The 57,671-nt window shown below is 56.3% G+C and carries 50 protein-coding genes, 2 tRNA genes and 3 pseudogenes (1 of these 55 running past the window's edge); 39 read left to right on the top strand and 16 right to left on the bottom strand.

The genetic code is table 11. The annotated features are described in order from the left end of the window. Positions 1-105, bottom strand: the 5' end (the start) of a protein-coding gene (locus EKL29_RS09590; protein WP_120458185.1) for a formate/nitrite transporter family protein. The gene continues 684 nt to the left of window position 1, outside the view; the window shows 105 of its 789 coding nt (coding positions 1-105); it begins with the start codon at positions 103-105; its stop codon lies off the left edge, out of view. A gap of 353 nt (positions 106-458) precedes the next feature. Here EKL29_RS09590 and EKL29_RS09585 point away from each other — a divergent pair. Both EKL29_RS09585 and EKL29_RS09580 read left to right on the top strand, forming a co-directional pair. Next, positions 459-534 (top strand) — tRNA-Ala (locus EKL29_RS09585). A gap of 45 nt (positions 535-579) precedes the next feature. Continuing rightward, positions 580-655 (top strand) — tRNA-Ala (locus EKL29_RS09580). A 118-nt stretch (positions 656-773) separates the two neighbouring features. Here EKL29_RS09580 and EKL29_RS09575 read toward each other — a convergent pair. The 5 genes from EKL29_RS09575 to EKL29_RS09555 form a co-directional block, all read right to left on the bottom strand. After that, positions 774-2,387, bottom strand: coding sequence for a rhodanese homology domain-containing protein (locus EKL29_RS09575; protein WP_126689508.1), 1,614 nt, complete (start codon positions 2,385-2,387; stop codon positions 774-776). Further along, positions 2,380-2,970, bottom strand: a complete 591-nt coding sequence (locus EKL29_RS09570) for a cysteine dioxygenase (RefSeq protein WP_126689507.1) — start codon at positions 2,968-2,970, stop codon at positions 2,380-2,382. The genes EKL29_RS09575 and EKL29_RS09570 overlap by 8 nt, the downstream gene beginning before the upstream one ends. After that, positions 2,967-3,947 (bottom strand): ABC transporter substrate-binding protein, encoded by a 981-nt coding sequence (locus tag EKL29_RS09565; protein ID WP_126689506.1) that lies wholly within the window; start codon positions 3,945-3,947, stop codon positions 2,967-2,969. The genes EKL29_RS09570 and EKL29_RS09565 overlap by 4 nt, the downstream gene beginning before the upstream one ends. Then, positions 3,947-5,032 carry an LLM class flavin-dependent oxidoreductase gene (locus EKL29_RS09560; RefSeq protein WP_126689505.1) on the bottom strand — a complete coding sequence of 362 codons (1,086 nt, stop codon included), beginning with the start codon at positions 5,030-5,032 and terminating at the stop codon, positions 3,947-3,949. The genes EKL29_RS09565 and EKL29_RS09560 overlap by 1 nt, the downstream gene beginning before the upstream one ends. 315 nt (positions 5,033-5,347) lie before the next feature. Next, positions 5,348-6,538, bottom strand: coding sequence for a NupC/NupG family nucleoside CNT transporter (locus tag EKL29_RS09555; RefSeq protein ID WP_120458190.1), 1,191 nt, complete (start codon positions 6,536-6,538; stop codon positions 5,348-5,350). 368 nt (positions 6,539-6,906) lie between these two features. On the opposite strand from EKL29_RS09555, the gene EKL29_RS09550 reads away from it, so the two are divergent. After that, positions 6,907-8,145 carry an Nramp family divalent metal transporter gene (locus EKL29_RS09550; protein WP_120458191.1) on the top strand — a complete coding sequence of 413 codons (1,239 nt, stop codon included), beginning with the start codon at positions 6,907-6,909 and terminating at the stop codon, positions 8,143-8,145. Positions 8,146-8,287: 142 nt separating this feature from the next. After that, a complete protein-coding gene (locus EKL29_RS09545) occupies positions 8,288-8,872 on the top strand; it encodes an NAD(P)H-dependent oxidoreductase (RefSeq protein ID WP_126689504.1) in 585 nt (194 codons plus the stop codon). A gap of 38 nt (positions 8,873-8,910) precedes the next feature. Here EKL29_RS09545 and EKL29_RS09540 read toward each other — a convergent pair whose 3' ends face one another. After that, positions 8,911-9,252 carry a DUF2502 domain-containing protein gene (locus EKL29_RS09540; protein WP_126689503.1) on the bottom strand — a complete coding sequence of 114 codons (342 nt, stop codon included), beginning with the start codon at positions 9,250-9,252 and terminating at the stop codon, positions 8,911-8,913. Between the two features lie 171 nt (positions 9,253-9,423). Continuing rightward, positions 9,424-10,413 carry an L-glyceraldehyde 3-phosphate reductase gene (mgrA, locus tag EKL29_RS09535; protein ID WP_120458194.1) on the bottom strand — a complete coding sequence of 330 codons (990 nt, stop codon included), beginning with the start codon at positions 10,411-10,413 and terminating at the stop codon, positions 9,424-9,426. A gap of 217 nt (positions 10,414-10,630) precedes the next feature. Here mgrA and EKL29_RS09530 point away from each other — a divergent pair, with 217 nt between their 5' ends. Continuing rightward, positions 10,631-12,283, top strand: a complete 1,653-nt coding sequence (locus EKL29_RS09530) for a thiamine pyrophosphate-binding protein (RefSeq protein ID WP_126689502.1) — start codon at positions 10,631-10,633, stop codon at positions 12,281-12,283. Positions 12,284-12,440: 157 nt separating this feature from the next. Further along, positions 12,441-13,406: a glucokinase gene (gene glk, locus EKL29_RS09525; RefSeq protein ID WP_120458196.1), complete on the top strand. Its 966-nt coding sequence runs from the start codon at positions 12,441-12,443 to the stop codon at positions 13,404-13,406. 82 nt (positions 13,407-13,488) lie between these two features. Here glk and EKL29_RS09520 read toward each other — a convergent pair whose 3' ends face one another. Both EKL29_RS09520 and EKL29_RS09515 read right to left on the bottom strand, forming a co-directional pair. After that, complete coding sequence (locus EKL29_RS09520; RefSeq protein WP_126689501.1) at positions 13,489-14,214, bottom strand: LytTR family DNA-binding domain-containing protein; 726 nt, start codon at positions 14,212-14,214, stop codon at positions 13,489-13,491. Then, complete coding sequence (locus tag EKL29_RS09515; RefSeq protein WP_126689626.1) at positions 14,211-15,902, bottom strand: sensor histidine kinase; 1,692 nt, start codon at positions 15,900-15,902, stop codon at positions 14,211-14,213. Before EKL29_RS09515 ends, EKL29_RS09520 begins: the two co-directional genes overlap by 4 nt. A 263-nt stretch (positions 15,903-16,165) precedes the next feature. Between EKL29_RS09515 and EKL29_RS09510 the strand changes: the two genes are divergently transcribed. Both EKL29_RS09510 and alaC read left to right on the top strand, forming a co-directional pair. Continuing rightward, positions 16,166-16,690: a GNAT family N-acetyltransferase gene (locus tag EKL29_RS09510; protein ID WP_120458223.1), complete on the top strand. Its 525-nt coding sequence runs from the start codon at positions 16,166-16,168 to the stop codon at positions 16,688-16,690. Between the two features lie 118 nt (positions 16,691-16,808). Then, the gene (gene alaC, locus EKL29_RS09505; RefSeq protein WP_120458199.1) at positions 16,809-18,044 is read left to right on the top strand and encodes an alanine transaminase; all 1,236 of its coding nucleotides are present in this window, start codon (positions 16,809-16,811) and stop codon (positions 18,042-18,044) included. A gap of 42 nt (positions 18,045-18,086) precedes the next feature. Here the strand turns inward: alaC and ypdK are convergent, their stop codons facing one another. The 3 genes from ypdK to EKL29_RS09490 form a co-directional block, all read right to left on the bottom strand. Next, a complete protein-coding gene (gene ypdK / locus EKL29_RS09500) occupies positions 18,087-18,158 on the bottom strand; it encodes a membrane protein YpdK (RefSeq protein WP_120458224.1) in 72 nt (23 codons plus the stop codon). Between the two features lie 199 nt (positions 18,159-18,357). Further along, positions 18,358-19,386, bottom strand: a complete 1,029-nt coding sequence (locus tag EKL29_RS09495; protein ID WP_120458200.1) for an HlyD family secretion protein — start codon at positions 19,384-19,386, stop codon at positions 18,358-18,360. 4 nt (positions 19,387-19,390) lie between these two features. Continuing rightward, positions 19,391-20,995, bottom strand: coding sequence for an MFS transporter (locus EKL29_RS09490; RefSeq protein WP_126689500.1), 1,605 nt, complete (start codon positions 20,993-20,995; stop codon positions 19,391-19,393). A 146-nt stretch (positions 20,996-21,141) separates the two neighbouring features. On the opposite strand from EKL29_RS09490, the gene EKL29_RS09485 reads away from it, so the two are divergent. The 4 genes from EKL29_RS09485 to EKL29_RS09470 all read left to right on the top strand — a co-directional run bounded on the left by EKL29_RS09485 (position 21,142) and on the right by EKL29_RS09470 (position 23,730). Next, positions 21,142-21,927, top strand: coding sequence for an IclR family transcriptional regulator (locus EKL29_RS09485; protein WP_120458202.1), 786 nt, complete (start codon positions 21,142-21,144; stop codon positions 21,925-21,927). Between the two features lie 6 nt (positions 21,928-21,933). Further along, a complete protein-coding gene (locus tag EKL29_RS09480; protein ID WP_120458203.1) occupies positions 21,934-22,386 on the top strand; it encodes a universal stress protein in 453 nt (150 codons plus the stop codon). Positions 22,387-22,396: 10 nt separating this feature from the next. Then, positions 22,397-23,200, top strand: a complete 804-nt coding sequence (locus EKL29_RS09475; RefSeq protein ID WP_120458204.1) for a hypothetical protein — start codon at positions 22,397-22,399, stop codon at positions 23,198-23,200. A gap of 248 nt (positions 23,201-23,448) precedes the next feature. Further along, positions 23,449-23,730, top strand: coding sequence for a hypothetical protein (locus EKL29_RS09470; RefSeq protein ID WP_120458205.1), 282 nt, complete (start codon positions 23,449-23,451; stop codon positions 23,728-23,730). Between the two features lie 72 nt (positions 23,731-23,802). Here the strand turns inward: EKL29_RS09470 and EKL29_RS23275 are convergent, their stop codons facing one another. Then, the gene (locus EKL29_RS23275; RefSeq protein ID WP_257026225.1) at positions 23,803-23,931 is read right to left on the bottom strand and encodes a hypothetical protein; all 129 of its coding nucleotides are present in this window, start codon (positions 23,929-23,931) and stop codon (positions 23,803-23,805) included. Between the two features lie 263 nt (positions 23,932-24,194). Between EKL29_RS23275 and EKL29_RS09465 the strand changes: the two genes are divergently transcribed. After that, positions 24,195-25,070, top strand: a complete 876-nt coding sequence (locus tag EKL29_RS09465; protein WP_126689499.1) for an SMP-30/gluconolactonase/LRE family protein — start codon at positions 24,195-24,197, stop codon at positions 25,068-25,070. A 120-nt stretch (positions 25,071-25,190) separates the two neighbouring features. Here the strand turns inward: EKL29_RS09465 and EKL29_RS09460 are convergent, their stop codons facing one another. Continuing rightward, positions 25,191-26,411 carry an MFS transporter gene (locus EKL29_RS09460; RefSeq protein ID WP_120458207.1) on the bottom strand — a complete coding sequence of 407 codons (1,221 nt, stop codon included), beginning with the start codon at positions 26,409-26,411 and terminating at the stop codon, positions 25,191-25,193. A gap of 275 nt (positions 26,412-26,686) precedes the next feature. Here EKL29_RS09460 and EKL29_RS09455 point away from each other — a divergent pair, with 275 nt between their 5' ends. Next, a complete protein-coding gene (locus tag EKL29_RS09455; RefSeq protein ID WP_084882889.1) occupies positions 26,687-26,923 on the top strand; it encodes a hypothetical protein in 237 nt (78 codons plus the stop codon). A gap of 35 nt (positions 26,924-26,958) precedes the next feature. Here the strand turns inward: EKL29_RS09455 and EKL29_RS09450 are convergent, their stop codons facing one another. Continuing rightward, positions 26,959-27,858: a DMT family transporter gene (locus EKL29_RS09450; RefSeq protein ID WP_126689498.1), complete on the bottom strand. Its 900-nt coding sequence runs from the start codon at positions 27,856-27,858 to the stop codon at positions 26,959-26,961. Positions 27,859-28,060: 202 nt separating this feature from the next. Between EKL29_RS09450 and EKL29_RS09445 the strand changes: the two genes are divergently transcribed. The 25 genes and pseudogenes from EKL29_RS09445 to EKL29_RS09325 all read left to right on the top strand — a co-directional run bounded on the left by EKL29_RS09445 (position 28,061) and on the right by EKL29_RS09325 (position 57,611). Next, positions 28,061-28,912 carry a helix-turn-helix domain-containing protein gene (locus EKL29_RS09445; RefSeq protein ID WP_126689625.1) on the top strand — a complete coding sequence of 284 codons (852 nt, stop codon included), beginning with the start codon at positions 28,061-28,063 and terminating at the stop codon, positions 28,910-28,912. A gap of 849 nt (positions 28,913-29,761) precedes the next feature. Next, the gene (gene tssB / locus EKL29_RS09440; RefSeq protein ID WP_126689497.1) at positions 29,762-30,256 is read left to right on the top strand and encodes a type VI secretion system contractile sheath small subunit; all 495 of its coding nucleotides are present in this window, start codon (positions 29,762-29,764) and stop codon (positions 30,254-30,256) included. Between the two features lie 30 nt (positions 30,257-30,286). Continuing rightward, complete coding sequence (tssC, locus tag EKL29_RS09435; protein WP_126689496.1) at positions 30,287-31,834, top strand: type VI secretion system contractile sheath large subunit; 1,548 nt, start codon at positions 30,287-30,289, stop codon at positions 31,832-31,834. 17 nt (positions 31,835-31,851) lie between these two features. Further along, positions 31,852-33,192, top strand: coding sequence for a type VI secretion system baseplate subunit TssK (tssK, locus tag EKL29_RS09430; protein ID WP_126689495.1), 1,341 nt, complete (start codon positions 31,852-31,854; stop codon positions 33,190-33,192). Then, positions 33,189-33,878: a type VI secretion system protein TssL, short form gene (gene tssL, locus EKL29_RS09425; RefSeq protein WP_126689494.1), complete on the top strand. Its 690-nt coding sequence runs from the start codon at positions 33,189-33,191 to the stop codon at positions 33,876-33,878. The genes tssK and tssL overlap by 4 nt, the downstream gene beginning before the upstream one ends. Beyond that, on the top strand, positions 33,875-35,587 hold the full coding sequence (locus EKL29_RS09420) for an OmpA family protein (RefSeq protein WP_126689493.1): 1,713 nt from the start codon (positions 33,875-33,877) through the stop codon (positions 35,585-35,587). The genes tssL and EKL29_RS09420 overlap by 4 nt, the downstream gene beginning before the upstream one ends. A 5-nt stretch (positions 35,588-35,592) precedes the next feature. Continuing rightward, on the top strand, positions 35,593-36,084 hold the full coding sequence (gene hcp / locus EKL29_RS09415) for a type VI secretion system effector Hcp (protein ID WP_023325816.1): 492 nt from the start codon (positions 35,593-35,595) through the stop codon (positions 36,082-36,084). Between the two features lie 171 nt (positions 36,085-36,255). Then, positions 36,256-38,907 carry a type VI secretion system ATPase TssH gene (tssH, locus tag EKL29_RS09410; protein ID WP_126689492.1) on the top strand — a complete coding sequence of 884 codons (2,652 nt, stop codon included), beginning with the start codon at positions 36,256-36,258 and terminating at the stop codon, positions 38,905-38,907. After that, positions 38,904-41,405: a type VI secretion system Vgr family protein gene (locus tag EKL29_RS09405; protein WP_126689491.1), complete on the top strand. Its 2,502-nt coding sequence runs from the start codon at positions 38,904-38,906 to the stop codon at positions 41,403-41,405. Before tssH ends, EKL29_RS09405 begins: the two co-directional genes overlap by 4 nt. Before the next feature lie 2 nt (positions 41,406-41,407). Then, positions 41,408-42,934: a hypothetical protein gene (locus EKL29_RS09400; RefSeq protein WP_126689490.1), complete on the top strand. Its 1,527-nt coding sequence runs from the start codon at positions 41,408-41,410 to the stop codon at positions 42,932-42,934. Positions 42,935-43,041: 107 nt separating this feature from the next. After that, positions 43,042-44,025, top strand: a complete 984-nt coding sequence (locus tag EKL29_RS09395) for a T6SS immunity protein Tli4 family protein (protein ID WP_126689489.1) — start codon at positions 43,042-43,044, stop codon at positions 44,023-44,025. Positions 44,026-44,234: 209 nt separating this feature from the next. Continuing rightward, the gene (locus EKL29_RS09390; RefSeq protein ID WP_126689488.1) at positions 44,235-44,591 is read left to right on the top strand and encodes a T6SS immunity protein Tli4 family protein; all 357 of its coding nucleotides are present in this window, start codon (positions 44,235-44,237) and stop codon (positions 44,589-44,591) included. A gap of 114 nt (positions 44,592-44,705) precedes the next feature. Continuing rightward, the gene (locus EKL29_RS09385; protein WP_126689487.1) at positions 44,706-44,966 is read left to right on the top strand and encodes a PAAR domain-containing protein; all 261 of its coding nucleotides are present in this window, start codon (positions 44,706-44,708) and stop codon (positions 44,964-44,966) included. 4 nt (positions 44,967-44,970) lie between these two features. Further along, complete coding sequence (locus EKL29_RS09380; protein WP_311779002.1) at positions 44,971-46,092, top strand: hypothetical protein; 1,122 nt, start codon at positions 44,971-44,973, stop codon at positions 46,090-46,092. After that, a complete protein-coding gene (locus tag EKL29_RS09375) occupies positions 46,089-49,538 on the top strand; it encodes an ImcF-related family protein (RefSeq protein ID WP_126689486.1) in 3,450 nt (1,149 codons plus the stop codon). The genes EKL29_RS09380 and EKL29_RS09375 overlap by 4 nt, the downstream gene beginning before the upstream one ends. Continuing rightward, positions 49,538-51,139, top strand: a complete 1,602-nt coding sequence (tssA, locus tag EKL29_RS09370) for a type VI secretion system protein TssA (protein ID WP_126689485.1) — start codon at positions 49,538-49,540, stop codon at positions 51,137-51,139. Before EKL29_RS09375 ends, tssA begins: the two co-directional genes overlap by 1 nt. Positions 51,140-51,166: 27 nt before the next feature. Continuing rightward, positions 51,167-51,436: pseudogene (locus EKL29_RS09365) on the top strand (PAAR domain-containing protein); the annotation flags it as partial. Positions 51,437-51,544: 108 nt separating this feature from the next. After that, positions 51,545-53,299, top strand: coding sequence for a type VI secretion system baseplate subunit TssF (gene tssF / locus EKL29_RS09360; protein ID WP_126689483.1), 1,755 nt, complete (start codon positions 51,545-51,547; stop codon positions 53,297-53,299). Then, positions 53,263-54,348 carry a type VI secretion system baseplate subunit TssG gene (gene tssG, locus EKL29_RS09355; RefSeq protein WP_126689482.1) on the top strand — a complete coding sequence of 362 codons (1,086 nt, stop codon included), beginning with the start codon at positions 53,263-53,265 and terminating at the stop codon, positions 54,346-54,348. Before tssF ends, tssG begins: the two co-directional genes overlap by 37 nt. Continuing rightward, the gene (tssJ, locus tag EKL29_RS09350; protein ID WP_126689481.1) at positions 54,326-54,871 is read left to right on the top strand and encodes a type VI secretion system lipoprotein TssJ; all 546 of its coding nucleotides are present in this window, start codon (positions 54,326-54,328) and stop codon (positions 54,869-54,871) included. Before tssG ends, tssJ begins: the two co-directional genes overlap by 23 nt. Beyond that, the gene (tssE, locus tag EKL29_RS09345) at positions 54,871-55,326 is read left to right on the top strand and encodes a type VI secretion system baseplate subunit TssE (protein WP_126689480.1); all 456 of its coding nucleotides are present in this window, start codon (positions 54,871-54,873) and stop codon (positions 55,324-55,326) included. The genes tssJ and tssE overlap by 1 nt, the downstream gene beginning before the upstream one ends. A gap of 14 nt (positions 55,327-55,340) precedes the next feature. After that, positions 55,341-55,814 (top strand): annotated as a pseudogene (locus EKL29_RS23555) (hypothetical protein). Between the two features lie 228 nt (positions 55,815-56,042). After that, positions 56,043-56,729, top strand: a complete 687-nt coding sequence (locus EKL29_RS09335; RefSeq protein ID WP_126689479.1) for a hypothetical protein — start codon at positions 56,043-56,045, stop codon at positions 56,727-56,729. Between the two features lie 203 nt (positions 56,730-56,932). Beyond that, positions 56,933-57,298: pseudogene (locus tag EKL29_RS09330) on the top strand (phosphatidate cytidylyltransferase); the annotation flags it as partial. After that, complete coding sequence (locus tag EKL29_RS09325; RefSeq protein WP_311779000.1) at positions 57,297-57,611, top strand: hypothetical protein; 315 nt, start codon at positions 57,297-57,299, stop codon at positions 57,609-57,611. The pseudogene EKL29_RS09330 and the gene EKL29_RS09325, both read left to right, overlap by 2 nt. The last annotated feature ends 60 nt before the right edge of the window (positions 57,612-57,671 follow it).

Below are 57,671 nucleotides of genomic sequence, written 5' to 3'. Positions count from 1 at the left end.
GGCCATAAAGCCAAGAATTAATAAAGTCGGAATGGAGGCGCGGCTTTTAGTGACGCCAGCCTGAATCGCCAGTTGAGCGATCTCTTTAGGTGAATGCAGCGACATAGTATCTCGAATATTATTGATAGTTGTGACAGGGATGGTGTTGTTTTAAGGCGTGGGCAGCGATGACCACTTGGTTAGCGGGCTAAGTTTTACACGGCTTTTAACGGAAAACAAGAAAAATCCTAAAGGCTGTTTAACGGTAATTTAACCTGTCAAAGCAGTTAAAATCTGGTGCGTAACCGCGCTGTTTAGTGCTTCCTGTAACGACTGGATAAAAGCGGCTGAAAACAGCGTGTTCCGCTATTTGCCGCCTTTTTCAGCGATCAAACGCAGTTTTTGATTTTGCCGTTGACACCCTGAGGACGGTTTCATATCATGCCGTCCGTCGAGTAACACGACGGTTTTTTCGGTTCGGGGCTATAGCTCAGCTGGGAGAGCGCTTGCATGGCATGCAAGAGGTCAGCGGTTCGATCCCGCTTAGCTCCACCAAATCGCATCCCAACGATTTGGCACTGAAAAAACGATTCCAGATGTGGGGGTATAGCTCAGCTGGGAGAGCGCTTGCATGGCATGCAAGAGGTCAGCGGTTCGATCCCGCTTATCTCCACCATTTTCAAAGACCTGATTTCTCAGGCAACTTCCTTAAACAGCAGACCAGTCATTTAACGCATTTGCGCGCGCAAAAAAAGAGCGACATCGCTGCCGCCCTGTTTTCATGCCGTCAATGTCTACGCCGTCACGCTTTGCGTTTCAGGCCGCAGGACGCGAAAGCCGTGTGTGCCGTCGCGATCCAGCTGCGCCACCAGTCCATACTCCCAGTCGAGATAGGCCTGCATCACCTCAGGTTCAATATCGGTGCCCTCATAAGGACGGCGATAGCGATCGATGGCGGGCGACAGCAGCGCATTCTCACCAGCCTCCGTCGGCAGTCCGGCGTTGCGCCAGGCGGTATTGCCGCCCTCCAGCAGATAAACCGGCTTGCCGGTCAGCGCCGCGACCTGTTCCAGCGCATAACCCGCCAGCAGGCTGCTGCCGCAGGTTAAGACATAGCGTTCGGCCTCTGGCAGCAGCGCTTTTCCCTGCTGTTGCAGCGTAGAGCGCAGCAGCCAGGCGGCGCCGGGAATATGGCTTTTAACATGGTTGGCGCGCGTGGTGAAATCCAGCACCTGGGTGTCGCCCTGGCTCAGCCAGTCGGCAAGCTGCCGCGGCGATACGCGCTCTGCGGGCACTGCGGCGGGCACCTGCGCCGTCCAGCCGCCCGTCGCGCTGAACTCCTCCGGCTGAAGACCCTCAAGTACCGCCACCTCCCAGCCCATCTGCGCCAGCCAGGAGGCTGCCATGCTGGCGCGCACGCCGTCGTTGTCGATCAGGACGATACGCGCGCCACGCACGCTGGCGTAGTGATCGGTTTCCTGCACCAGCTGACCGCCCGGAACGTGACGGCTGCCCGGCAGATGACCGGCAGCGAACTCATCGGCGTCGCGCACGTCGAACAGATAAGTGGTGCGGGCTTCCTGCTGCCAGCGCGCCAGCTGGGCGGCGTCGATGCGTGCGACGCCCGCGCGATCCGCCACCTGACGCGCCTGCGCGACGGCATGACGATGAGCGGTGTCGCTGGCGGCGCCATAGCGGCGGCTCTGCTGCTGCTCAAGCGGTAAACCGGCCAGCGTCCAGCCGATGGTGCCGTTGCGCAGCGCATAGACCGGATTGCGGAGCCCGGCGTTAACCAGCGACTGGGTGCCGATAATGCTGCGCGTACGCCCGGCGCAGTTCACAATTACGGTGGTGGCGGGAGAGGGGGCGATATCGCGTACGCGCAGCACCAGTTCGCCACCCGGCACGCTGATGGCGCCGGGAACGGACATGGTGTGATATTCATCAAAGCGGCGCGCGTCGAGCACCACCACGTCAGCCTTGTCGCGCAGCAGCGCATCAACCTGTTCCGCCGCCAGCGACGGCGTATGGTTATGGTGTTCCACCAGCTCGCCAAAGGCTTTGCTCGGTGAGTTCACGTCGATAAACAGCTCGCCGCCCGCTGCGCGCCAGCCTGCCAGATCGTCCTTAAGCAGGGTGATATTGCTGTAGCCCCATGCCGCCGCGCGCGCCGCCGCCGTCTGCGCCAGACCTTCGCCGTTATCGTAAAGGGTAATCGCGGTATCACGACGCGGAAGGCGATCCAGCCATTCCAGCTCCAGTTTTGAGAGCGGAATATTCACCGCAAACAGCGGATGTCCTTGCGCATAGAGCGCCTCGTCGCGGACGTCGACCAGCGCCACTTCCTGCTGCTGGCGCAGCGCCTGCTGAATCTCTGCGGCGTCGCGCAGAGGAAAAGTTTTAGCCATGTGAGAGATCCCAGATATTAGGTAAGTAGCGGTTGCTGTAACCGGAGATAAAGGGTTTTGCGCTGCCATCTTCCCGATAGACGGCGCGTTTTACCGCGCCGATATTGGCGCCGTAAACGTGGATGCTGATAGATACGCGATCGTCGAAGGCGTTACTGACGCGATGGATATCGCCGACGCGCGGCGATACCGCTTCGATATGGCCGGGGTCCAGACGTACCGGCGCGCCGTCCGGCGCCAGTCCGTCACGCGTCTGCGTAAAACCCTGCGACACTTCCGCGCCGCGCAGCATGCCGATCAAGCCCCAGACGCGGTGATCGTGCACCGGCGTCTGCTGACCGGGCCCCCAGACAAAGCTCACCACCGAGAAACGCTGCTGCGCGTCGGCATGCAGCAGATACTGCTGGTAATGTTGCGGATGCGGCTGGGTAAACGCCTCGTCCAGCCAGTCGTCGTGCAGCAGCAGCGGACGCAGCAGCTCGCTGCCGCGATCCAGAAGAGTCGCCTCATCCGGCTGCTGGTCGAGCAGGGCGGCGAGCTGCGCCACAAAATCGCGCAGCCGACGATAATTAAGAACGCTCACGATTTGTTCTCCTGATAGTGGCGCGCCACCTGGTTGGCACCGTCCGCCAGACTGAAATCAAAGGCGTCGCTGACGTCGACCGCGTCAGGCAGTACCTGATAGCGATGAAAGAAGTCAGCGGATTTTTGCAGCGTAGCGATAAGCGAGGAATCGAATACCAGCGGACGGATGCGTGCATCGTCGATCCAGCTGCGGGTAATGGCGGTCGGCATATTGAGCGATTTTCCCAGCGCCTGCGCGAACGGCTGCGGATGCTGCGCCGCCCAGATCTGCGCCTTCGCCAGCCGCGTCAGCAGATCGGCGATGGCTTTGCGTTTCTCTGGATCGGCCAGCGCCTCTTTGCGCGCCAGCGCATAGGAGTAGCCGGACATAATGCCGCCGCCGCCGCCCTGTGGCACGCGCACCGTACCGTCGACCTGGGTTGAGGTGGCGATATAGGGCTCCCAGGGCGCCCAGGCGGAAACCGCGCCGGAGGTGAGCGCCGCGCGGCCATCCACCGGGCTGAGGAAGCGCAGCGTCACCTCGTCGGGCTTCAGACCGGCGCGCTCCAGCAGGCCAAGGATCAGATAGTGCCCCCAGCCGCCGCGGTTAACGGCGATCTGCTTCCCTTTCAGATCCTGCAGGCGGTGGATCCCCGCATCAGGACGCGTCAACAGCGCGATGCTGTCTGGATTGTTCTGCCACGCTCCGACCGCTTTAACCGGCGCGCCTGCGGCATAGACAAACAGGAACGGCAGATCGCCGGTAAAACCAACGTCCAGCGCGCCCGCATTCAGCGCTTCCTGCACCGGCGCGCCAGCGTCGAACGCGGTGAGCTTCAGTTCATAAGGCAGGTTTTCCAGTTCGCCGGAGGCCTTCAGCGCGGCGAAACGATCCCCTTTGACGTCGCCGAGGCGCAGCGTCACTTTTTCGGCGGCGAGGGCGTGATGAAGGCTTAACGCCAGCGTGATACCGGCAAACAGGACAGCCAGACGCATCAGGCGCTCCTCTTGCCGCGCGTCAGGGCGGCGACTTTTTCGCGCGTCAGCGGCAGCAGCTCGCGGCCATACTCCACCGCGTCGTTCAGCGGATCGAAGCCGCGGATCAGCACGCTGTCGATGCCGAGGTGGTAGTAATCCAGCAGCGCATCGGAAACCTGATCCGCGGTGCCCACCAGCGCGGTGGAGTTATAGCCGCCGCTCACCAGCTTCGCGATGCCGGTCCACAGCACTTTATCGTGGCGATCGCTTTCGTTAGCCGCCGCCAGCAAGCGCTGCGCGCCCACGCTTTGCGGCTTGGGCAGGCCGAAGGAGTAGCCCGACTCGGCCAGCTGCTTTTGCGCCGTCTGATAAATATGTTCCGCGCGCTCCCAGGCCTCTTTCTCTGTTTTGCCGATAATCGGGCGGAAAGAGATATTGAATTTAATATCACGGCCGCTTTTCGCCGCGGCGGCACGCACGGTTTGCACGGTTTCCGCCGCGCCCTGCAGCGGCTCGCCCCACAGCGCGAAAACGTCGGCGTGGCGCGCGGCGACCTCAATCGCCTCCGGCGAAGAGCCGCCAAAGTAGACCGGCAGTTTGCTTTGCAGCGGTTTGATGGCGGAGAAGGCCTGCTCGGCGCGGTAAAAGTCGCCCTGGTGATCCCAGGCTTCCGCTGAGGTCAGGCTCTTATTCAGCACGCTGAGAAACTCGTCGGTGCGCGCGTAACGTTCCGTTTTGTTGAGGAAGTCGCCGTCGCGGCGCTGTTCGCTGTCGCTGCCGCCGCTGATGATATGCACCGCCAGACGTCCGTCGGTGAGGTGATCGAGCGACGCCAGCTTACGCGCCGCCAGCGTTGGCGCCACAAAGCCCGGACGATGCGCCAGTAAAAATTTAATGCGCGAGGTGCTGGCGGCAGCGTGCGCCGTGACTAAAAAGCCGTCTGGTTGATCGGACCAGTAGCCCACCAGAACCCGGTCAAATCCCGCCTCTTCATGGGCGCGGGTGAAATCAGCAATATAGTTTTTATCGAATAACGGCCCGCTGGCCGGAATGATTTCAGAGGCCAGACGATGGCCGATCATGCCCAGAAATTGAATGCTCATGCGCTTCTCCCGGTGTTGAGTTACCAGAAAAACTACGGGGCGGCGGGCACGAGATGAAATTCGATATTGTGCAAAGGATTTGCGGGAAACGGGGAAGGGCGTCGCAGCGCGGCTGAGACGACGCGGCAGGCGTTATAACAAGCAGGAATAATTAAGAATAAGGGCGAGACATTGTCTCGCCCTGCAACGTGCTACCCGTTGGCAGCGCGGAAGTGAGTGATTCAACAAGGCGCAGATGGCGGCGTCTCTGCCGACTTTTCCCGCAACTTCCTGTCACGGGGCGCTTTGCTCTTGGTTCTCTCTCCCGCCTGTCCGTCAGAACGCCAGCACCAGACCGGCAATGGCGGCGGAAAGCACGCTAACCAGCGTTGAGCCGTAGAGCAGCTTCAGGCCGAAGCGCGACACCACGTTGCCTTGCTCCTCGTTCAGACCTTTAATAGCGCCTGCGACGATGCCGATTGAAGAGAAGTTGGCGAAGGAGACCAGGAACACTGACAGAATGCCTTCAGAATGCGGTGACAGATGGCCCGCCAGCTTCTGCAGATCCATCATCGCCACGAACTCGTTGGAAACCAGCTTGGTGGCCATAATACTGCCGACCTGCAGCGCTTCGTGAGCCGGCACGCCCATCACCCAGGCAAACGGATAGAAGACGTAGCCCAGCACGCCCTGGAAGCTGATGCCGAAGATAAATTCGAACAGCGCGTTCAGGCCGGAGATCAGCGCGATAAAGCCGATCAGCATTGCCGCGACGATAATCGCCACACGGAAACCGGCGAGAATATATTCGCCCAGCATTTCAAAGAAGCTCTGGCCTTTATGGATGTCCTGCAGCTGCAGATCTTCCTCGCTGTCGACGCGGTAAGGGTTGATCAGCGACAGCACGATAAAGGTACTGAACATGTTAAGCACCAGCGCGGCGACCACATATTTCGGCTGCAGCATGGTCATATAGGCGCCGACAATCGACATAGAAACGGTCGACATCGCGGTCGCTGCCATGGTGTACATGCGGCGCTGCGACATTTTGCCGAGGATATCCTTATAGGCGATAAAGTTTTCTGATTGTCCCAGAATCAGAGAGCTGACGGCGTTAAAGGATTCCAGCTTGCCCATGCCGTTGACTTTAGAGAGCACGGTGCCGATACCGCGGATTACCCACGGCAGAATACGGAAATGCTGCAGAATGCCGATCAGCGCGGAGATAAAGACGATCGGACACAGCACATTCAGGAAGAAGAACGCGAGGCCTTTATCGTTCATATTGCCGAACACGAAGTTGGTGCCTTCGCCTGCGTACTTAAGAAGATGGTCGAACAGACCGGCGAAACCTTTAACGAACCCGAGCCCTGCCTCGGAATTCAGGAAGAACCACGCCAGCAGCACTTCAATGACCAGAAGCTGGACAATGTAGCGAATACGAATACTTTTACGGTCATGGCTGACGAGTAACGCCAGCACGCCTACCACCACCAGTGCTAAAAGGAAGTGCAAAATATGGGACATGCTTGCTCCAGATTTGAGGAGGGTTGTAATTTGCTGCGTATTCTATGTAACGCGTTACTTAAAAACGAGATCAAATCCACATTATAAGGATTCGCTATCACCCGTTTTCTCAGAAAACTCTCACCCGTCACAGCCTGTTCACAAAACGTTCACAGCAAATATCCACAAAAATATTGTCTATAATATGTCCAGAGCGTAGAGTGAGACGCGTTGCACATTTTTTAACAAGTCTCGCTTTACCGTAAGGTATAGCAATGGCTATACTTCATAGCACTATCTATTACAGCAATAACGATAACCGCATTTCACTTGCCGCGATCAGGCCATACTCTGGCATGGTTAAAACGCGTTCAGACAGGTAGAGAATTATGTTTGAGAGTCGTACCGCCGAGCGTGCCGCTCGCGGAGCCAGAAAAATCAAGCTTGCGCTGCTGGGTCCGGCCTTTATTGCCGCCATCGGCTACATCGATCCAGGCAACTTTGCGACCAATATTCAGGCTGGCGCCGCCTATGGCTACAAGCTGCTGTGGGTTGTGGTCTGGGCCAATATCATGGCGATGGTCATTCAGCTGATGTCCGCCAAGCTCGGTATCGCCACCGGTAAAAACCTTGCTGAACATATTCGCGATCGCTTTCCGCGTCCGGCGGTGTGGTTCTACTGGGTACAGGCGGAAATCATCGCAATGGCGACCGACCTGGCGGAGTTTATCGGCGCGGCGCTCGGCTTTAAGCTGCTGCTCGGCATTTCGCTGTTGCAGGGCGCGGTGCTGACCGGCGTGGCCACCTTTTTAATCCTGATGCTGCAAAGCCGCGGCCAGAAGCCGCTGGAAGTGGTGATTGGCGGCCTGCTGCTGTTCGTGGCGGCGGCCTATATCGTCGAGCTCTTCTTTTCGCAGCCGAAGGTCAGCGAGCTGGTCGTCGGGATGGCGCTGCCGTCGCTGCCGACTTCAGATGCCGTATTCCTGGCGGCGGGCGTGCTGGGCGCCACCATTATGCCGCACGTCATCTATCTCCATTCGGCGCTGACGCAGTTCGGGGCGAGCGGTAATAAAAGTCAGCGTTACTCTTCGACCAAGCTGGATGTGGCGATCGCCATGACCATTGCTGGCTTTGTTAACCTGGCGATGATGGCGACCGCCGCCGCCGCGTTCCACTTCAGCGGCCACAGCGCCATCGCCGAGCTTGATCAGGCTTACCTGACGCTGACGCCGCTGCTCGGCCATGCCGCAGCAACGGTGTTCGGCCTGAGCCTGGTTGCGGCGGGCCTGTCATCTACCGTGGTCGGCACCTTGGCCGGTCAGGTGGTGATGCAGGGCTTTATCCGCTTTCATATTCCGCTGTGGGTGCGTCGTCTGGTTACCATGCTGCCCTCTTTTATCGTCATTATGGTGGGCTGGGACCCGACGCGCATTCTGGTGATGAGCCAGGTGCTGCTGAGCTTCGGCATCGCGCTGGCGCTGGTACCGTTGCTCTCTTTTACCGGCAACCGCGAGATTATGGGCGAGATGGTTAACTCGCGCCTGATGCAGAACGCTGGCCGCGCCATCGTGGTGCTGGTGGTGGCGCTCAATGCTTATCTGCTGGTTGGCGAGATCCTCGGTCTGTAAAGCTGCTAAAACGCTGGCCTGCCTTATCACAGGCCAGCGTTTCTCTCTCTTTAACCGCATGTGCGCCTGTCGCCGCGGCCCGCCCCAGGTCATCTACTATCGATATGCAGTCGTTTTCTCTTCTTTGAACAGGAGTCAGCCTATGCATACTCTGATAGTGGTCGCCCATCCCGATCGAGATTCATTTACGCACGCTGTCGCCAGGGCGGTGACAAACGAGATCCGCTCCCCGCACACTTTTGAAATCGCTGACCTGATAGCGGAGGGGTTCGATCCACGCTATGGCGAGGCTGACCTGGCGCTGTTCCGCAACCAGTCTGCGCCGCCTGCCGACGTGCTGGCCGAGCAAAAGCGCATTGACCGCGCCGACGCGCTGGTGCTGGTTTATCCCGTTTACTGGTGGTCCTTCCCCGGCGTGCTGAAAGGCTGGATCGACCGCGTATTTACCAGCGGCTGGGCGTATGGGGAGACGCCTGAGGGCAAAATCAATAAAAAGCTGGGGCGTCTGCAGGTGCATCTGTTGGGCATAGGCGGGGCGAATCTGCGTACCTATGCGCGCCGCGGCTATTATGCCGCGATGCGCACGCAGATCGATGAAGGGATTTTTGACTATGTCGGCGCGGCGGTGAAAACGTCGGAACTGATTTTACTGCCTGACGCCGACTCGCCTGAAACGCATCTGGAAACGGCACGGCAGACGGGACGCCGTTTATTCGCCGAACCGTAGCCTCTCAGGCCGCGTAGCGCAAAGGCGAATAAGTCAGCTTAATAATGGTGGCGATCGTAACGCTCGTGATGGCGCTGCGCCTCGCGCCAGTGGTGACGGCGTTCGCGCTCATGCCAGCGGCGCTCGTGCTCCCACTGCTTCTGACGTCGCCACTCTTCATGGCGCCACCAGCGATGATTATTGTACTGGTAGCGGTCGTTCCACCAGCGCGGCTCGCGCCAGCGGCCGCCGTCCCAGTAGTAACCGCGGCGATCGCGGTCTCCCAGATGCAGCGTTACGCCGGGCGCCAGGCTAATAGAGGCGCCAGCAGCCTGGACGTTTTGGATCGCCAAAGGCGACAGGCAGGTCAGCAAAGCAGCAAAAATTATCGCAGGTTTCATTTTCTTCTCCTTATCAGCGGCAGGGCCGCTGCGCGGTGCAGGCGTTATGCCCGCGCATTGCTTGTGTGACGAGTAGAGTGTCGCTGATAATTGTGAGGAAAATCTGGAGAAAAGAGGGATTGAGACAATTCCGGCTGTAGAAATGCCCGGCGCGAACCGGGCGGCAAACAGTTACAGCAGTATACCTTCAATAGCGGAAAGCTCAGCGATAGTGAAGTGGCGGTTCGCCAGCATATCCACCGCATCGTCGATCTGCGCGGTTTTGCTTGCGCCAATCAAGACAGAGGTCATGCGGTCGTCGCGCAGCGCCCACGCCAGCGCCATCTGCGCCAGCTTCTGGCCGCGCTGTTGCGCAATCTCATTCAGCCTGCGCACTTTTTCCATTTTCTCATCGGTAAGCTGCTCCTCGCGCAGGAATTTACTGCCGCTGGCAACGCGCGAATCCTGCGGAATGCCCTGCAGGTAACGGTCGGTCAACACGCCGCCCGCCAGCGGAGAGAAGGCGATGCAGCCGACGCCATTGTCGCCTAAGGTATCCAGCAGGCCGTTTTCCGGGCCGCGTTCAAACATCGAATAGCGCGGCTGGTGGATCAGGCAGGGCGTGCCCAGATCGCGCAGGATCGCGATCGCTTCCGCCGCGCGATCCGCCGGATAGTTAGAGATAGCGGCATAGAGCGCCTTGCCCTGACGCACCACCTGATCCAGCGCGCGCATGGTCTCTTCCAGCGGTGTCTCCGGGTCCGGGCGATGGTGATAAAAGATATCGACATACTCCAGCCCCATGCGTTTCAGGCTCTGATCGAGGCTGGAGATAAGGTATTTACGCGAGCCCCAGTCACCGTAAGGGCCGTCCCACATGGTGTAGCCCGCTTTGGTGGAGATCACCAGTTCGTCGCGGCAGGCGCGGAAATCTTCGCGCAGGATGCGGCCAAAGTTCTCTTCCGCCGAGCCCGGCGGCGGGCCGTAGTTGTTCGCCAGATCAAAATGGGTAATGCCGCGATCGAACGCATGGCGCAGCAGTTCGCGGCTGTTATCGACGCGCGTGCTGTCGCCAAAGTTATGCCACAGGCCAAGCGAAATTGCGGGCAGCTTTAGCCCGCTGCGGCCGCTGCGGCGGTATTCCATCTGCTGATAACGGCCGGGATGCGGAAGGTAGGTCATACGGCGTTCCTGTCTCAGGGAAGAATTTTCAAGCGCAAGAATAGCAGTGTATACGTTTACACACAGTCACAACGCGTCGCAGATCGCTTATTTACAGAATAATCCCCCATCGTAACGCCGGGTTGCCACTTTTTTGTTCAGCTGATTGCGCTGCTTTCTAGCCGGTCTGGCAGCATAGTAGATACTCAAACCAGACATCTGGTGAAAGGAGTGGCATATGCAACGCTTTACCGTAGGAGATTATCTGCTGACGCGCCTGCAGGAGATAGGCATCGGCCATCTGTTTGGCGTGCCGGGCGACTATAACCTGCAGTTTCTCGATCGCGTTATCGCGCATCAGGATATCGGCTGGGTCGGCTGCGCCAACGAACTTAACGCGGCCTACGCCGCGGACGGCTACGCACGCTGTCGCGGGGCGGCGGCGCTGCTGACCACCTTCGGCGTCGGCGAGCTGAGTGCCATCAACGGTATTGCCGGCAGCTTCGCCGAATATGTGCCGGTGATCCAGATTGTGGGCGCCCCCGCGAGTGAGGCGCAAAAGCGGGGCGACTGCGTGCACCATTCGCTCGGGGATGGCGATTTTCGTCATTTTTTGCGTATGGCGGGCGACGTTAACGCGGCAACGGCACAGCTCAGTGCGGGCAACGCCACGGCGGAGATCGATCGGGTGCTGGCCACGGCGATGCGGGAAAAGCGTCCCGGCTATCTGATGCTGGCGGTAGACGTCGCTGAAGCGGAGGTCGCGCCGCCAGCCGCGCCGCTCGACGTCGCGCCGATCTCCAGCGAGCAGGCGCGCCGGGCGTTCCACGCCGCTGCTGAACAGCTGCTGGGGCAGGCGCGTCGCGTTGCGCTGCTGGCTGATTTTCTTGCCGGACGCTGGGGCCAGCAGGAGGCGCTGGCCCGTCTGCGCCAGCGGCGCGCCATTCCCTGCGCCACGCTGCTGATGGGCAAAGGAGTGCTGGACGAGCAGCAGCCAGGCTACGTCGGCACCTACGCCGCGGCGGGCAGCGAGAGCGGGGTCAGCGAAGCGATCGAGCAGGCGGATGTGACGCTCTGCGTCGGCGTGCGTTTCACCGACACTCTGACGGCGGGCTTTACCCAAAACTTTGCCACTTCGCAGCTAATCGATCTCCAGCCTTTCGCCGCCAGTGTGGCGGGTGAACGCTTTGCGCCGCTCACTATGGCGGATGCGCTAAGCGAGCTGGAAACGCTTTTCGCGCGTTACGGCGAACGCTGGGCGCTGGCACCGCACGCACCGCTTGTCGAAGCGGAGGATGAGGCAGCATATATCAGTCAGACCGCCTTCTGGCGCGCGATGCAGCACTTTTTGCAGCCGGGCGACATTATCCTTGCCGACCAGGGTACCGCTGCCTTCGGCGCGGCGGCGCTGCGTTTGCCGCCCGACGCGCAGCTGCTGGTGCAGCCGCTCTGGGGTTCTATTGGCTATACTTTACCCGCAGCCTTTGGCGCGCAGACCGCCGCGCCCGCGCAGCGGGTGATCCTGATTACAGGCGACGGCTCGGCGCAGCTGACCATTCAGGAGTTAGGCTCGATGTTGCGGGACGGGCAGAGGCCCGTTATTTTCCTGCTGAACAACGAGGGCTATACGGTGGAGCGCGCCATCCACGGCGCCACGCAGCGTTATAATGATATTGCGCAGTGGAACTGGACCGCGCTGCCGCAGGCGTTTTGTCTGCATGGGCAGGCGCAGAGCTGGCGCGTCACCGAGTGCGTGCAGCTCGAGGAAGTGATGGCGCGCCTGCAGGCGCCCGACTGCCTGACGCTGATTGAGGTGGCGATGCACAAAGACGATCTGCCGCCGTTGTTGCGTAAGGTTACGGCTTGTCTGGCGCAGCGCAACGGGGGATAAGATTCGGAGTGTTGCCGCTGTCAAGCGGCTTGCCGGACGGGTAGGCTGTGCGCACCACCTTCAACGCTCGTCTTTTGTCGCGGCGAGCGTTGTTGTTTTACCGGCAGACTTTTATAGTGTCCTGCATCTTAGGGACCCCAAGCGGAGCAACAAAAGAATGACAACTTATGCCCTGGTCGGCGACGTCGGCGGCACCAACGCGCGACTCGCCCTGTGTGAGGTGGAAACCGGCAGCATCTCCCAGGCCCAAACATTCTCAACTTCAGATTATGACAGCCTCGAAGCCGTCATCCGCCACTATCTTGGCGAGCAGCTGAAAGACGTTAAAGACGGCTGCATCGCCATTGCTTGCCCTATCACGGAAGACTGGGTCGAAATGACCAACCATGACTGGGCTTTTTCCACCAGCAAAATGAAAGCCAGCCTTGGCTTTGATCACCTTGAAATCATTAACGACTTCACCGCCGTTTCGATGGCGATCCCGATGCTGACCGCCGATCATGTGATTCAGTTCGGCGGCGGCGAGCCGGTGAAGGATAAGCCCATCGCGATTTATGGCGCGGGCACCGGGCTGGGCGTCAGCCATCTGGTGCACGTTGACCGCCGCTGGGTCAGCCTGCCGGGCGAGGGCGGCCACGTCGATTTCGCCGCCAACAGCGATGAAGAAGATTTGATTCTGGAGGTGCTGCGCGCCGAACTGGGCCACGTCTCTGCCGAGCGCGTGCTCTCCGGCGCCGGACTGGTGAATCTCTACCGCGCTATCGTGAAGGCGGACAATCGCGTGCCGGAAAACCTTAAGCCGAAGGATGTCTCCGAACGCGCGCTGGCCGACAGCTGCATCGACTGCCGTCGCGCGCTGTCGCTGTTCTGCGTCATTATGGGACGTTTTGGCGGCAACCTGGCGCTGAACCTCGGCACCTTCGGCGGCGTCTATATCGCTGGCGGCATCGTGCCGCGCTTCCTGGAGTTCTTCAAGGCTTCCGGCTTCCGCGCCGCCTTTGAAGATAAAGGACGCTTCCGCGACTACGTTTCCCGCATTCCGGTCTATATGATCACCCACGATCAGCCTGGCCTGCTGGGCGCAGGCGCGCATCTGCGCCAGACGCTGGGACGTATTCTGTAAAACGCTTCTGAAACGGCCTGCGGGCCGTTTTTTCAGAGGGCGGCTGACCTCTCTACGCGCATAAGTTTTAAAGCCTGTTTAGCTACAGGCGCATCAGCTCGCGGAAGCGCTTCGCCTTGCTGCGGCTGACTGGTACCTGAAACGCCAGATCGCGCAGCCTGAGCAGGTAAGTGTTGTTAAACCAGGGCTCTATCTCGGAGATCTTGCTCAGGTTAACGCAGTAAGAGCGATGACAGCGGAAAAAGCTCTGCTCCGGCAGCCGGGCGCAGAACTCGCTGATGCTCATCGACATCACATAGGCCTCGCGCCGCGTATAGACGAACGTCAGCTTCTCATGCGCCTCCACATAGTAGATATCGTTGATATCCGTCACGATGATACGCTCATCTTTCACCAGATTGACGGTCTGCGGACTGCTGGAAACTGGCGTCTGCGTGACAGCCTGCTGTTGCCCGACCGCTTCCAGCTTGTTAAGCATGGTGACGATGCGCGCCTCATGATAGGGCTTGAGGATATAGTCAAACGCTTCCAGCTCGAAAGCCTCCACCGCATGCTCTTTCCATGCGGTAATAAACACAATCAGCGGCCGCTGCGCGAACTGGCGAATATTCTGCGCCAGCAGCATACCGTCGAGCGACGGGATGTTGATATCAAGAAAGATAACGTCCACGCGGTGCTGCTGCAGATATTTCAGCACCTCCAGCCCGTCATCAAAGCAGGCCTCAATAGCGATCCGGCTATGTTGCTGGATCATCCAGCTTAGCTCCTGCTGCGCCAGAAACTCATCTTCTACGATAATGGCCTTCACTGGAGATTCTCCGCGACGGCAAGAGGCGGCGCGTTCAGCAGCTGTCCGCTTTTGCTCAGGGTAAAGGCGATCTCGGTGCCGGGCTGCAGCCGGGTAATTTCAAGTCCCTGGCCGGTCAACAGCCTGACGCGGTGATGCACATTCAGCAGGCCGATTTTATTGCCCGGCATCTCATTCATCGCCACGCGGCGCATCACCTCATCGCTGATGCCTGGCCCGGTATCGCGTACCGCGATGCGTACCCGATCGCCGATCGCTTTAACGCTCAGCGTTACCACGCCTTTTCCTCGCGAGGGCTGAATGCCATGCACGATGGCGTTCTCCACCAGCGGCTGAATCAACAGGCTGGGCAGCGAAAAGTGAAGATCGTCATCAATGTCATAAATCATCGACAGCCTGTCGCCAAAACGCGCCTGCTCAATGGCGATATAGTCTTTCACCTGCCACAGCTCGCGTTTGATATCGATAGTTTCATCATCGTTCAGCTCAAGGTTGTAACGCAGATAGCGGGAAAGGTTGATAACCAGCTGGCGCGCAGTATCAGGGTTAAGGCGAATAGAGGAGTTGATGGCGTTCAGCGCGTTAAACAGAAAATGGGGATTTATTTTACTCTGCAAGGCGCGCAGTTCCGCTTTATTGGCCATTTCGCGCAGCTGCTCGGCGCGTGAGACCTCCAGCTGGGTAGAGATAAGCTGCGACAGGCCGATCGCCATCTCTTTCAGCGAACCGGTAATGCGGTGCGCGCGGCGGTAGTAAATTTTCAGGGTGCCGGTGACCTTGCCTTTCTCCCGCAGCGGGATAACGATCATCGAGTGGATATCTTTGGTGCGATGCGCTTCATCATTATTTTTAATGATGATCTTCCCGCTGGACATCGCCTGCGCGGTGGTGGGACTGATACCGTCGTCGCCGTTCTGATAGTTCTGCTCGCCATAGCCGACATAGGCGAGAATATGCGTTTTATTGGTAATGGCGACGGCGTCGGCGTTGATATCGCGGCAGATAATCGCGCAGATGCGGCGCAGCGAGTCGCTGTTGACGTCGCGGAACAACGGCAGCGTTTTGTTGGCTATCTCCAGCGCCAGCTTGGCCTGACGCGCTGCAATCGCCTCTTTTTCTCCCTCGACGCTCTGCACCAGCAGTACAATCAGACCGATGCTCGACGCGCCGAGAATCATCGGCAGCGCAATCTCCGACACAATCGCCAGCCCAAGCGACATCGGCTTCGCCCACAGCACAATCAGCAGCATAGTCAGGCTTTCGCACAGCATGCCGCCGATAATGCCGATGCGCCAGCGCTGCGCTTTCGGTACGCGACGGTTAATGGCGCCGGAAACGCAGCCCGCGATAATGCTGGTAATTAAGCAGGGCACCGAGGTGACGCCGTGAATATCGATAAGAAAGCGGTGCAGCCCGGCAATAACGCCGGTGGTGATGCCGACCCAGGGGCCGAACAGAATGCCGCCAGCCATCACGGCGATCACCCGCACGTTCAGCAGTGAACCGTCAACGTTAATGCCCGACCAGGTGCTGAAGAGCGCAAACAGCGAGAAAATGGCAATAACGGCGCCTTTTTCCAGCGGTGTATGTTCATCTTTTTGCAGCAGTTGGCGGAAAAGCGGGGTGCGGGTCAGGAAAAAGAGGCAGATCAGCATCAGGGCGGCGCGGTCGAACACCGCTAACAGCATATCGAAGTGAGAGATCACAGCCAGCCTTCAGGTAGCAACAGAGAGAGGGCTATCATAAAAAATGTGATCGCGATGCGCCAGCCTGCTACAAGGGTGAGCGCCGCCTTCATGTTTTGGATCAACTTTGTCGGGTAAAATAGTAAAAAGAGGAAACCTGACTGGTAAAACGGGGAAGCTTTTTTGCCGGTCGCAGGCTGGTGAGCAGGCATTGTGTTTGTTATGTTTTGACAGCCCTTATGGCTATCCGCACCTGGAGCAATTTCATGCAGTTAATTACGCCACGTCTTACGCTCACGACCCTCAAGCCCGAAGACTGGCTGCTGTTTCGCGCCGTACATGAAGATGCGGCCACCATGACCTGGGTCAGCGAAATCCCGGACGAAGCCGATTTGCGCCAGCGATTCAACGAACGCCTCGCGCCCTGGCAGGTCAGCAGTTTTCATATGCTCTGCGTAGTGGCGCGACTGCGCGACAGCGGCGAGCCGATCGGCCTGTTCGGCTGCAGCCCGGAATGGCAACCCTACCGCCAGGCTGAGGTGGGCTACATGCTGCTGCATCGCTTCTGCGGCAAGGGGTACGGCAGCGAAGCGCTGGCCGGGCTGAGCGAGTTTCTGCTGAAGGCGGGTTTCCACAAGCTTAAGGCGATGGTGGTAGAGGGAAATGTGGCGTCGCGCCGTATTCTGGAGAAGAATGGCTATGTGCTGGAGGGTACTTTACGGGATAATTATCTGCTAAACGGCGAGTGGGTGAACGATTGGGTCTTTGGTCGCCTGAATCCGGAAAATTAAAAAAATTTTATTCTCCCCTCGACAGCTTTGTCATCGCCGCGTTATGTTCTTTTTTCGGTCACAGCAGTGACCTGCGTCGCTCGGACGGTCCGGGCGCTTACGTATTCAAGAGGACATTATGGCTGATAACAGCACACCCCGTCGTTTCTCGCGTATCGATCGCCTTCCCCCCTATGTGTTTAACATTACCGCTGAGTTGAAGATGGCTGCGCGTCGGCGCGGCGAAGATATCATCGATCTCTCGATGGGGAACCCTGACGGCCCTACGCCGCCGCATATCGTGGAAAAACTTTGTCAGGTGGCGCAGCGCGAGGATACGCATGGCTATTCGACCTCGCGCGGTATTCCGCGTCTGCGCCGCGCCATTTCGCGCTGGTACGCCGAACGCTATCAGGTCGAGATCGATCCGGAATCCGAAGCTATCGTCACCATCGGCTCGAAAGAGGGGCTGGCGCACCTGATGCTGGCGACGCTGGATCACGGCGATACCGTACTGGTGCCCAATCCCAGCTACCCCATTCATATCTACGGCGCGGTAATCGCTGGCGCGCAGGTGCGCTCGGTGCCGCTGGTGGCGGGCATCGACTTCTTCGCCGAGCTGGAGCGGGCGATCCGCGAAAGCTACCCGAAACCGAAAATGATGATCCTCGGCTTTCCGTCGAACCCCACCGCGCAGTGCGTCGAACTGGACTTTTTCGAGCGGGTTATCGCGCTGGCGAAACAGTACAACGTGCTGGTGGTGCACGATCTCGCCTATGCCGATATCGTTTACGATGGCTGGAAAGCGCCTTCGATTATGCAGGTGCCTGGCGCGCGCGACGTGGCGGTTGAATTCTTCACGCTGTCGAAAAGCTACAATATGGCGGGCTGGCGCATCGGTTTTATGGTGGGCAATAAAGAGCTGGTCGCCGCGCTGGCGCGCATTAAAAGCTATCACGACTATGGCACCTTTACCCCGTTGCAGGTCGCGGCTATCGCCGCGCTGGAAGGGGACCAGCAGTGCGTGCGCGATATCGCCGAGCAGTACAAGCGTCGCCGCGACGTGCTGGTGAAAGGGCTGCATGAGGCGGGCTGGATGGTGGAGAACCCGAAAGCGTCAATGTACGTCTGGGCGAAAATTCCCGACCGCTACGCCGCTCTCGGCTCGCTGGAGTTCGCTAAGAAGCTGCTGCAGGAGGCGAAGGTCTGCGTCTCGCCGGGTGTCGGCTTCGGCGATTACGGCGATACCCACGTGCGTTTTGCGCTGATAGAAAACAGCGATCGCATTCGTCAGGCGGTGCGGGGGATTAAAGCGATGTTCCGCGCGGACGGTATTCTGCCGGGCAGCGTAAAAGCGGTGGAAGAGGCTGAATAACACTAATCGGGGCGACAACGCTGTCGCCCCAGTGCGCTTGCGCTACATCATCAGCACAAAGGTGCCGACCCACAGCAGCACAAAGAAAGAGATTCCCATCAAGGCGTATTTCACAAACAACTCCTCTGAGCGGTTACGACGAGAGCGATCCCAGGCCAGCGCAACGCGAACAGATTGAGAAAAACGCATCAGGTCATCATCGCCTCAGGCATTTTCTCAGGTCGTTCTGAGTAACTCAGAACAGGATCGAGCGCTAATTTACGCGTAATCGATCCTAAAATAAATAGGACCATTATGAGAGATGCATCACGCTTTACTCTGCTTCAATCTCAGGGATCGCCGACATACCAACCCGCAGCTGCGACAGGCCAGGCTGGTTCGTATCCAGCGCGATTTTCACCGGAAGCCGCTGGACGACCTTAGTATAGTTACCTGTCGCGTTATCGGGTGAAATCGCCGAGAAGGTCGCACCCGTCGCCGGCGCGATACTGTCGACATGGCCAGTAAAATGTTTGCCCGGCAGTGCATCGATGGTGATATGCACCCGCTGTCCCTGGCGCACGTCGCTGAGCTGCGTCTCCAGATAGTTCGCCGTAATATAGGTTTGCTGCAGCGGCACCACCGCCAGCAGACGCGTCCCGGCGGAAACGTAAGCGCCGACGCGCGCCGCACGCTGACCCACCATGCCATCCACCGGCGCAACGATGCGCGTATAAGAGAGGTTCAGGCGCGCCTGATCCACGCTCGCCTGCGCTGCTGCCACATCCGCCTGTGCCTGACGAACCGCCGCCTGCAGCACGCCGATCTCTTTCACGGCGGAGAGTAGGGCAGCCTGACTCTGGCGTACCGCCGCAGCGGCGGAGCGCTGGGTCGAGCTCGCCTTCTGCTGATCGTCAGCGGCAACGGTGCCGCTTTTATACAGGCGGTTGTAGCGCTCGGCGTTCTGACCGGCATATTGCGCGGTCGCCTGGTTAGCCGCCAGGGTCGCCTTTGACTGCTCAATAGCTGACTGCTGCTGCTCCAGCTGCGCCTGGCTGCTGAGTAATTTCGCCTGGCTGACCTGCAAATCCGCCTCGGCGCTCTCCAGCGCCACGCGATAGTCGCGGTCGTCCAGCGTCGCCAGCACGTCGCCCGATTTTACCTGCTGGTTATCCTGTACCTTCACCTCGGCGATATAGCCAGAAACTTTCGGCGCCACCAGCGTGTAGTCGGCGTTGACGTAAGCATCATTGGTGCGGTGATCGTTGCCGGTCATCGTTGACCAGATAAAAAACGCGATGGCCAGCAAAACCAGCAACAACAGGCTCAGCAGCACGGTTTTTCTCATTACTAAAGCACGCATAATCTTATTTTCTCGATGTCGAAGAGGCAGGTTGAATCAGGGTTTGTGGCGGCCAGACGCGCTTCGGCAGCCAGGCAGTCAGCAGCAGCAGCAGCGCGGCGAACGCAATCAGCATCAGCCAGCTGTCGCTCAGGCCGAGCACCGTAGCCTGATGCCTGACCAGGGTGGCGAAGCCGCTGAGATTCTCGCTGCTGCTGACGCTGCCATCCATCAGCAGCGGGTGGCTGGCGTCTGCGTCTGCGCTGTTCGTCGCGCTCATCAGCCAGGGGCGGCTGGCGGCCTGGTCCAGCAAAACGTTGGAGTGGATCTTCTCCCGGTGGCTGAGAAAAACCTCTACCAGCACCGAGGCCGCCACGCTGGAGAAGCCGCGCACGGTATTAAACATCGCCGAGGCGAAGGGCCCTTCCGGCGGCGCAACCACGCTGGTGGCGCTCATCAGAATCGGCAGGATCACCATCGGCTGTCCAAACGCCTGTAAAATTTGCAGCGTCCAGAAGTTCTGACGCGCCCAGTCGCTGGTGATCTGCGAGCCGAGCAGGCAGGCGGTAATCAGCAGCGCGACGCCCGCCGCCAGCACCCAGCGGCAGTCGATCCAGCGAATATTGAGCAGCGCGGCAACCAGCGGCGCGATCAGCAGCTGCGGCAGGCCGACGGTTAGCGCCAGCGGCGCGAACTGCAGGGTGCGGAACCCCTCTACCTGACCGAAATAGGCGGAAGGGAGCGCCGAGCCGGAAAGCGAGACGACCAGCACGGTGGCCAGCGCCAGCAGGCCGTGGGTCAGATTGCGGCGCGACAGCATCTGCAGCCGGAACAGCGGCAGCGGATGAAACCACTCGTTAATCAGAAACACCAGCAGTAGCGGCAGGGCGGCCAGCAGCATGGCGGCGATCAGCGGCGAGTCAAACCAGTCCAGACGTTCACCCTGCGTCAGTGCCAGCACCAGCAGCGCCATGCCGCTGCATCCGGTAAGCATGCCGAACAGATCGATCTGCTTAAAGCGCTCCAGGCGCAGCGGATCCTGCGGCAGACCCCAGCCGAACAGCAGCATGGCGATCAGCATCAGCGGCACCACCTGCCAGAACACAAACATCCAGCTGACGTCGTCCGTCCAGAACGCCGCCAGCGAGGCGGCCATATTGGGGCCGAAGGTGGCCGTAAGCGCATAGCCGCCCAGCCCGTAAAGTTTAAGCGGCGGCGGCAGGAAGCGCAGCGCGACGGTCATCAGCATCGGCGGCAACGCGCCGCCGAACAGCCCCTGCAGAACGCGCAGGATGATAAAGCTGCCGGGCGAGGGCGCCAGCGGCAGCAGAATGCCGCACAGCAGAAAGCCGGTTGAAACCGTCAGCGAAAAGCGGCGCAGTGAGAAGGTGACGGCGAACCAGGGCGCGATCATCATTGCTGCCACTTCGGCGGCCTGATAAGAGGAGACGATCCAGCTACCCTGGTCATAACTGACGCCGATGGCCGCGCGGATATCAGCCAGCGCGATATCGGTCACGCGGTCATTCAGACCTGATGTCAGGGCAGCGATAAGCACGCCGATCAGCCCCAGGGCGAGGCGAAGCGTAAAAGGGTGCGGCGTCGGCGCAGCGGCAGGCTGAGCGGTCATAGCAGGCTTCTCGTTATTATGATGCAGTGTATTGCGATGTGATACAGGGCGCGATCTTACATTCCGATATGCTGTATTGCAATGTGGTACATGCTGTAAATTGTGCCTTTTTCGCGGTAGAGTAAGGCAGCTGAAAAGGACGACCCATGGCAAAACTTCCATCCAGCCGCGAAGATGAAAAATCGGGCGGTATTCAGGTCATCGCGCGCGCGGCAAAAATCCTCAACGCGCTGGGAGAGCATCCCGGCGGCATGAGTCTTGGCGAAATCGCGCAGGCGGTGGATCTGCCGCGCTCTACGGTGCAGCGCATCATCGCCGCGCTCGACAGCGCCCAGCTGGTGCGCAGCAGCGGCGCGGGCGGCTTGCGCCTTGGCCCGGCGCTGCTGAAACTTATCTCAAGCGTTCATACTGACGTCGTTGATCTGGTGCGGCCCAAGCTGGAAGCGCTGTGCGCGGCGACCAATGAAACGGTTTCGCTGTCGCGCGCCAGCGGCACCCAACTGACTATCATTCACTATGTGGTGGCGTCGCGCGAATTACGCGTGGTGCCGCGCATGGGGCTGAACCTGCCGCTTTACAGCACCTCGGGCGGCCGCGCACTGCTGGCGCTGGAGTGCGACGACGACGTACGCGTAATGGTGGGCGAAGCCTGGCGCGAGCTGACGGATAAAACCGTAAAAACGCTGCCGCAGCTGCTGACGCTTATTAATGAGGTGCGTAAAACCGGCATCTCTTACGATCGCGGCGAAACGCTTGAAGGCATCTCCACTATGGCGGTGGCGCTGGATACGCTGTTTGGCCGTTTTTCTGTCTCTCTGCTGGTGCCGACGGCGCGTTTTCAGAAAAATGAAGAGGCTTACCGTGAAGAGATGCTCAAATGCAAAGAGGCGCTGATACGCGAAATCGGCAAAATCGCCGCTGTTGAAGGATAAACTCTGATGAAAACACTGCTGATGGCTGTTGATAATTCGCCGGTCGCCGAGAAAGTGATCGCGACGGCGATAGAAGAGGCGCTGGCGCACAAAGCGCAGGTTGTGGTGCTGTGCTGTGTCGATCCTGCTTACTCCTCCTGCAACCAGCCGATAGATATCACCGCCGGAGAAGATCCGGAAGATTTCGCCGTGGCGCAGGATGAGCAGAATACCGCCGAACTGGTGGTGCGCCATGCGCTGGCGCCGCTGCTGCGCGCCGGCGTCGACGCGCGCGGGCTGATTGTCGCAGGCGAAGCAGCGGATACTATCGTCGCCCAGTCGCAGCAGCTTGATGCGCAGATGATCATCATGGGACGCCGTCATCTCTCCTCTTTTAATCGACTGTTAAAAGGATCGGTAAGCGCGGCGGTTATCGAGCGCGCCCACTGTCCGGTATTAATCGACGTTCGTAAGGATTGAGCAACTTCGCATGACCTCGCTGTGGATCGTCACGCTGGCAGCCTTTGCGCTGCTGGCGCTTATTATCGTTGTCCTGATAAAAACCACCCGGCTGCGCGCCTGGCAGGGCGTCGTGCTTTTCCTGCTGCCGCTTTTGCTGGCGAATCTGCTCTGGTTTAGCTGGCTGAAGCCGCAGCAGCAGCGCGCCGCACAGCGGCAGGCGGCGATAGATTACCTGGCGCAAACGCCGGGCTATCGCGTACTGCAAACCCAGGAGCCTGCGCTTTGGCAGCTGCTGGTGCAGGAGCTACAGCACAAGCTGCGCCTCGGAGAATCACCGCAGCAGGCGACGGGCGAGCTGCGCGGCTGGCTGGCCGATATCATTAACCAGCGTCTGATGCGCGCCCCGGATGGGGCCGTGGTCAGCTATATTCGCGTCTCGGTAAATGAGATGCAGGCGCTGGGCCGCCACGATCCGCAGCTCTGCTTTCGTTTTCTCTATCCGCAGGTCAGCGGCGGAATCAACCTGGTGAAAACGCTGCCGCCTGCGCTTAACGCTCAGGACGCCGCGGCGACGGAGCAGCTGTTGCTGGCCAGCCGCGGCGCGGATTTGCCCGTGGATCAGCCGCAGGCGCAGCAGGATTTGCAGCGTATCGTGGCGACGCTCTATAAAAAATGGGGCGACAAGCTGCAGCAGCTCAATATGCCCGCCGATACGGCGGTCGATCGTTCGTCTATGTGCGCGATGTCGATCGATCTCTACAGCGCTATTCTCGCATTGCCGGACAAACGCGCCGCGAATCTGTTGCGTAGAATGGTGGCTCTCTCTGGCTGAGGGGCGAAAAAAAGCCCGCTCAGCGCGGGCCTAAAATCAATCTGAATGTCTTCTTGAGTATCACCTGGTGTGGTGCAGACGCTGTTTTGTCTGAATGCATCATCGCACGCTTTGATTGATAGTGATAACCGTTTGGTTGTATCAATTTAATCGGTAGAAACTTAGAAAAATGATTTATGTTGGGCAGTTTTCCGATAGCCGACGTAAGCGACGCGGCTTAAACTGCGGCAGCAATGTGAGGAAGAAAGATGAAATCTATTATCGCCAGCGCGATAGCGCTGTTATTGCTGACCGGCTGTAGCGTCAGCAAGCCGGGAGGTTTTGAACGCGTCGATGAAGATCCAAGCGCAAATACCGTACAGTACCGTTACGATCCGCAAAAATTAAACAAAGATGCGATGGAGCTGGATCTGGCGGATTATTGCAGCAGGAAAGGATTTGATAAAGTTGAGGCGCTGACGCCAAAAGACAGTCATATTCCGGGGCTGAAAACCAGTTGGTTCCAGTGTAACTACGCAATAAAAAGCTAAACGATAAAATAATGAAATGGGCGGGTAATATCCCGCCCTTTTTTTATTTTTTGCTGTGTGAAATCTTTGCCCTTAGCGGTAATGGTGCCAGCCATGACCGCCGCCGTGGTGCCAGCCGCCGCCATGTCCTCTGTCGATAATACATCCGCTCAGCATAGAGATAACGGCAAAAACGGTTGCAACTTTAACGATTTTTTTCACAGGAAGCTCTCCTCTTTTCCGATAGGTATGACATTACGCCGGAATAGTGGAGTGATGATGCAGCGAATGTAGAGTTATTTAGAGAGATATTTCAGAATATTTCATTAACAGCAGTAGGCCGAGGTGCTTTAAATAAGCCTATCGGAACAGGCTGAATAAAAAAGATTATCGGCAAGATAATTCTGAAAAGCAAGCGCGACCTTCCCACCCAGAGTATCGAATTCAGGCTAAAGTATGTTGATGCCAAATAAAAAGGAACAATTATGGAGCGCGAAGTAAAAAATGTACTGGCGTTGCAGGCGGAGCTGGGGGAGTGCCCCACCTGGTCGACGCGCGAACAGGTGTTGTGGTGCGTTGATATTCTGGCGCCCGCGATTCACCGCTTCGATCCGCGCAGCGGCGCGCTGGAGAGCTTTCCGCAGCAGGAAGAGGTCGGCTGTATCGGCCTGCGCGAACAGGGAGGGCTGATCGCCGCGTTGCGCAGCGGTATCTGGCTGCTGGACGAGCAGGGCAGGCCGCAGCGTAAGATTGCGGATAACCCTGGCGAGGCGGCGAAAAGCCGCTTCAACGACGGGCGCGTCGATCCCTGGGGCAATTTCTGGTGCGGCAGCCTGTGGGAGCCGCAGGACAAGGATGGCGCGCTGCTCTGCCGCGTGACGCCGTCGCTGCAGCTGGAGGTCAAAGCGCGCGATATCAAAATCTCCAACGGCATTGCCTTTTCGCCCGACCGCCGCTGGATGTACCACAGCGATACGCCGAACGAAGTGCTCTACCGCTATCCGCTGGATGAAAACGGTGAGCCGGGCGCGCGGGAGCTTTTCCGTCAGTTTGACGCCGACGGCGGTTTGCCGGACGGCGCGGCAGTCGACAGCGAAGGTTTTTACTGGTCTGCACAGTTCGATGGCGGACGCATCGTGCGTATCGATCCCGTCAGCGCGCAGATTGTGGATGAGATTGCTTTGCCGGTGCGCTGGCCGACGATGGTCGCCTTTGGCGGCGCTGACCTGAAGACGCTCTATATCACCAGCTCGCGTGAGGATCGCACTGCCGAGGAGCTGGCGCGCTATCCGCAGTCGGGAGATATTTTCGCGGTAGAGGTTGAGGTTGCGGGCATCGCGGAGCCGCTGTTTCCGGGATAACGCGCAGCGACTGTGATTCACCGGGCGGACGGCTCGGCCCATCGTAAAGAGACAAAAGCGGCCCGCGCCATCCCTGGCGCGGGCCGCTTTCTACTTCTGCGCTTCAGCCTGGCATTAACGTCAACTGCGCTGTAGCACCTGTTCGGTCAGCGGTTCGCGCTGCGGTAGCCGGATCATCAGCGACAGCAGCAGCGATATCACCAGCAGCGTCATAATCAGGCTAAAGGTGACGGTAAAGCCGCCGAACAGCGAGGCGATGAGCGAACCGAGCACGCTGCCGATGCCAAAGCCCAGGTAGAGCAGTCCGTAGTTTTTGGTCAGATTATTGAGGCCGAAGAAATCGCTTACCAGCGACGGAAAGACGGTAATGGTGCCGCCGAAGCTGAAGGCGACGCAGGCCAGCGAAACAAAAAAGGTGGTCTCATTCATGCGGGTAAACAGCAGAATGGCCATTCCCGCCAGCGAAATAACCTGCGCCAGAGAGATAACCCGAATCCGCGCCATCTTATCGGACAGAACGCCAAGCACCAGACGTCCACTCAGATTGGCGATGGCGATCGCCGTTACCGCGTTGGCTGCGGTTTGCGCGCTAAGATGCACCAGCCCTTCACCGATATCTTTCGCGACGCCAATAACATAGAGACCGCTCATGCAGGCGGTTAAAAACATCAGCGCCAGCATCCAGTACTGGGGCAGGCGCACCGCCTGAGCCAGCGTATAGTCGCGCGCCTGCCGGGCGGCGTGATCCGCTGCGCGCTGAACAGGCGCATCGCGCATCAGCAGCGCGCCCAGAATAATCATGCTCATCGCCGCCAGGCCCCAGATAATAAAGGTCTGCTCCAGACCGACCGCGCTCAGCAGCGCGCCACAGATAAATTTAAAACCCAGGCTGCCCAGCCCGTAAGCGCCGATAGCGCAGGCGGAGATCACCCCTTTACGCTCGGGGAACCACTTCACGCAGTTCGACAGCGTCATTAAATAGCCAGCGCCATCGGCTAACCCGACCATTACGCCTGCGCTGAGATAGAGCATCATCAGGTTATCGGCATGGGCGGTCAGCCAGAAACCGGCTGCCATCAGGACGCCCGCGCCGATAGCGACCCGACGCACCCCGAAACGTTCCTGTAGTTTGCCCGCCAGCGACGAGGCCACCGCCAGCCCGAGGCTAAGCAGCCCGAAAGAGAAGGCGACCTGACTGACTGACGCGTCGAGTTTTGATGCCAGCTGACCGTTAAACAGGCTCCACGTATAGACTGAGCCCAGCGCGAACTGGGTGATGACCGTGCCGACCAGGGTCAGCCACCGGGTACGTTGATAAGAGGATGCTGTTGTCTGCTTCATAATTTTTCTCTCCCGTCTGGGAATCTGGAAACTAACGCCAGAGTAGGGCGAGGCTACGCGCGCGCGTAAAAAAAGGCATGAATGGAGGGAAACGCGTCATGAAATGCCGCTTTCAGGGCATGAACTGCAGAGATTGCGCTTCGCTAAGGTATGACTAATGCGCCAACCTGATAATCATTGGTTACCTGACGTAAGCAGATGTGTCTCTCGACAGGTTTCAGCAGCAGAGTGGCAGAATATTTGCCAGGCTTAAAGCTCACTTAACAGGAGGAAATATGAAAGACCGAGCATATGAATCCCTTAGCTGTGAGGATGAGGTCCGCTGCATTATCGGTCAGGCAGTGATTGAGCTCAGCGATGAGCAGCAGCCTGTGACCAAATCCACACTGGCTTTGAAACTGCTCTCCATGGCCGACCAGGATAATGACGATGAGCGCGTGTTACTTTACTGGATAGCGCGTAAGGCGATTAATCGGCCCCATCAACTGACACCTGTGCAGCGCCGGGCATGACGCTAAGCGGGGCGGGCAGCAGCCCGCTCTTCGCTTCACGCAGGGACGCGCGTTCGCCGCGCTGGAAACCGCGCAAACATGACCAGATTGCCCGCCAGAATCATCGCTAATCCCACAAATCCCTCCAGCTGCCACTGATATCCTTCATAGATCGTTGAGAGCGTCAGCGCCACCAGCGGAAACAACAGCGTGCTGTAGGCAGCCTGACTGGCACCGATGCGTCCAACCAGGGTGAAGTAGGCGCCAAAGCCGACGACAGAGCCAAAGATGGCCAGATAGGCTACAGCGCCCATCCATTGCCGGTTCCAGACAGGCTGCAGCGATTCGCCCTGTAATAGCGTCAGCAACGCCATCATCAGCGCGCCATAGAGCATCGCATAGCTGTTGGTCGTCAGCACATCGCGCTGCAAACGCTGATGGCGCAGGCTGATCATATTGCCCAGCGAAAATCCCAGCGTACCCAGAGCGCTCAGGCCGACCCCCCATAAAAGCGGCGCAGAGGCTTCGCTGCCGTGTAGGTCGAGCCAGAAAAGCGCGACTATTCCGCCGATGCCGAGCATTGCAGCTGGCAGCAGACGCACGGAAGGGCGCTGCCGGAAAAAAAGCCAGCCGTTAAGCGCGTTATAAAGCACCGCCATGGAGAAGATAACCGATTCCAGACCGCTATTGATCCAGGCAGCCGCGTAATAAAAGCAGAGGAAATTCAGGCCGAAAACGCAGCAGCCCTGCAGCAGACAGAAGAGGTGATCGCGCGCCGTCAGCGATCGCAAACGCTTAATCGCCTTCAGCGCAGCCAGCATTACCAGCGACGCCACGATAAAACGCCAGAACACCGCCGCGCCGACGCTGCCGCTGCTTGCCGCCTGCTGGGCGTAAATTGCGATCCAGGTGGTGCCCCAGATAAGCACGACGGAAAAGTATAAACAGAGATTCATGGCACGCCTCCTTGAGCTGAGGCAGCAGTATCGCCAGTAAAGGAGAAAACGGCTTACATGGACTTGCGGCGCACTTGCAAATTCTTGCGCTTTTTTCGCCGTCGCGCCTGATAAGGCTGTTTTCTTTATGCGGCTCTTCATACACTGAGAATCTGTCAGCAGGAGAGCGCCCGTGAACACCCCGACCTACCAGACTTTTGATATGCTGCAACGCCATAAAGCCCAGCTGCGTCATCACGCCCGGCTTAATGACGGCACTCAGCTGGCGCACTGGTTCAACAGCGGCGATCGGGTTACTAATCTCAGCAATCACCATACTCTCAGCCTCTATATCGCCGACGGCTACGATACCTGGCATAAAACGCCTTACGGCTGGCGGAACGGCGGCGGCCCGGATCGCTTCTGCCTGATGCCATCCGGCGTGGAGTCCACCTGGGACCTGCGGTCCGATCTCTCATTCGTCCATCTCTATTGTACTGAAGCGCATCTGCGCCAGATGGCGGAAGAGATATGGGACCGCAGCCCGGCGCACCTTCAGCTGCACGAGAAGGTGTTTGCCAGCGACGATCGCATTACGCAGCTCTATCGTCATTTTCTGCTCAGCTGCGACTGGGCACAGCCCGCCAATCAGCTCATGCTGAGCAGCGCCTCGACCTTGCTGCTGACCCATTTGCTGCAGCATTACAGTGAGGTGCAGTGGCGCGCGCCGCAGACGCGGGGCGGTCTGGCGCCTGCTGTGCTGCGTCATCTGCTGGCCTTTATTGAAGCGCACCTCGATCAGCCGCTGACGCTGGCGCAGCTTAGTCAACAGGCGTCGCTGAGCGAGTTTCACTTTGCGCGTATGTTTCGCCATTCGCTGGGCGAAGCGCCGCATCAGTATGTGATGCGGCGTCGTATGCAGCGCGCGAAAGAGATGCTGGCGGACAATTCCCTCTCTCTGACGGCGATCGCTTTTAGCTGCGGGTTCCATTCGCCCAGCCATTTCAGCAACCGCTTCAGGCAGATACATGGCGTTTCTCCCTCGGTTTATCGCACCAGCCAGCGTGGCATATAAGCCGGACGCTATCCTTTCTGGATCCTGTGCAGGGCGGATATAACACCTGAGAAGAGCAATCCCGTCGAGAGTCGGCTTTAAGCTGATTTCACCTCTGTTCAAATAAGACGAAATTAATTCGACGCTTAACAGGACCTGTCAGCCTTCTTGCCAGATAAAAACGTATAGAATCATTATATTCTGAATCTGAGCGAGTAAAATATACTTCTTATCCTTAACGCTATCCTTTCGTTCGCTTTGCTTTATGAAAGCGGAATAATGGCATTTTACGGATAGAAGAATATCCATTCAAATTACGGCTCGAACTTAAATAGGTCGTCATTGTCTGAAAATTTGCATTCTCATTTTGCAATACCTATTATCTCGAAACGGAAAAATGATTGTCATTTGGCAACAGGTTTCCCGTTTGTAATTGCTTTCTGTCGAGCACGGATGCGGCTGATAATAAGTTGGTTATTCAGGTAACTTCAAATTATGGCTTATTTTATAAGAGGGAATTTCTTAATCTTGTCTGGAGAAAATCTGCTGGTGAGCAACGAATGGTGAGGCGTTCTTGCTTGCCTTTCTGGTGGTTTTTGTTTATTTATTTCAGTAACTAAGTCGCGATGTGGCAGGGTTTTAGCCAGGGTCTTCTTTACAGGTAAAAACGCTAAGCAGAAGGTTAAAAGTGGCCAGGCAATCTCTCCGGGCTAATAACTTTCTATTAACTTTGTGTGTAAAACATTTAATAGTTTCTAATAACGGGTTAAATGTTTGACGGTTTGATTCCTGGAGATTTATTGCTCTATTATCTCGGCTGCAAAAGCATTGCGACTCCTGTCAAATAGCAATTCAATGAGGAACGGAATAATGGCTGACAGCTTCCAGAGTGAAGTGCCTAAAGCACGTATTAACCTTAAGCTCGATCTCCATACGGGCGGAGCAAATAAAAAGACGGAATTACCGCTGAAGTTACTGATTGCAGGCGATTTTAGTCATGGTCAGGAAACTGCACCATTATCGGAGCGGAAGAAAATAAACGTAAATAAAAATAACTTTAACAGCGCGCTTTCTGAATATTTTCCAAAAGTGAATCTCACCATTACGAATACGCTGGCTAATGACGGCAGCGAGGAGAATATCCACCTGGGTTTTCGGGATATGAAAGATTTTACGCCGGAGCAGGTGGCGCGGCAGATTCCACAGCTTAAAGCGATGCTTGCGATGCGTAATCTGCTCCGCGATCTGAAAGCGAATTTGCTGGATAACCAGGCTTTCCGTAAAGAGCTGGAAAAAATTCTGCTCGATCCGGCGCTGAGCGCGGAACTGCGCAGCGAGTTATCGGCTCTGGCGCCGAAGGCTTAAGGGCATCAACGAGTTAATGGATTAAAGGGAATGCTTATGACTCTTCAAAATGAAAATGTGGCGGGAAGCGAAAGCCTGATGCAGGAGCGTCCGGAAGCGGGCAGCGTTTACGCTTCGTTGTTCAGGAAAATCAATTTAAACCCCGTCTCAAAGCTGAGCGCGCTGGATAGCTGGCAGGATGCACAAGCCATGTCTGACGCTACTGCCGACGAGCGTCTGACCGCTGGCATGCAGGTTTTTCTGGAATGCCTGAGCAAAGCGGGTTCAACCGTCAGGAAGCTGGATAAGACCCTGATCGATCACCATATCGCCGAGCTGGACTACCAGATTAGCCGTCAGCTCGATGCGGTTATGCATCATGAAGATTTCCAGGCCGTGGAGTCGCTGTGGCGTGGTGTTAAGTCCTTGGTCGACAAAACTGATTTCCGCCAGAACGTGAAGGTTGAACTGCTGGATATGTCCAAAGAAGACCTGCGTCAGGACTTCGAAGACAGCCCTGAAATCATCCAGAGCGGACTGTATAAACATACATATATTGATGAGTATGACACCCCAGGTGGAGAGCCTTTCGCTGCGCTGATTTCTGCCTATGAATTCGATGCGTCTGCGCAGGATGTTGCCCTGCTGCGCAACATTTCAAAAGTGTCTGCCGCAGCGCATATGCCGTTTATCGGCTCTGCCGGCTCGAAATTCTTCCTGAAAGAGTCAATGGAAGAGGTGGCAGCCATTAAGGATATCGGCAACTACTTTGACCGCGCCGAATACATTAAGTGGAAATCTTTCCGCGAAACTGACGACTCTCGCTATATCGGTCTGGTGATGCCGCGCGTGCTTGGTCGCCTGCCGTATGGCCCGGACACCGTGCCCGTACGCAGCTTTAACTACGTGGAAGAAGTTAAAGGCCCGGATCACGACAAATATTTGTGGACCAACGCCTCGTTTGCCTTCGCCGCCAATATGGTGCGCAGCTTTATCAACAACGGCTGGTGCGTACAGATCCGTGGCCCGCAGGCGGGCGGCGCAGTGCAGGATCTGCCGATTCATCTCTACGATCTCGGCACCGGCAACCAGGTCAAGATCCCGTCAGAAGTGATGATCCCGGAAACCCGCGAGTTTGAGTTTGCGAATCTGGGCTTTATTCCGCTAAGTTACTATAAAAATAGAGATTATTCCTGCTTCTTCAGCGCTAACTCCACTCAGAAACCTGCACTGTACGATACGGCGGATGCCACGGCCAATAGCCGTATCAATGCGCGCCTGCCTTACATCTTCCTGCTGTCACGCATTGCTCATTACCTGAAGCTGATCCAGCGGGAAAACATCGGCACCACCAAAGATCGCCGTCTGCTGGAGCTTGAGCTCAACACCTGGGTGCGCAGCCTGGTGACTGAAATGACCGATCCGGGCGATGAACTTCAGGCCTCGCACCCGCTGCGCGACGCAAAAGTGGTGGTGGAAGACATTGAAGACAACCCGGGCTTCTTCCGCGTGAAGCTGTTCGCTATCCCGCATTTCCAGGTAGAAGGCATGGACGTCAACCTGTCGCTGGTTTCCCAGATGCCGAAGGCGAAATCATAAACTAAGGCAGGAAGCCAATGAAAACGGAACAACCGTTCTGGGGCAGGGGCGTTATGGTCTCTCCCCAGCACTTCCAGCAACAGGCCGCGTACGCATCCTGGTCTGCGGAATGCATTGCCCGACTGGGTCTCTCTCATCCCTGGGGAATGATTGGGGCCACTTTCGAAACGGATGCACTGAAGCTGGGCCGCCTGCAGGCCCGTCATCTGCACATCCGTTTTCCCGATGGCACGCTTATCGACACGGATAATGCTGACGACCTGCCGCCGGTGCTGGCGCTTGAGGGCGAATCACGGGATGTGGTGGTGGTTCTGGCCCTTCCGCTGCTTCGGGCGAATGGCGGCAACTGTCTTAAATCTGATGAGGTGGCAGATCGCCCTGTTCGCTATCGCCAGCGCTGGCGGGATGTTCGCAATACCTTCGGGGACGATACCCGCCAGATTGCAGTGATGCAGCCCGAGCTGACGCTGCGTTTCGCCCATCAGAACAACAGTGATTATCTAACCTGCCCGGTAGCGCGTCTGCGGCAAGACTCTCAGGGCGCATGGGGGCTGGATGAAACGTTTCTCCCCCCGCTCCTGACCATCCAGGGCAGTCGCTGGCTGGTAACTCAGTTGGAACAGCTGATGACGCAACTGCGTGCCCGTCTGAGTCGACTGATGGCCATGCGTCGTGAAAGTAACGAACGCATGGCCGATTTTGCCGTGGCTGATGTGTCTCTGTTCTGGTTGCTCAATGCCCTGAACAGCGCAGAACCCGTGCTCGGACAGCTTCAGCGCCACCCGCAAAGTCCACCGGAGCGTCTGTACCCGGAACTGGCACGCCTTGCGGGCAGTCTGCTGACCTTCTCGCTTAAGCATCAGGTGAGTGATATTCCGGTCTGGCAGCATGAGCAACTGAATAACGTCTTCCCGCCGCTCTTTGACCTACTGGGCGATCTGCTGGAAGCCAGCCTGCCGTCGCGGGTGGTAGCGATTGAGCTTGAGCATGATGCCCGGCTTCATTTCTGGCAGGCCCGTCTGCATGACCCACGCCTGCGTGAAGGGGCGGATTACTACCTCTCCGTGCGTTCACCGATACCGGTGGCACAGCTGCAGGAACAGTTCCCGCGCCAGTGCAAGGTCGGCAGTCCCGATCATGTCAGGAGTATCGTCAACTCATCTCGGGTGGGCGTGCCGCTGACGCCGCTGCGTCATGTGCCGGCCGCCATTCCACTGCGTCTGGAAAACCAGTATTTCAGCCTTGATATCTCTCATCCTCTGGCCAGCGAAATGCTGCAGGGCGGCACCTGTATGTTTTACGTGCCGGGCATGCTCGGCGAGCCAGAACTTGAGCTCTTTGCGGTAATGAGAACATGAGTGAGCCTAAACGCAGCACTGCTGCGTCGATTGATATTGATGCCCTTCTGCAGGACACCTGGCTGCAGGTAATCAGCCTGCGTCACGGTCCGACGTTTCAGGATGGAGAAGGGCGCACGTTGTGGGAGCGCTGCATTGCTGATGTCGAACGCGTGCAGCGTGAGCTGAAAGCGAGCGAACTCGATGAAGCCAGCTGTCAGCATATTCTCACTGCACAGTGTGCGCTGCTTGATGAGGCGGTCAAAGGTCGTGGCGTGGAAGATGACGCTTGTGTGCAGTGGTATGACATTCCCCTGCAGGGGCACTTCCTCGGCACCATGGACGCCGGTGATACGCTGTGCGCTCGGATGCGTGATGTGCTGCGTGAACCGGCGCCCAACCACGTTGTTGTGACCTGCTTCCAGCGGGTCATGATGCTGGGGTTCCTCGGCAGTTTCCGTTCTCTGAACGACCCGGAGCGCCAGAAACTCGTCAGTGCCCTTAGTGAATATGTCCCCCCGTTTAGCTATCCGCAGACTCACCCGGTACTGGCAGAAAGCCGTACCGGACGAGGTATGGGCGGCTGGCTGGCATCATGGCCCGTGCGTATCGGCCTGAGCGTGGTGGTGGTCGCCGCACTCTGGTGGGGACTGGATTACTGGCTGGATCAGACGCTGTTGAGTCTGCTGCCGGGAGCCGTGAAATGAGTCCTGCACAACAGCGCGGGCTTGCGCTGTGGGCCGCCCTGCTGAGTGCAGTGGTCTGCCTGGGTTTCCTGCCGGGCACTCGCCTGGTTTCTTTGCTCATTCTGCTGGCAGTGCTGGGGCTTATCCTGGCGTTCTGGACTATCGGCAGTCGTCGTGCGGGGTATAACGTCACCCTGTGTCTGGATGACCTCCCCGAAGCCACTTACCGTCAGCCCGTGGTGCTGGTCTGTGGCGATCTGCCGCTGGCATGTATGCAGCAGTCACCCGTGCTCACGGTCACGCAGGGATGCTGGATCCGCGTGGAGGATCATCAGGATCTGGAGCAGGCAGCCCGTCAGGTACTGGGGTTACGCCCTGACTGGGGGCGCCAGCTGTCGGTGATGGTCAGCGTCTGTCCGCAGAAACACGCCGACAGCGAGCGCCTTACCAGTCGTCTGTTGGCCCTGCGCTGGCAAATCAGCCGACTGCGTAAAGAAACAGGTCATTCTGTGCCGCTGGTTCTGAATAGTCAGATTGGCAGCGCGATGACGAATGACCTGCTCTGGCAGGCGGCTATCCCGGGGGAGGGCGTGAGGGTCTGGCATGAGTCTTCAGCGCCAGCCTCAGTCGCTGCATGGGTCACCATCGGTGGGTCGCCTGCGATGCAGCAACAGGTGTTGATGAACGGCCTGACAGGCTGGTTCCGTCAGCACGTCCAGGCTGTCTTTATGGATGAGAACCCCGATGTACCGGTCATTGTACCTGTTGCGGTGCTGTGGGGAATGGGTCCGATCCTCGCCGGAAGTCTGGCCACATCGGCCTGGACGGCCTGGCTTTCCCGTCACACTGCAATGCAGCAGGTGGCGGGTTGGCGGCCGGTGGGAACGGACAGTACGGTTATCTCCCCCTTCCCAGATTTTATCCTGCCACTGCTGCCGGAAGGGCGAGGCCTGACGCCACGTGGGCGAGCCTTCCGTTGTGCGCTCTGGCTTTTCACGCTGGCGGCGATTGCAGCGCTGCTCAGTAGTGGCTGGAACAATCGCCAGTTGCTGCAGCGTGTGAGTTTCGATATTGCCCGTTATGACCGTATCCCGGCGCATGATTTCGGCCCAAAAGCCGACGCCGTTGCCGTCCTGCGTGACGATGCGGCAGAACTGGATGGCCAGGCGCGCAATGGCGTACCGATGCGGATGGGCCTCGGTCTGTATCAAGGGGAACGTCTACGGATGCCGGTGCTGGAAGCGATCCGCTCGTATGTGCCGCCACCTCCGCCACCCAAACCGCAGCCGACCCCAAAACCGGTACCGACAATTGTGAGGCTCGACAGCATGTCGCTGTTCGATTCCGGCAAGTTCGTGCTGAAAGCGGGCTCTACCAAAATGCTGGTCAATTCCCTGGTCGGCGTTAAGGCGAAGCCTGGCTGGCTGATTGTCGTGTCCGGGCATACCGATAACACCGGCAATCCGCAACTGAACCAGACGCTGTCCCTGAAACGTGCCGAAGCGGTACGCAACTGGATGCGTGACACCGGCGACGTGCCGGAAAGCTGTTTTGCAGTGCAGGGTTATGGCGAGAACCGCCCGATCGCAACCAATGACACCCCGGAAGGCCGTGCGCTCAACCGTCGTGTCGAAATCAGTCTGGTACCGCAGGCGAACGCCTGTCAGATACCCGGCAAACACCCGGCGCCATCGCAGGATGATGGCGCATCACAATCAAATGGAGAGTAAATCTTATGGCAATTCCTGTTTATCTTTGGCTGAAAGACGACGGCGGTGCGGACATTAAAGGTTCTGTGGACGTCCAGGATCGTGAAGGCAGCATCGAAGTGGTGGCGCAGGAGCATAACCTCTACATCCCGACTGATAACAACACTGGCAAGCTGACCGGCACCCGTATCCACACGCCGTTCCTGTTCACGAAGGAAATCGACTCCTCCAGCCCGTACCTCTACAAGGCTGTGACCACCGGTCAGACCCTCAAGTCTGCGGAATTCAAGTGGTACAAAATCAACGACGCGGGCCAGGAAGTGGAGTACTTCAACACCAAACTGGAAAACGTGAAGGTGGTGAAAGTGAATCCTGAAATGTACGACATCAAGGATCCTTCTAAAGAGAAGCACAACCACCTTGAACGCGTTGAACTGCGTTACGAAAAAATCACCTGGACCTACAAAGACGGCAACATCATTCATTCCGATTCCTGGAACGAACGCGCCACCGCGTAAGCCCGATGCGGACAGGGCCCTGTCCGCAGTTTTTTGCTGAGTGCCTGTCTGAAACGGGCTTTCAGCAAAGAAAACCACAAACTGCCAGCCTGACCATATGCGCTTTGGTCCCCTTCACGGGAAACAGCGATGGGCGGTAGCGTGTCCAGGAACCGACAAAGAGAGAGATTTATGGAAAATCCAGCCATCCTGTTGCGACGTCTGAACCCTTACTGTGCCCGTGCGATGGAAGAGGCGGCTTCGCTCTGCCAGACCCGTGCCCATGCGGAAATTTTGCCGGAACACTGGCTGCTGAAGCTGCTCGAACAGGGGGAAGGTGACCTGACGGTGCTGGCACGCCGCTACGAGTGGGATATGGATGCACTGTGGCAGGTGTTACTCGGCTGGCTGGATAATCAACCGCGTACGGTACGCAGCCGCCCGCAGCTATCCGCGGATATTCAGAAACTGATGCAGGAAGCCTGGATGCAGGCCTCACTTGCCGGAGAGGAAAGTATCCGCAGTGTGCACCTGCTGATGGCGCTGACGGAAAAACCGAAACTGGCACGTTGTGACGGCCTTTGGCCGCTATTAACACTTGGTCAGAGCCAGCTGGAGCGCCTGCGACCTCTGCTGGATGCGCAATCGGATGAACGTCCGGAAATGCAGCGTGAAGATGAACTGGCACAGAGCCACGGTGGTGAGGTGGAGTTTGTCGGGCGTCCGGCTGGTGTGGAAATGAAAGAGGGGGAACTGAGCCCTGCGCTGCAGAACGCGCTGGATAAATTCACCCTCGATGTCACCGCCAAAGCGAAAGAGGGCAAGATTGACCCGGTGTTCGGCCGTGACACGGAAATCCGCCAGATGGTGGATATTCTCTCGCGCCGTCGCAAAAACAACCCAATCCTGGTTGGTGAGCCGGGTGTCGGTAAAACGGCACTGGTCGAAGGCCTGGCACTGCGTATCGCCGAAGGTAATGTGCCGGAATCTCTTAAGCCGGTCATCCTGCGTACCCTCGACCTTGGCCTGTTACAGGCGGGCGCGGGCGTGAAAGGCGTATTTGAGCAGCGCCTGAAAAACGTCATCGATGCCGTGCAGCAGTCACCCACCCCGATTTTGCTGTTTATCGATGAAGCCCACACCATTATCGGTGCCGGTAACCAGGCGGGGGGCGCGGATGCGGCTAATCTGCTGAAACCGGCGCTGGCCCGTGGTGAACTGCGCACCATCGCCGCCACCACCTGGTCTGAGTACAAGCTGTATTTTGAGCGCGATGCCGCGCTGGAGCGCCGCTTCCAGATGGTGAAGGTGGACGAGCCGGATGATGACGCCGCGTGCCTGATGCTGCGCGGCCTGAAATCCCGTTATGCCGAGCACCACAACGTACATATCACCGATGACGCAGTCCGTGCCGCGGTCACGCTATCGCGCCGCTACCTGACCGGTCGTCAGTTGCCGGACAAGGCTGTTGATCTGCTGGATACCGCCGCGGCACGCGTGCGCATGAGCCTCGACACGGTGCCGGAACAAATTGTGCGCCTGAAAGCGCAGCTGAATGCACTGGCGCTGGAAGAACAGGCGCTGCTGGAAGATATCGCAGCCGGCAGCAACCGTGATGGTGACCGCCTGGGTGTCATTGAACAGCAGCGGGCAGAACTGGAAGCGCGTATTGCGGAACAGGAAGCGCGTTTCAGCAACGAAAAGGCTCTGGCACAGCAGCTGATGGCCAGCCGCCAGGGCATCAGCCAGCAGGCTGAGATATCCGACCTGTATCAGCTCGGACAGGCACAACAAGGTGACGTACTGGTTCAGGTGGATGTGGATGCCCGTACGGTCGCGAACGTGATTGCCGACTGGACCGGCGTGCCGCTGTCTTCCCTGATGAAAGACGAGCAGACCGAACTGCTGACGCTGGAAAATGAAATCGGCAGCCGTGTTGTCGGCCAGGATGTTTCCCTTGAGGCTATTGCCCAGCGCCTTCGCGCAGCAAAGACAGGGCTGACATCAGAGAACGGTCCGCAGGGCGTGTTCCTGCTGGTCGGCCCGAGTGGTGTCGGCAAAACCGAAACCGCGCTGGCGCTGGCGGATGTGCTGTACGGCGGTGAAAAATCGCTGATTACCATCAACCTGTCCGAATACCAGGAGCCGCATACCGTTTCTCAGCTGAAAGGCTCACCGCCGGGCTATGTCGGTTATGGTCAGGGCGGCATTCTCACCGAAGCCGTGCGCAAGCGTCCGTACAGCGTGGTGCTGCTGGATGAAGTAGAGAAAGCTCACCGCGACGTAATGAACCTGTTCTACCAGGTGTTCGATCGTGGCTTTATGCGCGACGGCGAAGGACGTGAAATCGACTTCCGTAACACCGTTATCCTGATGACCTCGAACCTCGGCAGCGACCAACTGATGCAGCTGCTGGATGAGCAGCCGGACGCCACTGAAGCAGACCTGCACGAACTGCTGCGCCCGATTTTACGCGACCACTTCCAGCCGGCGCTGCTGGCCCGCTTCCAGACCGTGATTTACCGCCCGCTGGCCGAAGCGGCCATGCGTACCATTGTGGAAATGAAGCTGTCACAGGTCAGCAAGCGCTTACATCGTCACTACGGCCTGACCACGCAGATTGATGAGAGCCTGTATGACGCGCTGGCCGCCGCCTGCCTGCTGCCGGACACCGGCGCACGCAACGTCGACAGTCTGCTCAATCAACAAATTCTGCCGGTGCTGAGTCAGCAACTGCTGAGCCACATGGCCGCCAGACAGAAACCACAGTCGCTATGCCTTAGCTGGAGTGAGGAAGAGGGGATCGTACTGGAGTTTGACCGTACACAAGGAGTGCGCGCATGAGCAGTAATCCCCCGATCAGATTCAGCCACAACCACCACCTGCTGGCGGTGAAGGGATGTGACGCAGAGCTCGATGTACTGGCGTTTGAAGGCGACGAAGCCCTGAGCACGCCGTTCAGCTACCGTATTGAATTCACAAGCTCTGACCATGCCATCAGCAAAGAGATGATGCTGATGAAGCCCGGCTCGCTGACGCTGCAGGCCCCGGTTGACCAGGGTTACGGCATCAAAGTGCAGCAGGCCGTGCGCACCCTTCAGGGGATGGTGACCGGCTTTGAACGCCTCAGCACATCAAAAGATGAAACCCACTATGCCCTGACGCTACAGCCGCGTCTGGCGCTGCTCGACCGATCGCACCAGAACGCCATTTATCAGGACATGTCCGTTCCGCAAATCGTGGAAAAAATCCTGCGCGAACGTCACGGTATGCGCGGCCAGGATTTTCTCTTCTCGCTTGCAAAAGCGTACCCGCGCCGTGAGCAGGTGATGCAGTATGCCGAGGACGACCTGCACTTTATCACCCGCCTGCTGGGGGAAGTGGGTATCTGGTTCCGCTTCACCACCGACATGCGCCTCAACATTGACGTGGTGGAGTTTTACGACAGCCAGCAGGGTTACGAGAAAGGCCCAACCCTGCCGTCAGTACCACCGTCGGGCCAGCATTCAAAAGGCGTGGATTCGGTCTGGGGAATGGAATGCCATCACAACGTGGTGCAGAAGCAGGTCAGCACCCGGGACTACAACTACCGTCAGGCCACGCAGGACATGAACACCCTGGTGGATGCGGCCCGCGGGGACGCGACCACGTACGGGGAAGCGTACCACTATGCCGACAATTATCTGACGCCGGGCAGCGCGCATGAGCGCAATCCGGTTCCGGAGTCCGGGGCGTTTTATGCCCGCATTCGTCACGAACGCTACCTGAATGGCCAGACCCGGACGCAGGCCATCACCAGCTGCCCGACCCTCTTTCCGGGTCAGGTGCTGAAGGTCACCGGCGGTTACGAAGTGGCTGAGGTGTTTGCGCAGGGCGTGGTCATCACGGCGATGCGCACGCATGCCCGCCGTGATAAGGACTTTGCGGTTGATTTTGACGGTATTCCGGATAACACCGGTTTTGGTTTCCGCCCGGAACCCGGCAACCGGCCGGTGATGGCCGGCACTCTGCCGGCCCGCGTCACCAGTACCACCGAAAACGACATCTACGGCCATATCGATAAAGATGGTCGCTATCGCGTCAACATGCTGTTTGACCGGGATACCTGGGAAACCGGATCCGAGAGCCTGTGGGTGCGCCAGTCCCGCCCGTATGCCGGCGACACTTACGGCCTGCATCTGCCGCTGCTGGCGGGCACCGAAGTGGCGATTGGCTTTGAGGACGGCAACCCGGACCGGCCATACATTGCCGGCGTGCTGCACGACTCGGCGCACGGCGACCACGTCACCATCCGCAACTACAAACGCAATGTCCTGCGTACCCCGGCGAACAACAAAATCCGCCTCGACGACGAGCGCGGAAAAGAGCATATCAAGGTCAGCACGGAGTACGGCGGCAAGAGCCAGCTGAACCTCGGGCACCTGGTCGACAGCGAAAAGCAGAAGCGCGGTGAGGGTTTTGAACTCAGAACCGACAGCTGGGGCGCCATCCGGGCGCAGAAAGGGATGTTTATCAGCGCTGACGGGCAGACGAAAGCGCAGGGCCAGGTGCTGGATATGCAGGCAGCGATGAGCCATCTGGAGCAGGCGCGGTCGCTGGTTGAATCGTTACGCAGCGCGGCAGAAGCGGCGAGGGCAGAACTGGCAGATGTGCAGACGCAGAAGGCGCTGCTGTCAGAAGCGCTGACGGATTTAAAGAAAGCGGCGTTGCTGGTCTCGGCACCGGAAGGGATAGCGCAGGTGACAGGAAAAAGCCTGCAGCAGTCGGCGGGAGACAACATCATCAGCACCAGCGGCGGGCATACAGATTTCAGTGCGCTGAAAAGATTCACCGTGGCGGCCGGGGAGCGGGTAAGTCTGTATGCGCAAAAGCTTGGCATCAAAATGTTTGCCGGCAAAGGGAAGGTGGAGATCCAGGCGCAGGGAGATGAGATGACGCTGGATGCGCTGAAGGATATCCGTATCAGCAGCAGTGAGGGAAAGCTCATTATCAGCGCGAAGCAGGAAATCATTCTCACCAGCGGAGGCGGTTATATCCGGATAGCGGACGGAACGGTGGAGTGTGCGGCGCCGGACAAAATCATCGAGCGCGGGGCGGTGTGGCAGAAGTTTGGTGGACAGAGTATAAGCCAGGCGGCCCAGAAGTGGGAAAACGCGAATTTTTCTTATACGCCTAAGGCGATTGATGCCTACGATGGGTCAGCTCTGGCAGCGCAGAAAATGGCCATTCAGGGTGAGGATGCAGCCAGTCAAACCGTCTCAACCTCTGAAGATGGAAAAGGCAATTTAATGAAGCAGGTTAATGTGGTGACGGACAAACTGCGGTTCGAGGGAGAAAAATAACCATGACTCTAGCAGCAGAAAACGAGATCGTGAGCCGACCAGAATATGATGAAAATGGGCGAGCGTACTACAACCTGCCTAATGGCAGAGCGGAAGATAATCTGGTGGTTGCCTGTCCTAAAGTAGCGGAAAAGGTGATCCCGGTTATTTTTCTGCCTGGAGTCATGGGGTCGAATCTTAAAAAGATAGATTCTGATAAAAAAGTCTGGCATGCAGACATGTATCAGGGCGTAGATGCGCTGGCATGGCTGTCTAGGTCAAAAGAACAAAGAAAAGCCTTGCTGGATCCTCTTACCACCGAAGTCGATTTAACGGGAAAGGTACTTTACGACGATCTTGACGGCAGAGGGTTTCCCTCCAGAGCGGCCCGTGGCTGGGGCAGTGCGCTTTACAAAAGCTATGGTGAATCTCTCCATGTGCTTCAGTGCATGCTGAATGACGGTCATATTCTGATTGATAACCTGATCAATGGCACCCGCAGGCGAACGCCCCGCCAGTTACTGATTGGTGAAAATTTAGGTGCAGAGAAAGGCGAAGATGCGCTGACTGAGCCTGAGGTCAGGCGGAGTTATGATTACCTTTTTCCCGTGCATGTTTTTGGCTATAACTGGCTGCAGTCAAACGCTGATTCGGCCGCGTCTCTCGAGCGATATATCAGTGAGACTTTAGGCACTTATCACGGCAGGCTTGCTGTCAATAAAGTCATTCTGGTCACTCACTCCATGGGGGGCCTGGTGGCCCGACATTATTCAGAACAAATGAACGGCAGAGACAATATCCTGGGTATTGTTCACGGTGTTATGCCTGATCTGGGATCGCCAGCGGCGTATCGCCGAATGAAGACCGGAGAGCGGGGTATTGTCGGAGCGGTAATTGGCGCTGACGCAGCAAACCTGATGCCGGTACTGGCCCAGTCGCCCGGCCCTCTGCAACTTCTGCCGGGTAAAGCCTACGGGCCGGGTTGGCTGAAAATTAACGGCACGGTAAATATGAATAAGCCGGAGTCTGACCCTTACACGGAAATTTATCTGAATGAAAGTGACTGGTGGCGGCTGTGTGAGAAAGAATTGCTGCTGGATGATATAGAAATTGAATGGAGTAATTATGTTAATCGCGTTACTTATACGATTTATGATTTTATTGAAAATTTAAACGGAAAATATCATCCCAATACCTGTGCATTTTATGGCGCCAGTGAAAAATACCCTTCAGACGATCATCTGATATGGCAGCAGATCCCGGCACCGAGACCGGTTATGGGCGTACCGCTGGAGCTTCCCGTTTATCGCCATGCAGCAGGGAACACGTTTGAATTGACCTCCTCCGGCAGCGCCGGGGACGGAACCGTACCAGTACGGGCCGGCAGGGTTAGATTTGCCGGGATCCGCTCTCTGCTTGCCACCGATGTCGATCATGAAGGTGCCTATGCCGTGGGGGATACCACTACGGAAAACGGTCTTTCCGTTGCGATGAAGTTCACGTTACGCTCGATTATCAAAATGGTCGGGGAGATCGCCTCATGCGGGTAAGGCATTTATGGATGGGATTTCTTGTTGTCGTCCTTATTCTCTCTACAGTTTTCTGGTTGCTCACCCGTTCGTGGCCGGTAGCCCCCTTAACGGCAAAGGAAAAACAAATGACGGATAAACTATTTGAACAGACCAGACCTCAGTGCATTGGCCGCTATCTTTTTGATGTGCCCGCTTCATTCAATAACGTTGCGATGGGTCAGGTAAAGATTAATGAAATGAGAATTGCCAGCAAACGGCTGTATCCTCCGGCGTTTGCACAACGTATCCGGTTACGAGAACAGGAATTAAAAAATAGTCGTACAGTTGATCCCAAAGACCTTCCTTATCTGAAACAGGTATATCGGATAAATGACAATGCGGTCATTTTTGATCGTAATGTAAATGAAAGTGTGGCAGGAGGAATGCGGGTTTTAGAAGGGCATCTGTATAGCAAAGGGGTTGCATTCATCATATATGCAGAATTCTTAGATCATACAAATCCTAAATATTTTGAAAAGAAAAATATGTTAAAAAATGCGGGGTTGAGTGAATCTAGCCTAAATAATAAGCCTCAGAAACTGGCTGAAATGCAAAGCCTGCTATCCAGATTAAAGGGAAGAAAGGATGAAGAAGTGCCAACACTGCCTGGTATCTGTATTCCGGAAGGTTTTATTATTGATACAAATATGACATCGAAAGATGATATTACTTTGATATATAAGCCAGTTGATTTTGAGATTATCGTTAACAGTAATAATACTCTGGGTAAAGACAACACATTACTGGAACGAGGTGATGAAATAAATGCTGCCCTCATCAGGGTTGGTGCCCATACTCTCAAGAAAGGCCCTGTAAAGTTGCCAGACATAGATGCAGAAGAATGGCTGATGAAAGGTAAGCAGGACATCTATCAACCAGAAGAGAAAAAAGTTAATTACTATACGTTTCAATTTTACGGTAATGAAAAAAATGGTGATTTGAAACATCCCGTATTCTCTGTTGAGTTACATAACTCTGGTAAGGAAACGAAAACCTATACGGATTCACAGCTGGTTGATATCTGGGACAGGATCACCAGAACGTTCAGGTATCGAAAAGGTACGTTCTGAGTCAGTTATCAATAGTAGGATTACCCCGTATTGAGTGAATATAGAGTGGGAGAGATATACGGACATCAGCAAATATGATGTCATAAAGTATAGAGAAAATTTAAACGGAAAATATCATCCCAATACCCATGCGTTTATTGCCACTGGCCCGACGGCAAGGGAACGGGAAGACATCTCCGGGAGGCTTTAAAGTAAATCAATGAAAAATTATGAGAATTACTCTTTCCGCCGATAGCTTTACCCGTGAAAAAGACACGGCGCTAGAGAGAGCAGGTGAGATAGTGGGTAACCTGTACCGTGGTCATGTGGAAAGAAAAGGGACCTTTAGTGATAACGGGCTGCAGGCCCAGGAGTTTCTGGCAACGGGTTTACAGGTATCTCAGGACGAGCCGCGTTACGGCTTTGTTATGTTTATCATTGAAATGACAGCCAGCTACAAAACCCCCAATTTTATTCTGACCCTGGGGAATGATTCCATGCCGCCGATCTCCTACAGCAAGGAGGAAATTATCCCATTCTGGGACACGATCAGCCGAATTGTACACGTGCGCCCCGGCTCGTTTTGAATATATATTTTCACACGGCGGAAATTAAAGGTATATCGATAATAATTAAGTGGGATGCTGGCTTAGTCGCAAACCATCATATTGTCGTAAATTAATTTTCAAAGAGAGGATGATATGTCTGGAGTTGTTTGCCTGGGTGATGATACCACCCATGGTGGAAAGGTTATTACCGCGTCGTCGACTATGTTTATCAATGGTATTCAGGTTGCCCTGGTCGGTGATTTAGTTTCTTGCCCGGAACACGGAGTCAATCCGATAAAAGAAGGAGATCCAGGAGCATCAGAAAATGGGGTGAACGTTGTTGTTAATAACTGCGCTTGTGCCTGTGGGTGCAGAGTTATTAGTTCACACATCGAAAATACTATTGAGTCTTAATATTATGTGGCCTATCCCCGAAGTACCCGAAAAAAGTACAATTGCCAGCTTGTCATACAAGCGATGGGGGATTGTTCTTATTTCTATGTTAATGGTTTGTTCTGTTTTAGGTTTTTCTTTGTGGGGAACTGAGGCATATAAGAAGATAGTATTTCTCCTGCTACTCCCGGCATTTTTCATATGGTTATGTCTTTTTGGCGCAGCGCTAAACCGTTATGAACAGTCAAGGATCGCTCTTTCTGCCTGGAAAGAGGAAACTGATAGAACTAAGGCTTTCTGGCAACACTGGAGTCGACAGCAGTTGTCAGTAGTTGGAAATGTAATCCTTACTCCTGAGGAAAAAGGGGCTGCGAGTTTTCTTGGGCCTCTGTCTGATATTCCAGCATATCCGGATAAAGTCAGGTCGTTGTCACATTCCTGGGGCTCCCTCCGTGTTTTGTCTGATATGATCGACAAACAGCTTGAGCAACAGTATCCTGGTTATCGGCAATATTTGCATACTATTTATGTATTGCAACCCTCCGGTTGGGACAAAAAGAGCGTAAGCCAGATTATTCTTTCACAATGGGATCTACTTCCTGAAGTAAATTGTTCCGTTGAGTGTATTGGAAAATTCCATGACAACGTTAATTTTGATGGTTTGATATTAGTTCTTAGCTTTCAATGCTGGTTGACAGGTATCCCGAAGCAATCCAGCGAAATGGTTTCTGCCCAGCTTATATCATCCTCCTTTTTTTCCAGGCGACATGCTGTACCAGTACTTGCCGCATTAGGCCGTGTTATGCCTGTGGAAAATGACAATCTTGAAAAAGATTTAGAAATGCTTTTTGAATACAATCGAATTGATAAGCGTGATTTACGCCATGTCTGGCTTTCTGGCATTTCTGCGGAAGTTACTTCAAAATTAATGCAGTATGCCGATCGATGTCAGTGGAAACTTCCAGCGAAACATCCTTTTTATTTAATTGATTTTTCTTTTGGTCCTCCTGGTGAAATGATATTCCCTGTTTCACTCGCATTGTTGGTTGACGCGGCTCAAAAGACTGAAGCTAACCAATTATTAATTATTCAGGCATCACCTCAGTCCAGACTGCTTTGTTTGATTACTCGGAAACTTTACTTATGACACAGGAAAAGGAATTACAGCCGGTACGTTATGGGTTTTGGGGGTATCTTTTTTTAATTGCTGGCCTTGCTGGTATAACAGCGTTTTTACTGTTTATTAATCAAGATGCCTTGCTTAACTATGGATTGACATATCGCCAAATTTGGTCGGTATGGGGTGGTGTGTTTGGTTTTTTATTCTTAGGAACTATTTGCTCTCCTTTTTATTGGCGATGGAAGCAAAGAAAACAACAACTCATTTATTTACCACCGGATCCCTTGGGTGCTGAAAATAAAAAAAATTCTGATGTGATCACAACCCTAAGAGATTATACTGACTTAAAACAGCTTCTTAATCTTCGTTATGGTGTCCTTTGGCGACGCAAAGTCCGCCTGCTGCTGGTCACTGGCAATGAAGCCGCTATAGAGCAACTGATTCCTGGCCTGCAGGAAAACCAGTGGCTTGAAGGCAGCCGTACCGTTCTGATTTACGGCGGCAGTCTGACTGCTGAACCGGATAAGGAGAAATACACCGCGCTGCGTAAACTGCGTCGCGGTCGTCCTCTGGACGGAATAATTCGCGTCGTACCGCAGTCGCTTAACCTCACCTCTCAGATTAGTGACAACGATTTACGCGGACTGGAAAAAATCAGTGAGTTGCTGCGTTATTCTGCGCCGGTCTGGCTGTGGCAACTGTGTGACAGCAAATGGACGCAGGCAAAACGCACTGAGCAGGCGGTAGGAGCCAGCTTCCCGCTGCGTGCCAAAGCTGGCGATATTAACCGTCAGCTTGAGTTGATGCTGCCTGCATTGCGCACGCAGGGGATGAGTCAGGTCATTGAGAACAACGGCAACGACTTCCTGCTGCGCCTGGGCCAGCACCTCAAAGACGGCGGTATCATCCGCTGGACTCAACAACTGGTGCCATGGTTGGCTGCCTCCCAGCAGCGTGTTCCGCTGCGTGGTCTGATGTTCAGCCTGCCGGACAGTCACCCTCTTCATACGTCTGAGGGAACAGCCGACCCTGAGAAATATATCCCCGAATCACAACGCCATGCTCTGGCCCTGCCCGTAACCTGGCAGGGCATCGTGGATGACTGCACCCGCGTGCGTGGCTGCCGTGTCGGTATGGCCTGGGAGCAGACCCTTGCCTGGACACTGATGACGATCATCGGTGTCTGGGGGACAGGAATACTGCTGTCGTTCGCGGTCAACCGCATGCAGATAGTTTCTGTTGCCGGGCAGGCTCATGCCCTGGTGGAGCATCCTTCTGTATCGGATTACCAGCTGACGGCCCTGCATACGCTGCGTAATGACGCTGGCCGTCTGCAGCATCGTATTCAGGAAGGTGCGCCCTGGTATCAGCGCTTCGGGCTGGACCATAACCAGCAGTTGCTTGACGCGATGCTGCCTTGGTACGGCGTGGCGAACAACCGCCTGATACGCGGCCCGGCGAATCAGGCGCTGACACAGAAACTCAACGCTTTGGCAAATTCTGCCCCCAACAGTGACCAGCGAGCACAGCTGGCGAAACCCGGTTATGACCAGCTGAAAGCCTGGCTGATGATGGCCCGGCCGGATAAAGTCGACGGCGCGTTTTACTCACAGACTCTGAAAGCCGTGCAGCCGACGCGAATGGGTATTTCTACTGGCCTGTGGCAAAGCCTGTCGCCGGATTTGTGGGCCTTCTACATTACCGAACTGCCAAAGCAGCCGCAGTGGAAAATCACCCCTGATGCCCAACTGGTCAGCCAGAGCCGCCAGGTGCTGCTGCAGCAAATTGGCCGACGCAATGCGGAAAGCACCCTGTATAAAAATATGCTCAAATCGGTGCGCCGTAACTTTGCCGATGTCTCTCTGGAAGACATGACTAACGGCACCGATGCTCGGCGTCTGTTCACTACCGACGAAGTGGTGCCGGGCATGTTCACCCGCCAGGCGTGGGAAGGGGGCATTCAGCAGGCTATCGAAAAGGCCGCAAATTCCCGCCGGGATGAAATTGACTGGGTGCTGAGTGACAACCGGAAAGCGGTTTCCTCAGACCTGTCACCTGAAGCCCTAAAAGCACGTCTGACGCAACGTTACTTCACCGACTTTGCTGGCAGTTGGCTGAGCTTCCTCAACAGCCTGCGACTTAACCCGGCAAACAACATTGCTGACGTGACCGACCAACTGACGCTGATGAGTGATGTCCGCCAGTCGCCGCTGATTGCCCTGATGAATACCCTCGCCTGGCAGGGACAGACCGGCCAGCAAAGCGAAGGTCTTTCGGACTCCATCATCAAATCGGCTAAAGATCTTGTAGGTGGAAAAGATAAACCTGCGATTGACCAGTCTGCGTCAGGGCCGCAGGGACCGCTGGATGAAACCTTTGGCCCGCTGCTTCAGCTTCTGGGTAAAAACAAAGGCAGCAACGTCATGTCGGCTGACAACTCCCTGAGCCTGCAGACGTATCTGACCCGCATCACCCGCGTGCGTCTGCGACTGCAACAGGTGGCCAGCGCTTCTGATCCGCAGGCGATGATGCAGACCCTGGCGCAGACCGTGTTCCAGGGCAAAAGCGTGGACCTCACCGACACCCAGCAATATGGCAGTCTGATTTCGGCAAGTCTTGGCGAGGAGTGGAGCGGATTTGGCAGCACAATGTTTGTGCAGCCGCTGACCCAGGCCTGGGAGACGGTGCTTCAGCCGTCGGCAGCCAGCCTGAATGATAAATGGAGCCGCTCAGTTGTCGTGAACTGGCAAACTGCCTTTGACGGACGTTTCCCGTTTGCCGCCAGCAAAAGTGATGCCTCTTTGCCGATGCTGGCTGAATTTGTGCGTAAGGACAGCGGACGTATAGAGCGCTTCCTGACGATAGAGCTCAACGGTGTGCTGCACAAAGAGGGCAGCCAGTGGGTACCGGATAAGGTCAACAGCCAGGGGCTGAACTTTAACCCGGCCTTCCTGCGGGCCATTAACCAACTGAGCCAGCTGTCAGACATTCTGTTCACCGATGGCAGCCAGGGCATCAGCTTTGAACTGCAGGCGCGTCCTGTGCCGCAGGTGGTGGAAACCCAGTTGACCATTGATGGACAAAAGCTGCACTACTTTAACCAGATGGCCGACTGGCAAAGCTTCCGCTGGCCGGGAGATACCTACAAGCCGGGGACGATGCTGACCTGGACCACGGTCAATGCCGGTGCGCGTCTGTTCGGGGATTACAGTGGAACCTGGGGCTTCATTCGCTGGCTGGAGCAGGGCAAGCGTGCGCAGCTTGACCGTAGTCAGTGGATGATGAGTTTCACTGCCCCTGATGGCCGGACTTTGCAGTGGGTGCTGCGCTCACAACTCGGAAAAGGTCCGCTGGCGCTGCTGGATCTGCGTGGTTTCACGCTGCCGGATCAGATATTCAGCGTCGACAGCGCGGCCACCGCGCAGGCGCTGATGGTTAATACGGGAAACAATGACATGGAGGGAGTCGAATAATGAGCACACTGCAGAATTTGGTTGCCGCCTGTCAGGCTGACGATGCTCGGCTGCGACAACAGGCGCAGACACGCACGGAAAACTGGCAGCCCTGGCTTGCTCCGGTAAGCGTTACCAGTCCGACCGGGGAAGACCCGAGATATGACGATGATTTTCAGCTTATCCGCGAAGAGGTTAATAAGCTTTCCGGCATTGATACCGAACTGATATGCACGCTTGCCGAAAAGTTACTGTCCACCGGGGCCAAAGATATCCGGGTTGCGACTTATTACTGCTGGGCGCGCCTTCACCAGGATGGCGAAGCCGGCTTTGCCGAAGGGCTTGAACTGCTGGCGGGATTACTGCAGCTCTACGGCATGCAGCTTCACCCGCAGCGGGATCGCAGCCGCAAGGCCGCGCTGGAATGGCTCAGCGGTACCCGTGTGCTGGACAGTTTGTCACTGTATCCAGAGGTCGTACGCGAGGATGCACAGCGTACCGCCGGGGCGCTGCTGCTCATCACTGACAGTCTGGAGACAGAGCCGGAAGCATCACGGGCAGAGCTGAATGCCCTTTACAGCGCGCTGGAATCTCGCCTGATGAAGGCTGGTGGTGTGGATGCTGTGGTACCGCAGAACGCAGGTAATAAGGCACAGTCACAGACCTCCACGCATACTGTCGAGTCTGACGCGCCGGTTCTGAGCCGCATTACCTCTGGTCAGGATTTGCTGGCCCAGGCCCGTACACTGACGGAATACCTGCGTGAGCAGCCTGATGGCTGGCTCGCTGCACACAGGCTAATGAAAAGCCTGCGTCATGACACCCTGAGTGCTATTCCGGCCCCGGATGCCGAAGGGAAAACGCGTATCGAACCGCCGCGCGCTGACCAGCGTGCGATGCTGAAACGCCTGTATCTGCAGCAGAGCTGGCTGGAGATACTGGAGCAGGCGGACAGCACCTTCTCGCGTGGCGCCAATCACCTCTGGCTGGATTTGCAGTGGTATATCCATCAGGCTCTGATGAAATCGGGGCAGGATGTACTGGCCGACATCATCGCCGCAGACCTGAGAGGGCTGCTGCGCCGTCTTACCGGGCTTGAAACTCTGGCCTTTAATGACGGTACGCCATTTGCCGATGAGGTCACGCTGAACTGGATAAACCAGAGTGTGCTGGACGACATGTCCGGCTGGCGGGATGAGCCGGTCAGTGCCGTCGGTGAGACAAATAACGATATCCTGGCCCTCGAGCCAGAAGCGCTGGAGAAAGCCGACAATGAGGGACTGGACGCCACCCTTCACTGGCTCCAGACCCGCCCTGGTGCCGACTCCACAAAAGACAAATGGCTGCTGCGTCTGGTGATGGCTCGTGTAGCTGAGCAGAAGGGCAAAAATGAACTGGCCCTGCATCTGTTGGGAGAGCTCGACAGTGCAGCACAGTCAATCACCCTCACACAGTGGACACCGGCGCTGTTGTTTGAAGTGAAATCACGTCGCCTCAGACTGCTGCGCATGAAAGCCACACGTAGTGAAACCGATAAATCACGACTTCAACCCGAGATGGATTTGCTTCTGTCCGGCCTGATTGCAATTGACCCGGCAAGCAGTGCAGTGCTTTGCGGTTGAATGGTTGATGAACTCAGGATGTGAAAAATGGCGAAAGGTTATTATCTGGTAAAGGGTGACATGACCACCTGCGGTGGAAAAATTCTTGAAGGTGATCCGACCGATACCGTCATGGGGACCCCTGTTGCCCGGGAGCAGGAGAATGTGACCTGCGGAAAACATGCCGGGACTTACAAAATAGTGGGGCATATCCCGAACAATAACGCCAACGGGCGAAAATATGCCGGTTCGCTGCACAGCTCAAGTAGTTGCCCCTGCGGCGCAAAATTTATCCCTTCCCGGCATGAGCGTACTTACGGTGGATAATCACACTGCCACTCATCGTGATGTTCCTTCATCACAGACTGAACATATTACAGGGATCCGTTGTGCCCTGAATCCCGGAATAACAAAGCAAAAATAAATATGGATGACTTAACCCTGCGTTATTACGACGCCGAAATGCGCTACCTGCTGGAAGCCGGTGAAGAGTTTGCCCGCGCTCACCCCGAGCAGGCGGCAATGCTCAACCTCGATAAAGCGGGCGCGCGCGACCCGTACGTGGAGCGCCTGTTTGAAGGCTTTGCCTTCCTGATGGGACGGCTGCGTGAGAAGCTTGATGACGATCTGCCCGAACTGACCGAAGGGCTGGTCAGCCTGCTGTGGCCGCATTACCTGCGCACCATACCGTCAATGTCGGTGGTGGAGTTCACCCCTGACTGGAGTGAGATGAAAGAGCAGATGCGCATCGTCAAAGGCTTTGAGGTGAACTCGCGGCCGATCGGTGAGAAGGGCACGCGTTGCCGGTACACCACCACCAAAGAAATCACCCTTCAGCCGTTGTCGCTGGAGCACGCCCGCCTGTCGACTGACCCTGACGGACGTTCGGTCATTAGCCTGCGGTTTAACTGCAGCCACCTTGCTGACTGGAGCCGTGTCGATCTCAGCCAGATCCCGTTCTACTTCAACGCGGATGCACCGCTGGCCTGCGCCATGCATGAAGCTTTTACCATGAACGCGGCGCGTCTCTGGCTGCGGATGCCGGATGACATGGACAGAAGACCGCTCGACGGGTATTTCACCGCGCTGGGATTTGGCGATGACGACGACCTGTGGCCGAGGGGAAGCAGCAGCTTTAGCGGCTATCAACTGCTGCTGGAGTACTTCACCTTCCGTGAGAAATTCATGTTCACGGGGCTGCGTGGGCTGGAGACCGTAGCCTTTCCGGCTGAGCTCCCATGGTTTGAAATCGACGTGGTACTGGCGGAGCGCTGGGAGCATGACTTCAGCTTTACCGAAAAGCATCTGCGCCTGAACTGTGTGCCGGTGATTAACCTGTTCCCGCTGGAATCCGATCCGCTGACGCTCAACTCCCTGCAGACCGAATACATGCTGCGTCCGATGCGCGTGCAGGATGGTCATACCGAGATTTACACCGTGGATTCGGTGATGTCATCGAGCCATCATACCTACGTGCCGTTCTCCAACTTCCGCCACAAGGGGGGGATGATGCGCCATGAAGCCCCGGAATATTACTACCACACCCGCGTGCGCCGCGGTCCGTCCGGGCTGCATAACACCTGGCTTATCCTCGGCGGCGAAGCGTTTGATAACCACACGGTACCGGAGGATGAAAGCCTGTCACTGACGCTCACCGGCACCAACGGCCAGTTGCCACGACGAGCACTGCAGAGCACGGTGCTTGATACGGTAATGAAAACCACCTCGACTACTATTGCTGTCCGTAACCTGTGTGCGCCGACGTTACCCTGTTATCCCCCGGCACAGGATCGTTTTCACTGGCGCGTGCTGAGTCATCTTGGGAGCGGCTTCCTGTCGATGATGGATAATGCCGACGTGCTGCGTGGCACCCTGGCGCTGTACGAGTGGACTGACAGTGAGATGAACCGCCGTCGTCTGGAAGCCATCATTGACGTTAAGCACAGTGAAACCGAGCGTTTTGAGCAGGGCTATCTGGTACGCGGCGTGCAGATAGAGGTGACGCTGGACAGCCACGGCTTTGCCGGGCGCGGCGATATTTGCCTGTTTGGCGAGATGCTGAGCCGCTTCTTCGCGCTCTACACCGATATCTATCTGTTTAACCGCCTGATTATCATCCTGCAACCGACTGGAGAGCGCCTGGAATGGGAAGAGAAGCACAACCGCCGTATTCCCGGCTGACCCCGCGGCTGGAGGCTAACCTTAACCGGATAAACTTTTACCGTTTCTGCCAGCTGCTGGAGAAACTGAATCCGGGCCGGCCGCTGATGGGCTCTACCAGCTATCCCGGTGACGACCCGGTGCGCTTTGTGCCGCATCCCGGGATGGGCTTTCCGGCGAGCGAACTCAAAGCCGTTGAGTATGACGAAGAGGATGAAGGTAAACCACCGCTTATCCGCACCACGTTTATGGGCATGTACGGCGTTGATTCGCCGCTACCGACCGCCTATCTCGATGACATCACCCAGCGTCGCGAAGGGCATGAGGCACTACAGGGTTTTCTGGATATCTTCAGCCACCGCATCCTGACGCAGTTTTATCGTATCTGGCGAAAATATTCCTACCCGGCCACATTCGAGCCTGGCGGGACTGACAGCATCTCGCAGTCATTGCTGGGCCTGGTGGGGCTGGGCATTCCGGGCACCGCAGAGCAAATCGCTACTCCGGTATCCCGTTTTCTGTCGCTGCTTGGCGTTCTGCAGCAGCCCGGTAAAACCCAGGAGGGGATACAGGCCCTGGCGAGCCTGCTGGCACCTGACACGACGGTGCAGGTGAGCCCGTATTGCCTACGCCCGGTGGAGGTCAGCCAGCCGCTGGGCTTTTATGGTGATGATGATTTTCTTCTCGACGGTAATACGCCGCTGGGTGACGAAGCGATGGATGCCAACAGCCAGCTGCTGATTGCACTCAAGACGGATAACGAACAGGAAGCGCAGGGCTGGAAGCCGGACGGTCTGTTGTATCAGGACTTTCTGGTGATGCTGCGGGTGTATCTGGGCTGGCGCTTCAAGGCAAAAATCACCCTGACCACCCGAACCCGACTGCTGGCCGCTCCACCGCTCGGCGAAGGCCCCTTCTGGCTTGGGATGAATGGCGTGCTGGGCGCGGAAGACGAAGCCCTCCCGGACGATATCCCGCAGACCTTTACGACGGAACTGGGCTATTACACCGGCCTTCAGCCCGCGATACCACAACAAGGAAACCGACGTGTTACGTATAAATTTACCTAAAACAGCGCGCTGGCTGTTACCCCTGCTGGCATTCAGTCTGGCGGGCTGTGGGGTGACGCAGGGCATCACCGATGGCACCAAATCAGCCTTTAACGCCGTGTTCTACAAAAAGATTAAGGTGCTGCACCTGGATTTCACCGCCCGTGAAGCGCTGAATACCGATTCCCGCGAGAGTGACTCGCTGTCTGAGTCGGTGGTTATTCGTGTCTATCAACTGAAAGACCGTAAAACCTTCGACAAAACGGTCTACCAGCAGTTGCTGAAAGACGGGGAGGGCATTCTGAAAGCTGACCTGCTGGCAAGCCGTGATGTGGTAATGAAGCCGGGCGGTGATGCGAACCTGAATATGCCGATGGAGGTGGATGCACAGTTTGTGGCGGTGGTGGGTCTGTTCCGTCACCCGGATATGGTCAACAACACCTGGAGGCTGGTGATAGGGCGCGAAGACCTTGACCCGGATAAGCCGCGCATTCTGGAAGCCGGTAACAACCATCTGACGCTGCAACCTCTCAAGGACGACTGATGCCCCAGGGACACCACACACCTTCACTGTATGAAATGCTGACCGGCAACTTCACCGGCGGCCTCGATCTCCATCAGGTCAGTGAACAAAATCAGGTGATTTTGTCCGTGCTTGATAACATGCAGCGCATCCTCAACTGTCGCGCTGGCACGCTGGCGCATCTGCCGGACTATGGCCTGCCCGATATGACCAGAGTTCTTCAGGGCATGCCGGGTACCGCCCATGAGCTGATGGGCACCCTGTCGGCTGTTCTGCTCAAATATGAGCCGCGTCTGAAAAAAATAGCCGTTGTCCTGCTGGAGCAGAACGTTCCCGGTGAACTACGTTACGCCATTGATGCCGAGCTTAAGGGCATTGGCCTCGTGCGTTACGGAACCGAGTTTATGCCCGAGGGGCGAGTGATGCTGAGACACCTGAGGCAACAGCAGTATCTCAACACAGCAACCCGCATTTAAGGCCAGATAACACCGTGTCAGTAAAATCAAAGTTTCTCGAAAAACTGCAGGCCCAACAGCCTGCTCCGGCTTCATCTGTCAGCAAGACTCAAGCTGATATCGCAGAGTTTCGCCTGCGAATAACGCAGCTTCAGGAGCAGATGGGCGCGTGGCTGGTGGGTACCGGACTGAATGTGGAGACGCTCACTCAATACAACCGTTACGGACCTGCTGGTTGAGGGGGAACATTTGATATTGCGACCCTCGTTCTGCGTATCGACGACCGGTCTGTAAAATTTGTGCCGACATTCCTTTATGGTCAGGGTGTAACCGGGTGTGTGGAGACGACCTTCCATAAGGGAGGGCTCGTGACGCCTCTGGGGCGATTATTTATGCGGTGTGGAATGGTGAACAAGTGGACTTTACTCCGCCAGGGGCTTTATCCCGTCATGAGCAGGTTTTTGATGAAAGCACGTTTTTTTGGTTTGATTCTGGCGCTCCTTCCATAGCGGAACCGGAATGAGTAATAGTTTGTTTACCTGTCAGTCATTGCATATTGACATGGAGAAACACTCAAAGCTGACGGGAAAAATCCCGAAATAAATTACAGATCTGGAAATACGAAAACTCACCTGCCAACATGCGCTCCTCATTTGTATTGCGATCAAATCTGGATGTGTGGGGTGGCGTCAATCGATAGCTCTGAGATATTAATATTGCTTATAAAAGGAATGATTGTGGATAATTTTGTAAGAAAAATGGTTAATGGTCTTTCGCTAGTTCTGACCGTACTGGCTTTATCGGGTTGTGTAACAAAACAACTGAAAAGTGAAATAAAAGACCATGAAAATGGCCGGGCTTTGTATAGCAATGATGTGATCACTGCAGCAACCATAACCGAATCGGAAAAAGGAAATTATAGCTGGGTGTTTATTGGCAATAATTTTGATTATGCCCTTACCTCGGGCGCGAGTGATTTTTTACGCGCACTGGTATCTGGTAAGGTCGATAAGACCAGGGTCAGGGTATTTGAAGATGGTACATTCATGCTGAATAAAGGAAAAAATCAGTTCAGTGGGGAGATTACCCTGAAATATAGCTATCGGGATCATTCTGAGAAGATGCTAATCTTAAATATCCTCAAACTATCAGAGCGGTATTGCTCCGGTAATAATAAAGGTGCTGGTGAGTGCAAAATCATGCTCTCTGATCTGCATGGCACCATACATCAAAAAGCGCATGTTCCGGCTGATGTCTTCCGGTTTGACCATCCGATTAAGGTGAAATTCTATACCCCCAATACTCTCTCTGCGAAACGACTTCTCTATCCGGCCGCAGTAGCAACGGATGTTGTGCTGTCTCCACTGTACCTTCTTGGTGTCGTCGCTGTTTTATCTGCCTACGGTATTATTTTACTGCATTGATAGTTGTTCGGTTTCTTAGTGATGTCATCTGACGCCATAGCTACCACATTTAAAATGCGCGGGGATTTCGTTGTATCTTATCATTGAAAGTAAGCGTTGAAACGCCAGGTAGTGAGTGTTTTTATGATAAATGGACTATCAAATTACAATATGACTCTTTACGATATTAAACCAAAATTTCAGGATTTATTACGGCCATTAGTCTGCGTGTTAAAGGGCTGGCGCTCACCTTCTTCGGATTCCTCAGCTTCCTGTCCCTGAAGGAATATCTGACGCTGGCTCCGACACGCCGCTCTGACAGCGTGCCATTGCTTTGGATGTATGCCTCGATCCCGCTGCAATATGTTTGGGTGGGCACGTCGTGGTACGACATGTTCATTATCTTCATCCCGATATACGTCTTTCTGTTCCTGCCCGCCCGCATGGTGCTTGTTGACGATACGAAAGGGTTCTTACACTCAGCCTCCGTCATGCACTGGGATATGATGACCGCGGTCTTTGCTTTAAGCCATGTTGCGTTCCTGATGATGTTGCCAGGCGTGGATACCAAAGCGGGCGCTGCCGCCGTTGGCGCTGATCTTTAGCCTCTTATTTTCAGGCGGTTGTGTGTTGCTGATGGGACTCTTTTTGCTGACTCATTATTACTGCTGGCGCCTGTGGCTGGATGAACGGCTTTTTCAACTCATTGAGAGTGAACACGACCTCATTAAGTTTGAGAATGGGATGGCGCATTTGTGGGTAAAAAGAAAGGAAAATACTCACACTCTTGTTGAACGTTGGAGTGGCGCAAAGATTATATTTTATAAGGCAATTTTTTCTTTATTGGCGCTGTGGTTTGTTTCATCGGCCATGGCCCTTTATAAGATGAATCGCCACGGATAATCTAGACACTTCCGAGCCGTTGATAATACTGGTTTTCATATTCTGTCGGTGACATCTGTT

This window comes from Pantoea sp. YU22 (assembly GCF_003970755.1).
GTDB classification, from domain to species: Bacteria; Pseudomonadota; Gammaproteobacteria; order Enterobacterales; family Enterobacteriaceae; genus Pantoea; species Pantoea piersonii.
Note: the sequence above shows the minus strand (reverse complement) of the source record. Positions and strands in the feature narration are given on the sequence as shown.

Coding starts and splice junctions, on each gene's coding strand:
- EKL29_RS09380 (WP_311779002.1), top strand. CDS start 44,971: ATGTGGCCTATCCCCGAAGTACCCGAAAAAAGTACAATTGCCAGCTTG.
- EKL29_RS09490 (WP_126689500.1), bottom strand. CDS start 20,995: ATGACCGCTCAGCCTGCCGCTGCGCCGACGCCGCACCCTTTTACGCTT.
- alaC (WP_120458199.1), top strand. CDS start 16,809: ATGGCTGATAACAGCACACCCCGTCGTTTCTCGCGTATCGATCGCCTT.
- tssF (WP_126689483.1), top strand. CDS start 51,545: ATGGATGACTTAACCCTGCGTTATTACGACGCCGAAATGCGCTACCTG.
- EKL29_RS09560 (WP_126689505.1), bottom strand. CDS start 5,032: ATGAGCATTCAATTTCTGGGCATGATCGGCCATCGTCTGGCCTCTGAA.
- EKL29_RS09530 (WP_126689502.1), top strand. CDS start 10,631: ATGCAACGCTTTACCGTAGGAGATTATCTGCTGACGCGCCTGCAGGAG.
- mgrA (WP_120458194.1), bottom strand. CDS start 10,413: ATGACCTACCTTCCGCATCCCGGCCGTTATCAGCAGATGGAATACCGC.
- EKL29_RS09395 (WP_126689489.1), top strand. CDS start 43,042: ATGACGGATAAACTATTTGAACAGACCAGACCTCAGTGCATTGGCCGC.
- EKL29_RS09390 (WP_126689488.1), top strand. CDS start 44,235: ATGAGAATTACTCTTTCCGCCGATAGCTTTACCCGTGAAAAAGACACG.
- hcp (WP_023325816.1), top strand. CDS start 35,593: ATGGCAATTCCTGTTTATCTTTGGCTGAAAGACGACGGCGGTGCGGAC.
- glk (WP_120458196.1), top strand. CDS start 12,441: ATGACAACTTATGCCCTGGTCGGCGACGTCGGCGGCACCAACGCGCGA.
- EKL29_RS09515 (WP_126689626.1), bottom strand. CDS start 15,902: ATGCTGTTAGCGGTGTTCGACCGCGCCGCCCTGATGCTGATCTGCCTC.
- EKL29_RS09400 (WP_126689490.1), top strand. CDS start 41,408: ATGACTCTAGCAGCAGAAAACGAGATCGTGAGCCGACCAGAATATGAT.
- EKL29_RS09495 (WP_120458200.1), bottom strand. CDS start 19,386: ATGCGTGCTTTAGTAATGAGAAAAACCGTGCTGCTGAGCCTGTTGTTG.
- tssK (WP_126689495.1), top strand. CDS start 31,852: ATGAAAACGGAACAACCGTTCTGGGGCAGGGGCGTTATGGTCTCTCCC.
- EKL29_RS09475 (WP_120458204.1), top strand. CDS start 22,397: ATGACCTCGCTGTGGATCGTCACGCTGGCAGCCTTTGCGCTGCTGGCG.
- tssH (WP_126689492.1), top strand. CDS start 36,256: ATGGAAAATCCAGCCATCCTGTTGCGACGTCTGAACCCTTACTGTGCC.
- EKL29_RS09465 (WP_126689499.1), top strand. CDS start 24,195: ATGGAGCGCGAAGTAAAAAATGTACTGGCGTTGCAGGCGGAGCTGGGG.
- tssC (WP_126689496.1), top strand. CDS start 30,287: ATGCTTATGACTCTTCAAAATGAAAATGTGGCGGGAAGCGAAAGCCTG.
- EKL29_RS09460 (WP_120458207.1), bottom strand. CDS start 26,411: ATGAAGCAGACAACAGCATCCTCTTATCAACGTACCCGGTGGCTGACC.
- tssG (WP_126689482.1), top strand. CDS start 53,263: ATGGGAAGAGAAGCACAACCGCCGTATTCCCGGCTGACCCCGCGGCTG.
- EKL29_RS09420 (WP_126689493.1), top strand. CDS start 33,875: ATGAGTCCTGCACAACAGCGCGGGCTTGCGCTGTGGGCCGCCCTGCTG.
- EKL29_RS09470 (WP_120458205.1), top strand. CDS start 23,449: ATGAAATCTATTATCGCCAGCGCGATAGCGCTGTTATTGCTGACCGGC.
- EKL29_RS09510 (WP_120458223.1), top strand. CDS start 16,166: ATGCAGTTAATTACGCCACGTCTTACGCTCACGACCCTCAAGCCCGAA.
- EKL29_RS09480 (WP_120458203.1), top strand. CDS start 21,934: ATGAAAACACTGCTGATGGCTGTTGATAATTCGCCGGTCGCCGAGAAA.
- EKL29_RS09455 (WP_084882889.1), top strand. CDS start 26,687: ATGAAAGACCGAGCATATGAATCCCTTAGCTGTGAGGATGAGGTCCGC.
- EKL29_RS09445 (WP_126689625.1), top strand. CDS start 28,061: ATGCTGCAACGCCATAAAGCCCAGCTGCGTCATCACGCCCGGCTTAAT.
- EKL29_RS09385 (WP_126689487.1), top strand. CDS start 44,706: ATGTCTGGAGTTGTTTGCCTGGGTGATGATACCACCCATGGTGGAAAG.
- EKL29_RS09550 (WP_120458191.1), top strand. CDS start 6,907: ATGTTTGAGAGTCGTACCGCCGAGCGTGCCGCTCGCGGAGCCAGAAAA.
- EKL29_RS09565 (WP_126689506.1), bottom strand. CDS start 3,947: ATGCGTCTGGCTGTCCTGTTTGCCGGTATCACGCTGGCGTTAAGCCTT.
- EKL29_RS09545 (WP_126689504.1), top strand. CDS start 8,288: ATGCATACTCTGATAGTGGTCGCCCATCCCGATCGAGATTCATTTACG.
- EKL29_RS09405 (WP_126689491.1), top strand. CDS start 38,904: ATGAGCAGTAATCCCCCGATCAGATTCAGCCACAACCACCACCTGCTG.
- tssA (WP_126689485.1), top strand. CDS start 49,538: ATGAGCACACTGCAGAATTTGGTTGCCGCCTGTCAGGCTGACGATGCT.
- EKL29_RS09485 (WP_120458202.1), top strand. CDS start 21,142: ATGGCAAAACTTCCATCCAGCCGCGAAGATGAAAAATCGGGCGGTATT.
- EKL29_RS09540 (WP_126689503.1), bottom strand. CDS start 9,252: ATGAAACCTGCGATAATTTTTGCTGCTTTGCTGACCTGCCTGTCGCCT.
- EKL29_RS09555 (WP_120458190.1), bottom strand. CDS start 6,538: ATGTCCCATATTTTGCACTTCCTTTTAGCACTGGTGGTGGTAGGCGTG.
- EKL29_RS09450 (WP_126689498.1), bottom strand. CDS start 27,858: ATGAATCTCTGTTTATACTTTTCCGTCGTGCTTATCTGGGGCACCACC.
- tssE (WP_126689480.1), top strand. CDS start 54,871: ATGCCCCAGGGACACCACACACCTTCACTGTATGAAATGCTGACCGGC.
- EKL29_RS09375 (WP_126689486.1), top strand. CDS start 46,089: ATGACACAGGAAAAGGAATTACAGCCGGTACGTTATGGGTTTTGGGGG.
- EKL29_RS09575 (WP_126689508.1), bottom strand. CDS start 2,387: ATGGCTAAAACTTTTCCTCTGCGCGACGCCGCAGAGATTCAGCAGGCG.
- tssL (WP_126689494.1), top strand. CDS start 33,189: ATGAGTGAGCCTAAACGCAGCACTGCTGCGTCGATTGATATTGATGCC.
- tssB (WP_126689497.1), top strand. CDS start 29,762: ATGGCTGACAGCTTCCAGAGTGAAGTGCCTAAAGCACGTATTAACCTT.